The following is a 55,391-nucleotide window of genomic DNA, read 5'->3' on the forward strand; positions in this document are numbered from 1 at the left end:
GCGAGCTTGCGATCGATGGCAAGACTGCAGGCCAAGTCACGGAGGAACTGGCGAAATTGGGCGCGAAAGCATTGGTCGACTGGCTCGCCAGCCCGTCCGCCCCGGTGCCCCAGCCGGAGGACGGCGTGACCTATGCGTCGAAGATCGACAAGGCCGAGGCACGGATCGACTGGAGCCGCACCGCCGAGGAGATTGAGCGGCAGGTGCGTGCGTTTGCGCCCACGCCGGGGGCGTGGTTCGAGGCGAACGGCGAACGCATCAAGCTACTCGACGCCGAATGCGTCGACGGCGTTGGCACGCCGGGCGAGGTTGTCGGCGATCCGCTGGTCATCGCCTGCGGCGAGGATGCGATCCACTGCCGCCTGGTCCAGCGCGCGGGCAAGGGCGCGATGGCCGTCAAGGACATGCTGCGCGGCTTTGCGATTGCGCAGGGTACGATCCTGCCGTGACTCGCTGGCGGTTGACGGTCGAATATGACGGCGGGCCGTTCATGGGCTGGCAGCGACAGGACCATGGCCCGTCGGTGCAGCAGGCGATCGAGGATGCGCTGGCGCGGATGACCGGCGAGCAGGCGGTCGTGCACGCGGCGGGGCGGACCGACGCGGGCGTGCACGCGCTGGCGATGAGCGCGCATGTCGATATCGTCAAGGCGCTGACGCCGCATCGCCTGCGCGAGGGGTCGAACGCGCTGGTGCGGCCGCTGCCGGTGTCGGTGCTTGAGGTGGCGGAGGTCGCGGACGATTGGCACGCGCGCTTCAGCTGCACCGGACGGCGGTACCTCTATCGCATCCGCAATCGCCGCGCGCCGCCGGCGCTCGATGCGGGCAAGGTGTGGCATATTGCCGTGCCGCTCGACGTCGCGGCGATGCAGGCGGGGGCGGCGCTGCTCGTCGGTCGGCACGATTTCACCACCTTCCGGTCGGCGCATTGCCAGTCGGAGAGCCCGGTCAAGACGCTCGACCGGCTGGAGGTGGCGCGCGTCGGCGACGAGATCCACGTTCATGCCGCGGCCCGCAGCTTCCTGCATCACCAGGTTCGGTCGATGGTCGGCTGCCTGGCGATGGTTGGGCGCGGGCAGTGGCGCGCGGAGGATATGGCGCGGGCGCTGGAGGCGAAAGATCGCGCGGCGCTGGGGCTCAATGCGCCGCCGCAGGGGCTGTATTTCGTTGAAGCGATTTATCCGGAAAGCTGATTATTCAGCTGCAATCGCTTCATATTCCTGCGCCGCGAGATATTTTTCGGCGTCGAGGGCGGCCATGCAGCCGGTGCCCGCCGCCGTGACCGCCTGGCGGTAGGTCTTGTCCATCACGTCCCCGCAGGCGAAGACGCCGGCAACGCTGGTGCGGGTCGAGCCGAGGTCGACCTTGATATAGCCGTCCTCGTCGAGGTCGAGCTTGCCGGCGAAGAGCTCCGTCGCGGGCGAATGGCCGATCGCGACGAACGCGCCTTCGACGTCGATCCGGCTGATGTCGCCGGTTTTGCGGTTCTTGAGGTCGAGACCGACCAGCGCCTCGGGATCGCCGCCGCCGACGAATTCGGCGACTTCGCTGTCCCAGATGACCTTGATCTTCTCGTTCGCGAACAGCCGGTCCTGGAGGATCTTTTCGGCGCGTAAGCTGTCGCGGCGGTGGATCAGGGTGACGTCATGGCTGTGGTTGGTGAGGTACAGCGCCTCTTCGACCGCGGTATTGCCGCCGCCGATCACCGCGACCTTCTTGCCGCGGTAGAAGAAGCCGTCGCATGTCGCGCAGGCCGAGGCGCCCCTGCCCTTCATATGCTCTTCCGATGGCAGGCCGAGCCATTTTGCCTGCGCGCCGGTGGCAATGACGAGGGTATCGGCGAAATATTGCGTGCCGCCATCGCCGCTCAGGCGGAACGGGCGGCGCGAGAGGTCAACGTCGGTGATGTGATCCCACACGACCTTGGTGCCGACATGTTCGGCCTGCGCCTGCATTTCCTCCATCAGCCACGGGCCCTGGATGACGTCGCGGAAGCCCGGGTAATTTTCGACGTCCGTGGTAGTCGTCAGCTGGCCGCCGGGCTGGATGCCCTGGATCAGGATCGGCTGGAGCCCGGCACGCGCGGCGTAGATGGCGGCAGTGTAGCCGGCCGGGCCGGAGCCGACGATCGCAAGGCGGGTCGAAATGCTGTTGGTCATGGCTGCGATTTAATGCGCGAGAAAAATTAAACCAGCCGCGACTGCTGCAGCGCGGCGCCGATGAAGCCGGCGAAGAGCGGGTGCGGGTCGAACGGGCGGCTCTTCAACTCCGGATGAAACTGGACGCCGATGAACCACGGGTGGTCGGGGCGCTCGACGATCTCGGGCAGCTCGCCGTCGGGCGACATGCCGGAGAAGATCAGCCCCTGCTGTTCGAGCGCGTCGCGATAGTGGACGTTGACTTCGTAGCGGTGGCGGTGGCGTTCCGAGATGTCGGTGGTGCCGTATTCGGCCGCGACCTTGCTGTTGTGCGACAGCTTGGCGTCATAGCTGCCAAGCCGCATCGTCCCGCCGAGGTCGGTGTCGGCCGAGCGCTTCTGCAGGCCTTCGGGGCTCATCCATTCGGTGATGAGGCCGACGACGGGCTCGGCCGTCTCGCCGAATTCGGTGGTCGAGGCGGCAGCGATGCCCGCCTGGTTCCGCGCGGCTTCGATGCACGCCATCTGCATGCCGAGGCAGATGCCGAAGAAGGGGATGCCCCGTTCCCGGGCGAACTTGACCGCGGCGATCTTGCCTTCGCTGCCGCGCTCGCCGAACCCGCCGGGGACGAGGATGCCGTGCATCGGCTCGAGCTCGGCAACGACGTCGGCATCGTCATTTTCGAACAGTTCGGCGTCGAGCCACTGGATATGGACCTTGGCGCGGTTGGCGATCCCGCCGTGGACCAGCGCCTCGCGCAAGCTTTTGTACGCGTCGGGCAGGACGACATATTTGCCGACGACCCCGATCGTGACCTCGCTGTCGTAATGATCGATGCGGTCCATGATCTCGGTCCAGCGATCGAGCTCGGGCGCGGGCGCATCCTCGATCCCGAACACGCGCAACACTTCATCGTCGAGGCCGCCAGCATGATATTGCAGGGGCACGTCGTAGATGTTGCGCGCATCGAGCGCGGGGATGACCGCAGAGACGGGGACGTTGCAGAATTGCGCGATCTTCTGCCGCTCGGCTTCGGGCAGCGGCTTTTCGCTGCGACACAGCAGGACGTCGGGCTGGACGCCGAGGCTGGCGATTTCTCGGACACTGTGCTGCGTCGGCTTGGTCTTGAGCTCACCCGCCGCGGCGATCCACGGCACTAGCGTGGTGTGGACGCTGACCGTCTGGCCGCGGCCGAGGTCGTTGCGCAGCTGGCGGATCGCTTCGATGAAGGGCAGGCTTTCGATATCGCCAACGGTGCCGCCGACCTCGCAGATGACGAAGTCGAGGCCGTCGATGTCACTGAGCGCGAATTCCTTGATGGCGTTTGTCACGTGGGGGATGACCTGGACCGTGGCGCCGAGATAATCGCCGCGCCGTTCGCGCGCGATGATGTCGCGGTAGATGCGGCCGCTGGTGACATTGTCCGACTGATGCGCCGACACGCCGGTGAAGCGTTCGTAATGGCCGAGGTCGAGGTCGGTTTCCGCCCCGTCGTCGGTCACATAGACTTCGCCATGCTGATAGGGGCTCATCGTCCCCGGATCGACATTGAGATAGGGATCGAACTTGCGGATCCGGACCTTGAACCCGCGCGCCTGCAGCAATGCGCCCAGCGATGCCGAGAGCAAGCCTTTACCAAGCGATGAGACCACGCCGCCGGTGACGAAAATGAACCGCGCCATGGGAGTCGGGGCTTAGAGAGAGTAACCGCCCCGGCGCAAGCGGGGACGTGAAAAAACTGTGGGCTCTTGCTTATTGCGCCAGCGGGACGGCGGGCGCCGCCTCATTTTGCTGCGGCTGCGCGCCGGGCTGCGGAATGGCCTGCGCGGGCCGCTCTTGCTGCACGGGGGCGACGCTGTTGGCGAGCGACGTGTCGACCTCGACCGGTCCGCCAGTGGCCCCGGCGATTGCCGCCATGATGATCGACAGGATGATGAACGCGCCCCCGAGGATCGCCGTCGAGCGCGTCAGAAAGTCCGCCGCGCCGCGTGCGGTCATGAAGCCCGACGAGCTGCCGCCGACCCCAAGACCGCCGCCTTCGGAACGCTGCATCAGGATGACGCCCACCAGCGAGGCGGCGATAATCGTCTGAACAATCAGCAGGAAGGCGAACATGGCGGGCTTTCTAATGCGGGGATTGCAGCGATCTAGGCGATGCAGCGCGCGCCTTCAACCGCACGACGATCAATCGACGGCGGCGGCGGCAACGATGGGCAGGAAGTCGGCGGCCTTGAGACTGGCGCCGCCGACGAGCGCGCCGTCGACATCGGGAACGGCGAAGATTTCGGCGGCGTTCGATGCCTTGACCGACCCGCCGTAAAGGATGCGAACCCCCCGTCCCGCTTCGCCATAGGCGGCGACGAGCCGCTCACGAAGCGCCGCGTGCATTTCGCCGATGTCCCCGACCGACGGCACCTTGCCGGTGCCGATCGCCCAGATCGGTTCGTAGGCGACCGCCAGATTGTCGCGCGTTTCCGCGGGGAGCGACGCGGCGAGCTGGGCATCGACGACTTCGACCGCGCGGCCGGATTCGCGCACGTCGAGGCTTTCGCCGATGCACAGGATTACGCCGAGGCCAGCGGCCAGGCCGGCTTCGGCCTTGGCCTTCACCTCAGCATCGCTTTCATGCTGCGCTTCGCGGCGTTCGGAATGGCCGACGATGGTGAGTGCAGCGCCGGCATCGCGCAGCATCTGCGCCGAGGTGCAGCCGGTGTGCGCGCCCTTTTCGGCCGAATGCACGTCCTGCCCGCCGATCGCGAAGCCCGGGACCGCGCGGACCGCACGTTCGATAAGGGTTGCGGGCAGGCATAGCGCCACATCCACATTGCCGTAGGAAGAGGCAGCGGCGGCGATGGCCGCAATTTCCGGCAGGTCGGCGGAGAGGCCGTGCATCTTCCAATTGCCGGCGACCAGTTTCTTATTTGCCATGCAAATCCCCTGTTTGCGCCGCCCCTAGCGGGGCTTGATGGAGATCGGAAGCCGCGCGCCTTGATGCGGTCGTGCCGCGTCCCTAAACAGCCCCTTCCCGCCCCGACAACATCCCCGGACACCGATGCTTTCTTTTTTCCGCCGCTCTTCCAAATCCAAGGTCGGCACCATCGTCATGGCCCTGGTCCTGCTGGCCATCATCATCGGCTTTGCCATCGCCGACGCGCAGAATTTCGGCAGCGGCACGCTCAGCTTCGGCGGGAACGGCTCGGCCCTGGCCACGGTGGGGGACGAGCGAGTCACCGATGCCGACATGTCCGACGCGATGCAGCGCCGCCTGGCGCAGGTGCGCGAGCAGAATCCGGGCGCGGACTACGGGACGATCGCCAACGAATTCGATCCCATCCTGTCCGCGCTGATCGACGAACGCGCACTGGTTGCCTTCGCCAATGCCAACGGCTTTCGCTTGTCGAAGCGGCTGATCGATGCCGAAATCGCGCAGCTGCCGGGGACGCGCGGGCTCAACGGCCAGTTCAGCGACCAGGCGTACCAGGCCTTCTTGCAACAGCAGCGCATGACCGACGCCCAGCTTCGGCGCCTGCTTGCCAGCAGCCTGTTGCAGCGGCTGGTGCTGGCGCCCGTCGTCGCCAACCCGCGCGTGCCCGTGGGGCTGGCGACGCCTTATGCGAACATGATGCTGGAGGCGCGCGAAGGCGAGGCGGCAAGCATTCCGATCGAACTGTTCAGGAGCGGCCTGAACCCGAGCGACGCCGACCTGCAGCGATATTATGCCAGCAACCGCGGTCGCTACACGGTGCCCGAACAGCGGGTCATCCGAATCGCGCGGATCGGCGCCGAGCAGGTCGCCAATGTCCAGCCAAGCGATCAGGAGATTGCGGCTTTCTATAACGCCAATCAGGCGATCTATGGAGCGAAGGACACGCGCTCCTTGAGCCAGGTGGTCGTTCCCGACCAGCAGACCGCCGCAGCGATTGCCGCCCGCGCGCGCCAGGGCGGCACGCTGGCGGCAGCGGCCGCGCCGGCCGGCAGCAACGCCGCCGTCACCAGACTGCCCGACCAGACACGCGAAGCCTATTCGTCCGTCGCCGGAGCACGGGCTGCGCAGGCGGTGTTTTCAGCGGCGCAAGGGGCCGTGGTCGGCCCGACCCGGTCCGATTTTGGTTGGGTCGTGGTGAAGGTCGAATCGATCAAGCGCGAAGGCGGGCGGTCCCTCGCTCAGGCGCGTGGTGAGATTGCCGAACGGCTGGCCCGCGAAAAGCGGGGCACGGCGCTCGAAGAGATGGTCGACAAGGTGCAGACGGCAATCGATGACGGCGCCAATTTCGCCGAAGCCGCCGCGGCGGCGCGGCTGGAGACGACGACGACGCCGCTGATCATGCCCAACGGCCGTTCGCGCGTGGACCCCGCCTATCGCGCCCCCGCCGACCTTGCCAAGGCGATCACGGAAGCCTTCAAGATCGCGCCCAACGACCCGCCCGAAATCATCCCGCTCGGCGAGAACCAGGGCTATGCGCTGATGTCCCCGGCGCAGGTCGTGCCCGCCGCCCCGGCGCCGCTGGCCAGCATCCGTGACCAGGTCCGCAACGACTGGATCGAGAGCCAGGCGCTGATCCGCGCCCGCGCCGCCGCATCGGCGATCGCGGCCAAGGCAGCGCGCGGCATGCCGCTCGCCCGGGCGGTGCGCGAAGCAGGCGTCGCGCTTCCGGCGGTTCGGCCGATGGCTGCGCGGCGGATCGAGATCGCCAATGCCAATGCCGTGATCCCGCCCGCGATGCGGATGCTGTTCACGCTGCCGCAGGGCAAGAGCCGGATGGTCGCAGACCCGCGGAACGGCGGCTTCTTCGTGGTCAAGGTCAACAAGATCGTGCCGGGCAATGCCCTCCTGCAACCGGCGCTGATCGCCCGGATGCAGACCGAGCTGCAGCAGGCGATCGGCGAGGATTATGCGGCGCAGCTGATCAACGCCATTCGCGCCGACGTGAAGATCAAGCGCAACGAATCGGCGATCGCCGCGGCCAAGCAAAGGATGACGGCCAGCGGCTTCTGACGCTCGGCTTGACGCGAACCTTTTCGTTGCCTACACGTTCCCCGTCTGTTCTTGACAGGGGTCGATGATGCTCACCGCCAAGCAACGCGAATTGCTGCTGTTCATCGATGCGCGCCTCAAGGCGGGCGGGATTTCGCCAAGCTTCGACGAGATGCGCGAAGCGCTCGACCTCAAGTCGAAGTCGGGCGTTCACCGCTTGATCTCGGCGCTCGAGGAACGCGGGTTCATCCGCCGCCTGCCCAACCGGGCGCGCGCGCTCGAAGTGGTCAAGCTGCCGGAGACGCAACCGTCGAACGTCGCGCAATTGCGCCTCAGCGCGCCGGCGGCGGCCAACGACACGATCGAAATCCCGATGCACGGGCGGATCGCCGCCGGTACGCCGATCGAGGCGTTGCAGGGTACCGAGGGTTTTGCCGTCCCCGCGGCTTTGCTTGGACCGGGCGAACATTATGCGCTCGAAGTGTCCGGCGATTCGATGGTCGACGAGGGGATCCTTGACGGCGACTTCGCGCTGATCCGCAAGGCCGATGCCGCGCGCGACGGCGAAATCGTCGTGGCGCTGATCGACAATGAGGAAGCCACGCTCAAGACCTTCCGCCGCGAAGGCCGCATGGTCCGCCTCGACCCCGCCAACGCGCGCTACGAACCGCAGCGCTACGACGAGAGCCGCGTGACGATCCAGGGGCGGCTGGCGGGACTGATCCGGCGCTATTGAGGTGCCGGCCCCACGCATCGATTATGTCGAGCTGCCCAGCGCCACCGCGCATGAGCTGACGCGCGCCTTTTATGCGCGGGCATTCGGCTGGACGTTCGCCGATTACGGGCCCGATTATGCGTCGACGACGACCGGCGATGTCGACGTCGGGTTGAATGGCCAGCCCGAGGATGCGCTGTCCGCGCCCTTGCCGGTGGTCCGCGTCGACGATCTCGACGCCGCATTCGACGCCGTGACCAAGGCCGGCGGGATCATCGCCAAGCCGATCTTCGCGTTTCCCGGCGGCCGCCGCTTCCACTTCATCGATCCGTCGGGAAGCGAGCTTGCGGCATGGGAGGCGGTGCCAGAATAGCCGCTAACGCCCGATTCCCCACGGATGATCGCCGACGCGGTCCGCCACCGTGTCGAGGCGCGGGGGATCGTCGAGGAAGATCGCAACGCCGCCGCTTTGCGCCAGCGCTGCACGATCGAGCTTGAGCCAGCGCGGGGTGCAGCCGCGCGGCAGGCGGCGATCGGCAACCGCGATGTCGGCCGCGGCGCAGGCGCGGGTCAGCGCGGCCCAATCGATCCGTTGCGACGATCGGATGGCGAGCAAGCGCCAGCGCCGCCCCGCGTCGCCCAACTCGGCCACGCAGGCATCGCGCGAGCAGTCGCTGCCGGGGAGGTCACCAAGCGGGAGCGGATCGCCATCGAACGCGGCCGATTCGGCGAGCACGCTGCGAATGTAATCGCCCGAGCGTTCGCGCAGCAGCATTGGCGTGCCATCCGCGCGGACCACGGCGAGATGGCGGCCATCCCCGGTAATCAACAGGTCGGGCGTCGGCGCAGTCGCCGCGCCGATCGCGCCGATGAGGGCGGGCACGAGCCCGAGCAGGCGCATCCGGCTGGTCCACAGGCACAGCCACAAACCGCCCGCGATGATCGTTCCGAACGCCCAGCCGGGCATTGAGGGCAGCATTGCGACCGCGCCCCGCGCCGACGCGACCCAATGGGCAAGGCCGAGTAGCGCACCGAGCGCGACGTCGGTCACCCACCACAAGGGCTTGCCGAGCCCGATGCTGTCGAGCAGCAGCGCGCCCGCCTCCGCCGGCATGATGACGAAGGTGGTGAGCGGGATCGCGGCGATGTTGGCGGCGACGCCGTACAGTCCGGCGCGGTGGAAATGGTAGAGCGCCATGGGGATGAGCGCGGCCTCGACCGCGAGCCCGGTCAGGACCATTGCCAGCAGGGCGCGGCCGATGCGCGCGAATGATCCCTCGTCGCGCCGCTCGAGCATTCGCCGTCCCCAGCGGCTCGAGTAAAGCGCGACCAGCGCTGTGACTGCGGCGAAGCTCATCTGGAAGCTCGCGCCCGCCAGCGCTTCGGGCCGGAACAGCAAGACGACGATCGCTCCGACCGCGATCAGGCGGATGCTGATCGCCTCTCGCCCGAGCGCGATCCCGGCGAGCACGAGCAAAGCGGCGATGCAGCTGCGCACGGTGGGCACCTGTGCGCCGGTGAGGAGGGTGTAGCCGACCCCGGCGGCGGCGCCGACGCCCGCGGCGACAAGCACGAGGTTGAAGCGCAACGCCAACCGCTCGCTCAGCGCCAGCAATTTGAGCGCAAGCCACATCGCCACCGCGACGACGGCGGCGATATGCAGGCCGCTGACCGACAGCAGATGCGTGAGGCCGCTTCGCCGCATCGCCTCGGCGTCCTCGGCGTCGACGGAATTCTGATCACCGGTGGCAAGGGCGATGGCAATCCCCGCGGGCCGCTCCGGAAGGCTGGTGGCGATATGGCCCCGCAAGGCGTTGCGCGCCTGCTCGAAGCCCGTCGCGTCAACCGGGCGGGTGACCGTGACCGGGCCGAGCGCCTTGCCGACCCCGCCGATCCCGCGAAACCAGGCGTCGCGGGCGAAATCGTAGGTGCCGGGGAGCGCCATCGCCGGCGGCGGCGCGAGGCGGGCGCGAGTCGTCATAGCCGCGCCGGGGGCAAGGTCCGGCGGCTGATCCTCCTCGTCGATCGTCACCCGGACGCGGGGCGGCAGCGGGGCGTCGGCGCGCAGGGTCAGGCGGACGGTGCCCTTGGCGGCGAGATAGTCGATCCGCTCGACCGTGCCCGACACCATGGTGACGACGGGGCGATCGAGGCGCGGCGCGGCGCGGCGACCCATTCGGACCGCGCCCATATCAAAGCAAAGCCGACGGCCGCAGCGAAGGCGAACCAGGCGAGCGCCCGCCCTGCCCGGCCACCGCCGAACGCGAGGCCCGAAAGCGCCAGCGCGGCGCTGATGCACAGGAAGGCCGCCCAGCCGATCCGGCTGTCGATCGCGAACCAGGCGGCGATGCCGGTGCCGAGCCCGACCGCGATCCACGGCGGCAATTGCGCGCGCTCGCGCTCGAGGAGGCGCTCGAGCCCCTCCGCGACATCGGAAATCCCCGTCTTCCAAAAGCCCCGAGCACGCTGTGGAAGAGGCGCTTCCCCTATGTTAGGGGCGCTCGTCCATTGCATTGCACAACCGAATACAAAGGAATTAGCGCTTGAGCGCAAGCCATTCCGTCGTCACGCGATTTGCCCCTTCCCCGACGGGTTTTCTTCACATCGGCGGCGCGCGCACGGCCTTGTTCAACTGGCTGTTCGCGCGCCATCACGGCGGCAAGTTCCTGCTGCGCATCGAGGATACCGACAAGGCGCGATCGACCGACGAGGCGATCGCCGCGATCCTCGACGGGATGCGCTGGCTCGGCCTCGATTGGGACGGGCACGAATATTATCAGTCGCAATTCTGGGCGCGCCATGCCGAAGTGGCGCACAAGCTGCTGGAACGCGGCCACGCCTATCGCTGCTGGATGACGCAGGAGGAGCTGGCGGCGCAGCGCGAAGCCGCGCAGCGCGACCGCAAGCCGTTCCGGATCAATAGCCCCTGGCGCGACAGCGACAAGGAAGGCGAAGGGCCGGCGGTCATCCGTATCAAGGCGCCGCGCGAGGGCGAGACAAGCATCGACGACCGCGTCCAGGGGAAGGTCACCGTCCAGAATGCCGAGCTGGACGATTTCATCCTGCTCCGGTCGGACGGGACGCCGACCTACATGCTGGCGGTGGTCGTCGACGACCATGACATGGGCGTGACCCACATCATCCGCGGCGACGACCACCTCAACAATGCGTTTCGCCAGCTGGCGATCATCCGCGCGATGGGATGGCCCGAGCCGGTCTATGCCCATGTCCCGCTGATCCACGGGCCCGACGGCGCCAAGCTGAGCAAGCGCCACGGCGCGCTCGGCGTCGATGCCTATCGCGACGAGCTCGGCCTGCTGCCCGAGGCGGTGTCGAACTACCTGCTCAGGCTGGGCTGGGGACATGGTGACGACGAGATCATCAGCCGGGAACAAGCGATCGCATGGTTCGACCTCGACCATGTCGGCAAGTCGCCCTCGCGTTTCGACTTCAAGAAGCTGGAGAATTTGAACGGCCATTACATCCGCGAAAGCGACGATGCCCGCCTGGCCGACCTTGTTGCGCCGAAGCTCAACCTTCAGGGCGAGGAACGCGATTTGCTGGTTCGAGCGATGCCCGAATTGAAAGCGCGCGCGCACGACCTGGGCCAGCTTGCCGAGGGCGCCCGCTTCCTGTTTGCCAAGCGGCCGCTCGACGTGGATGACGCCGCGCATGCCCTATTGACCGACGAGGCGCGTCCGTTGCTTGCTGCAGCGCACAAAGAACTGGAATCGCTGAACGAATGGACGCATGACGCGGCGGAGCAGGCGATCCGCAAGGTAGCCGAGGCGCAAGGCGTGAAATTGGGCAAGCTCGCCCAGCCGCTGCGCGCCGCGCTCACCGGGCGAACGACCTCCCCGGGGATTTTTGACGTGCTGGTCTTGCTCGGCAAGAGCGAGAGCCTGGCGCGCATACAAGATCAAATGTTGGAGCCGACTGAATGACCGAACAGAGTGCCAAACTGGCAATCGCGGGGACCGATTACCAACTGCCCGTGCTCGAAGGCTCGGTCGGCCCCGACGTGGTCGACATCCGCAAGCTCTACGGCCAGGCGGACGTGTTCACCTACGACCCCGGCTTCACCAGCACCGCGGCTTGCCAGAGCGCGATCACCTATATCGACGGTGAAAAAGGCATCCTGCTCCATCGCGGCTATCCGATCGACCAGCTGGCCGAGAAGTCGACCTTCATGGAGGTCGCGTACCTGCTGATGCACGGCGAGCTGCCCAAGCAGGCCGAGCTCGACAAGTTCACCTACACGATCAGCCGCCACACCATGCTGCACGAGCAGCTCGCGACCTTTTTCCGCGGGTTCCGGCGCGATGCGCATCCGATGGCGATCATGTGCGGCGTCGTCGGCGCGCTGTCGGCCTTTTATCACGACAGCACCGACATCACCGATCCCGAGCAGCGCATGATCGCGTCGCACCGGCTGATCGCCAAGATGCCGACGATCGCGGCGATGGCTTACAAATATTCGATCGGCCAGCCGTTCATGTATCCGGACAACAGCCTGACCTACACGGGCAATTTCCTGCGCATGACCTTCGGCGTTCCGGCCGAGCCCTATGAAGTGAACCCGGTCATCGAAAATGCGATGCGGCGCATCTTCATCCTCCATGCCGACCATGAGCAGAATGCGTCGACCTCGACCGTTCGCCTGGCCGGTTCGTCGGGGGCGAACCCGTTCGCCTGCATCGCGGCCGGCATCGCCTGCCTGTGGGGGCCGGCGCATGGCGGCGCCAACGAGGCCGCGCTCAACATGCTGCGAGAGATCGGCGAGCCCAAGCGCATCCCCGAATATATCGCCCGCGCCAAGGACAAGGACGATCCCTTCCGGCTGATGGGCTTCGGCCACCGCGTGTACAAGAATTTCGACCCGCGCGCGAAGGTCATGAAGAAGACCGCTGACGAGGTGCTGAAGGAACTCGGCAAATCCGACCCGGTGCTCGATGTCGCCAAGGAGCTTGAGCAGATCGCGCTCAACGACAGCTATTTCATCGAGAAGAAGCTGTACCCGAATGTCGATTTCTATTCGGGCGTGATCCTGAACGCGATCGGTTTCCCGACCGAGATGTTCACCTCATTGTTCGCGCTCGCGCGGACGACGGGCTGGGTCGCGCAGTGGAACGAAATGATCGCCGATCCCGAGCAGAAGATCGGGCGGCCGCGGCAGCTTTATGTCGGCGAAGCGGCTCGGGATTATGTGCCGGTGGGGCAGCGGTAGGATATCCCTCGCTACGGTGGCCCCGGAGCGGTCAACTTGCCGGGAGCGTCAGCGTGAACCGCGCCCCAATGCCCGGCGCGCTTTCCAGCGTCACATCACCGCCCATCGACCGCGCTAGCCGCCGCGAAATCGCGAGTCCGAGCCCGGTGCCGCCTTCGCGCGGATCGGCGCGTTCGAAGCGTTCGAAGATGCGCTGCTGGTCCGCGGCATCGATCCCCGCGCCCTGGTCGGTGACCGTCAATGAGGCGGTGCCTTCGGTCCGCACGAAGGTCAACGTGACTTCCCCGCCCTCGGGCGAATGGCGCACCGCATTGTTCATCAGGTTGACGAGGATCTGGATCACCGCCCGCTCCTCTCCGCTGGCGGGCAGCGAACGCGCCGATTCGAGTACGATGGTGATGTTCCGCTCTTCCGCCGCGGGCTCCACCATCACCACCGCCTCGGCGGCCAGCGCGGCAAGATCGATGACCTGCCCCTGCGTCGGGTCGTCGCTCATCGATTGAACGACGGACAGGAGGTGGCGTGCCGCGGCGGCAATGTCGCTGCCGTAACTGGCATAATCGCTCCGCAGCGGTCCATCGGAGCGGTCGAGAATGCGCTCGGCGCTTTCGATGATCCGGTCGAGTGGGGAGCGCAAGGCCTCGTCAAGGGCATGGTCGAAGGCGGCGGTCCGGGCCTGGGTCGCGTCCGGCGCGGCGGTTGCGCCAAGGTCGGCGGTGCCTTGAAAACCAGCGAAATTGCCGTCCGCACCGCTGACGACGTCGCCGCTGAGAAGCACCGTACGACTGTCATCGGCGCGGCTGCGCGCAGGCTGCCCGGTGAACGGCCGCCGCGCGGCGAGCGACGCAATCAACGGCATTTCGCCGTCTTCATCCTCATCCATGCGCACGACCCGCGTCAGCGGCTGCCCGGCCGCATCGGCAGGGTCGACGCCGAGATAGTCCGCCAGCTCGGGCGAGAGTGAAATGACGCGCAATTCCTCGTCCGCCGCCCATTCGTGACGCGGCTGCGACGCTTCGGCCTCGCGCGGGCCGCCGAGCAGATTGGCCAGCCTGGGGGCAGCGGCCGGGCGCCGTTCCCAGCCATCGATCGACAGCAGGACATCGTCCCCGTCCGGGGTCGCATGGATCCGGAGTTCGACATCATGGTCTGCGGCCGCGGCGCTTGCATGGCGTGACACGGCAATGCCCAGCTTTCGCGCCAGCTGCGCCACCGCAGCGATTTGCGGCACGGCGAGACGCTTGCCGAGCGCGGAACCCGCATCCCGCTGCAGCGCCTCCAGGTCGGGCTCGGCTTCGACAAGGCGTCCTGCCTTGTCGATGCGGCCGCGGACAGCGCGTGGTTCAGAGGGTGCGCTGGCCACGCCCGAATTCCAGTTGCGTCACGGCCATGCGGTAATCCGGGTCCGTGGTGAGCCAGGTCCGCGCATCCTCGACCTCGGCATCGGTCAGCTTGTCGTAGGCGTCGATCGCTCGGCCCGGGTCGGGGATGCCAAGGAGGTCGCCGATGCCGGCAAGCATCCGCGCAGTGAAGGGTCGCGGGACGCCTGCCGTACGAAGCACGGCCATCGCCCGCCGTTCCTCGCCGCACAGAAGTTCGTCGAGCGCCAGGCCGGGGCGTACACCCGACCGGCGAGCAACGGCTTGCGCGACGAAGGTCATTTCCCCTTCGAGCGCGGCTGCAACCAGCAAATCGTCCCCCAGGTCGCCTTCCTCGTCGAGCAGTCGGACGAGCTTGGCGGTTAGCGCCTCGATCCCATTTCCCCCGTCGTGGCTGGCAAGGACACGCTCCGCAGCGTGCGCCAGCAAGCGATCGGTCTCTGCCGAGCCGAGCACCGCGAGCAGCTGACCGCGAATCGCGGCGCACAACATGTGGACAAGGGCACGGGCATCTTCGGCGGCAAGGTCGTCGAAGTGGAGCAGGCATTGGCCGAAACGGTCGTTGCGGCGGCCGCGCGCCAGAATCAGGGCCATCGCCGCCGCCGCAACTGCCCCATCGGCATGGCTGACAAGACCCTGGATGGCGCGCGCTTCACGCCGGCCGCTGCGGGCATTGGCGGCGGTGGTGATGCGCTGCTCGTCGGCTCGGCGGAGCAGCAGGCGCACCAGCATTGGCCGATCGAGCAGCCCGGCCGCCGACAGCGTTTCGACCAGAGCGAGATTGCTGTCATCGTTGGCAGCCGCGGTGCCGGGCGGAAGCGCGGCCCGAACTTCGTCCGCGATGTCCCCCACCAGGCAGTGGAGCATCGCGGTCATCAGCGCGCGCTCCTGCTCGGTCAGGCGGTTGGCGGGATTGAGAAAGAAGTCGGCGCGGACCGTGTTCAAGCGCCCGCCGCCCGCCTGGCGCGCGGGCGCGTGATGCTCGGCTGCTCCAGCAGCAATCGGCCATTCCTCCGGCAACATGCGAAGGGCGTTATCCGATCTGGGTTAACTTCGCGTCAACTCGGGGCCGAGGTGACGTGCGTGCTGGACATAAAAGAACGAGGCCGAGGCGTAGAGCAGGAGGGCGACGAGCAGGCCCGTCCAGGCGCCGAAGATCCCAAATGGGACAGCGGCCAGAATCGCATTGCGTCGCGACAGCAGCCAAATTTCACCCGGAACCCCCAAGCCGCCGCGCTCAAGCCGCATCGCTTCGGCGAACGCGATGGCGGTCAAAGCGCTGACGAGGGAGCCCCACCCAGCGCCGAAGCGCCAGTCCCACCAGGCCAGCGCGAGCAAGGCGAGTCCGGCGGCCGGCCAAAGCAAACGTCGCGTCCACATCCGCGCCGGCAGGGGCCGCAGGCGAATCGCGGCGAGACGGCGCGCGATGATGTCGAGCGGCGTCGACAGGACGAGTAAGGCAAGTCCCGTAGCCAGCCAGCCGTAGGCGAACGCGGTTGCCCCGCCGAGGGTCAGGCCGAGCGCCGCCCACATCAACCAAACCGGCCGAACATTGGTTTCGAGGAGTTGCAGGGTCGCCAATTCTTCGATCGGCGGCAGGACGAAGCGGCTCGCCCAATCCGACCGCGTGCCACGCGACGCGGCGACAAGCGATTGCTGGAAATGATCGAGCTGCTCCGCCTGCTCGACCAGCAGCGGCTCCCCGGCGCCGGTCGCGATCGGCAGGCGAAGCGCGCCTTCCTGGAGCGTTCGGCGAAGGAGCGTGGATTGCAGGTCCCAGTCGCCGAGCATTGCGGCGGTCGAGCCGAGCACGCGCGATTCGATCACGGCCACGCCCGCCCAGCGCGATTCGCCGTCGATCCGCTCGAACGCCTGATGCGCCGCATCATCGGGCAAGGTGGCGACCACCGGCTCGCCATCCTCGGCAAGGCGCCCGACCAGCTCGGCTGGCGGAGCGATGCCGTCGCCAAGCAGCAGGATCGACGAGCCGGCCTCGAACCGCGTGACGGCTTCGTGCACGTCGCTGACCGGGAACACGCCGATGCCATCAAGGCGCAGCCGTTCGAACGCGTCCTGAAGCGCTGCGGGCACGCGCTCGACGACGACGACCACCGGCGCTGCGCCGGCGGCCGCGACGCAGCGCACCTGATATTCGAGCAAGGTTCGGCCGGCGAGCGGGAGCAAGGCGCGAAGGCCGCCCGAATCGTCTTCCTGATAGGCGCCGATCAGCGCGCCGAGCGCCACGTCCCTTAATCCCCACCCTTATTGATCCGACCCTCTCTAATCGCTTTCGCCCGCGAACAAAGATGGTAAACTCACCATTGCCATGAACCCCTTCGCAAAGCGCGCCGAAGCCGAGCCGTCGTCCTACGACGCGCCCGAGCCCCTCGAACTCAACGCCGGCGATATCGCCCCGGGTTTCGACCAGCATGTTTGGGCGGAAAGCCAGCAGGAGGTGCGCGGCGCCGGTGGGCGGCAGGTGCTGGGGACGGCGCTGGCGGTGCTTGCGGTGCTGTGGATCGCTTATACCGCCTGGTCGGCGGGCGGTGCGCTGGCCGGGCAGCCGCTCTCCTCCCCGGCATTCGCGCAATGGGTCGCGGTCGCCACGGGGCCGCTGGCGCTGCTCGGACTGCTGTGGATCATGTTCGGGCGCACGCGGCGCAAGGAAGCCGAGCATTTCACGCGCTCGGTCGTCACGATGCGCAGCGAAGCGCGCTCGCTTGAGGCGCTGCTGCAAGTGCTGACGCAGCGCATCCAGGACAGCCGCAGCGAATTGTCGATGATCACCCAGCATCTGATGCAGCTGGGCGACGACGCGACGGGCAAGCTGAGCGGGCTGACGCGCGAATTCGACAGCAGCAGCGAGCGGCTGATGCAGCATGGCCAGGCCCTCGACCGCGCCGCGGACTCCGCGCGAACCGACATTGCCGTGCTGCTCGATGACTTGCCGCGCGCCGAAGCCAGCGCGCGTGCGGTTGCGGAGCAGCTGCGGACCGCGGGCAGCGAGAGCCTCGCCAAGACGCAGCAACTGGGGGCGACGGTCGATGACCTGACCGCGCGGGCGCAGAACGCCGACCAGGTTCTCGACGGCATCAGCCAGCGCCTCGCCGCGCGACTCGCGGAGATCGACACGGCGGGCGCGTCGGCGGCGATGCGGGTCAACGAGGCCGAGGCGGGCTTCTCGGGCGTGCTCGATGCGCTGCTTGAGCGCACGTCGTTAACGCTGAGCGAAATCCGCTCTGGCATCGATATCCAGTCGGCGGCGGTCGCGGCGCTGGTTGCGCAATCGTCGGCGGGGCTCGGCAAGGCCGGCGCCGAGGCGTCGGAAACATTGTCCAGCAACGTCGATCACGCCAATGCCGCGCTCGCCGACCTGTCGGGCCGGATCGCCGAGCAGGAACGCGCATCGCAGCGGATGATCACCGAGATCGACCGCGGCCTCGCACTGATCGACGAACGCTTCTCCGAGCTCGCGACGCATGGCGACGAGCGCGCCAACCGTTTCCTCGATTCGCTCACCCGCGCACGCACCGAGCTCGATACGCTGGCGGCGCAAGCGGGAACGCAGGACGAAGCGATCGGATCGCTCACCGACCGCACAGGCGCGCTGCGCGAAAGCATCGACCGGCTTGCTACCGACATCCGCGACGGTGTCGGCACCGCGATTGGCGAAGCGCAGGGCGGCACCGACCGGCTGGTCGAATCGGCCAAGGCCGCCAAGCCCGAAATCGCCTGGATGCGCGACGCGGCGGTCGAAGCCAGCGATCGCATTGCAGCTTCGGCCGGGCAGATTTCCGAACAGCAGGATCGGCTGGCAGCGTTGCTTGCCAGTGTCGATGACGGCGTGCTTGGCGCCGAGCAGAAGCTCGCCGGACTGTCGGCGGCAATCGTCGCGGCGCAGGCGGAGGCGGCGAGCCTCAGCGCGGAAACCGGGCCGGCGCTCGTCGCGGCCCTGGTCCAGGTCAAGGACGCCGCGGCGCACGCCGCCGAACGTGCGCGCGAGGCGATCCACAACGTCATCCCGGAAAGCGCGGGCAAGCTGTCGAACGAGACTCGCGCGGCGCTGGAAGGCGTGATCCGGGAGAGCATCGAGGAGCGGCTGCGCGAGGTCGAGACCGTCGCCGCGCGCGCGGTCGAGGCCGCGCGGACCGCGTCGGACCGGCTGACGCAGCAAATGCTGACGCTTGGCCAGAGCGCCGTCGCGCTCGAGCAGCATATGGAGCAGACCAGCAGCGAGCAGCGCGAGAAGGACAGCGAGGCTTTCGCCCGGCGCGTGTCGCTGCTGATCGATTCGATGCATTCGGCGGCGATCGATGTTGGCAAGATCCTGGCCGACGAGATCGACGACCGCGCCTGGGACAGCTACCTCAAGGGCAATCGCGGCGTCTTCACCGCGCGCGCTGCGCGCCTGATGGGCGGGAGCGAGACCAAGGCGCTGCGCGCACATTACGAAACCGACCTGGAATTCCAGCGGTCGGTCAACCGCTACGTCCACGACTTCGAAGCAATGCTGCGCCGCGTGATGGCGGAGCGCGACGGATCGATGATTGCGGTGACGTTGATGTCGTCCGACGTCGGCAAGCTTTACGCGGCGCTGAGCCAGGCGATCGAGCGGCGGCGCTAAGGTCCGTCCCCCTGCTTTGAGCTGGGATCCCCTCCACCATCCTTCGGATGGTCCCCCTCCCCGTCCCGGGGAGGATTTTTCAGTTGTAGAAATCGAGGTCCTCGGCGGTGATCCAGCCGTTGACCCAGTTGACGTAGTAGAGGCCGAACAGAAGCGCGGCGAGCAGCGCCGCCTTGAGCAGGTGGCGGGGCAAATCGAAGCGATGCGGTGCGCTCTCGGCCTGGCCGGGTACTCGCTCGCCGCCGATTTCCTCGGTCGTGCGCACGCCGAAGGGCAGCAGGAAGAAGGTGCTGCCGGCGAAGAACAGCAGATAGATGGCGATCATCGACGTGATCTGCATGGCGACGCCTAATCGTTGACCGCGAGCAGAGCGACGTCGACCACCGGCTTCTTGCCGGTCCACAAGGTCGCGCAGCGGCGCACCGCCAGGCGCACCGCCTCGCGCGATTTCTCTTCATCGCCGCCCGGCTTCCAGGCGCGCGCGGCAGCGTCGGTCGCGTCGGCGAGGAAGTCGTCGCGATCCTGCTCAACGGGGACGCCGAACGGCCGTACCGCGGGACTTCCGGCCAGCGCGCCGCCCCGCCCCACCGGGACGGTGACCGAGATCAATCCGCCGAACGCCATCTTGCGCCGTTCGTTGATCGTCTGCCCGTTGGCGGGAAGGATGACGTCGCCGTCGAGCACCAATTGCCCGACGCGCGCCTCGTCGATCTTCCTGGGTTCACCCGGCGCGAGGCGGATGATGTCGCCATTGACCTGGTAGATCGCCTTGGGAACGCCGTGCGCCAGCGCCACCCGCGCATGCTCGGCCATGTGCCGCGCCTCGCCATGCACGGGAATGACGATCTCGGGCCGCACCCAATCGTACATCGCCTCGAGCTCGGGGCGGCCGGGGTGGCCCGAAACGTGGACGTGCGCCTGCTTTTCGGTGACGATCTTCACGCCAAGGTCGGACAGCTGGTTCATGATCCGCCCGATCGCGACCTCGTTGCCGGGGATGATCCGCGACGAGAAGATGACCGTGTCGTCCGCGCCCAGCTTCAGTTCGTGATTGCCCGACGCGACGCGGCCGAGCGCGGCGCGCGGCTCGCCCTGCCCACCGGTGGCGATGATCAGCACTTCGCGCTTGGGTAGGCGCATGGCTTCGTCGAAGCTGATGGGCGCGGGAAAATCGCGCAAATAGCCGGTCGACTGGGCGACGCGCAGGATGCGGTCGAGCGAACGGCCCGCGACGCATACCCGCCGCCCGGTTTCCGTGGCGACGCGGCCGATGGTCTGCAACCGCGCGGCATTGGACGCAAAGGTGGTGACGAGGACGCGGCCGCTGGCCTTCGCGACCTGGGCGTGGAGACCTTCGTGAACGCCCTCCTCCGACCCGGACGGCTTGTCCTGAAAGACGTTGGTCGAATCGCACACCAGCGCGAGGACGCCGCGGTCGCCGATTTCGGTCAGCGCCTCGGTGCTCGGCGCTTCGCCGATCACGGGCGTGTCATCGATCTTCCAGTCGCCGGTGTGGAAGATATTACCGAACGGCGTTTCGATGAGCACGCCATTGCCTTCAGGAATCGAGTGCGACAGCGCGACGAAGCTGACCTTGAAGGGCCCGAGCTCGATCGTCCCGCCGCGCTCGACCTTGTTGAGCTTGACGAGGCCGGTCAGCCCCTCTTCCTCGAGCTTGCCGGCGATCAGACCGGCGGTGAACGGCGTCGCGTAGAGCGGCGACTTCAGCTCCTCGGCGAGATAGGGCAGCGCGCCGATATGATCCTCGTGGCCGTGGGTCAGGACAATGCCCGCGAGCCGTTCCTGCTGCTCCTCGATGAAGGACAGATCAGGCAGAATGAGGTCGATGCCGGGGAAATCGGGATCGGCGAAGGTCAGGCCGAGGTCGACCATGATCCACTGGCCGCGACAGCCGTAGAGATTGACGTTCATGCCGATCTCGCCCGACCCGCCGAGCGCGAGGAAAATCAGTTCTTCACCGGGAATCATCTTGCGCCGCGCACCCTGTCGTAGAGCAGGCTCAACCCCTGTATGGTAAGGTCGGGCTCAATCGCGTCGAACGCGTCGGTATGCTTGTCGAACAGCAAAGCGAGGCCGCCGGTGGCGATGACCTTCACCGGTCCGCCGAGTTCGGCCTTCATGCGCGCGACGAGGCCTTCGAGCATGGCGACATAGCCCCAATATATGCCGATCAGCATCTGATCGGCGGTGGTGCGGCCGATGACGCTCATATCGTCCTTGGGCGCTTCGATCGCGATGCGCGGCAACTTGGCCGCCGCGCTGACCAGCGCGTCGAGCGACAGGTTGATGCCGGGTGCGATGATCCCGCCGCGGTACGCGCCGTCGCTTCCGACCACGTCGAACGTGGTCGCGGTGCCGAAGTCGATGACGATCAGCTCGCCGTCGTGCTTGGCGTGCGCGGCAATCGCGTTAAGCGCGCGGTCGGCGCCGACATTGTGCGGCTCATCGACGTCGAGCTTGATCGGCCAGGCCGCGTCCCCCACGCCCGCGACCAGCGCTTCGGCGCCGAAATATTTGGACGAAAGCACCTGCAGATTGTGGAGCGCACGCGGCACGACCGTGCCGATGATCACCGCGTCGACGTCGCCGCGCGAAAAGCCTTCAAGTTCGAGCAATTGGTGCAGCCACACCGAATATTCGTCGGCGGTTCGGCGCGGATCGGTGGCGATGCGCCAGCGCGCGCGGATTTCACCGCCGTCGACCAAAGCGAAGACGAGATTGGTATTGCCGGCGTCGATGGCGAGCAGCATGCGGCCCCCTAGCCCTCGTTCATCCGCATCACAACTCGACGTCGCCGGCGCGAACGAGCTCGAGCGAGCCATCGTCGCGGCGCAAGCGCAAGGCGCCGTCGCGTTCGAGGCCATCGAACCGTCCGGCGACGAGCGAGTCCGCGCTGGCGTGCACCTTGAGACGAGTGCCGATTGGATGGGCGCGCGCAAGCCAGGCCTGAACGAGCAAGCCTAGGTCGCTGCGCCGCCACAGGTTGATCAATCGCGCGAAGCTTGCGGCAAGCAGGGGCGCGAACGCGTCCGGCGCGATCTGCCCGTTCAGGCCTGCCGCCTGCCGGTCGTCGAGCTTGGGCGGCCCCGCAAGATTGACGCCGAACCCGGCCGCGATCCGATCGTCCTGCCGTTCGAGCAGGATTCCGGCGAGCTTGCGGCCGAGGAGCAGCACGTCATTGGGCCATTTCAGCATCAGCGCCTGGCCGGGGACGGCGATGTCGATCGCTTCGATCAACGCCAGCCCCGCGACCAGCGATAAGGATTGTGCCGGCGGATCTTCCGGCTTGAGGTCGACGATGGTGCTGCCGAAAAAATTGCCGTCGACCGACACCCAGGTGCGGCCCTGCCGCCCGCGACCTGCGTCCTGCTGCCGCGCGATGAGCCAATCGCCTTCCTGCCCGGTGGCATCGTTCAGCATGTCGCTGTTCGTCGATCCAGTCAGATCGACGATCCGGATGCGGCTCAGAACAAGGTTCCCGCGGCGCGGTCCGACAGTTCGCCGAGCGGGCCGATGAGCAAATAGCCGAGCGGCGAGACGGCGATGGCGGCGAGCACGATCAGCGCGCCCTGCACTGGCTGGCGAACGCGCTTAAACGCGGGCGCCGGTTCGTCCATGTACATCACCTTGATGATCTTCAGGTAGTAATAAGCCCCGACCACGGTGCCGACGATGCCCGCGACGGCAAGCGCGATATAGCCCGCGTCGACCGCGGCGTTGAACACCAGCAGCTTGGGCCAGAAGCCGAACAAGGGCGGGATCCCGGCCAGGCTGAACATGAAGACGGCGAGTGCCAGCGCAAAGCCCGGGCGCGTTTGCGACAGGCCCGACAGGCTGGAGATCTCCTCGACCGGCTCGCCGGCCTTATCGCGCATCCACAGTACGCATAGGAACGCGCCGAGAGTCATCACGATGTAGACCGCGAGGTAGAACAGCACCGACGACGCGCCTTGCGCCGTGCCCGCGGCGAGCCCGACCATCGCGAAGCCGATATTGTTGATCGACGAATAGGCCAGCAGGCGCTTGATGTTGGTCTGGCCATAGGCGGCGACCGCGCCGAGGAAAATCGACGCAAGCGCCGCGAAGATCACGATCTGCCGCCAGGCATCGGTCGCGGGCCCAAAGCTTCCATGCAGACGCGCGTCGCTAGCAGGACGGCGGCGACCTTGGGCGCGGAAGCAAAGAAAGCGGTGACCGGCGTCGGCGCGCCTTCGTAGACGTCGGGCGTCCACATGTGAAACGGCACCGCGCTGGCCTTGAAGGCGAGGCCCGCGAGGACGAACACCAGGCCGAATAACAGGCCGAGGCTCGGCGCTTCGCGGCCGAAGGCGGCGGCGAGCCCGGTAAAGTTCATCGTGCCGGTAAAGCCGTAGAGCAGGGAGATGCCGTAGAGCAGGATGCCGCTGGCGAGCGCGCCGAGCACGAAATATTTGAGGCCCGCTTCGGCCGAGCGCTCGTCGCTGCGACGGTAGGAGGCGAGGACATAGGCGGCGAGGCTCTGCAGCTCGAGCCCGACGTAGAGCGTGACCAAGCTAGTGGCCGAGACCATCACGCTCATGCCCACGACGCTGAACAGGATCAGCACCGGATATTCGGCCGAATGCTCGGTCCCGCGCTCGAACCAGCCGTGCGCGGCGATGATCGCGACGGCGGCGGCGGGGAACATGATCGCCTTGCCGAAGCTGGCGAACAGATCGGCGGACAGCTGCCCGTAAAAAATCGGGCCGGCATGCGACGGCGCACCGATCAGCGCGACCGTGGCGACGAGCAGAAGCGCGACCGCGGCCCAGCTGACCGTCCCGGCGCTGCGGCGCCCGCCGAATGCCGCGACCATCATCAGCGCGATGCCGCCGACGGTCAGGATGATTTCGGGCAGGATGGGCGCGAACTGGTTCATCAATGCCCCTCCCCGGCTGCAGCGGGCGCGGCGCCGTGCTCCGCGCCATGCTCATCGGCGTGCGCGCCGGGATTGATCTTGAGCGCCGAATCGCCCGCCGGCGCGGCTTGCTCCAGGCGGGTCACGAGGCGACCGACATCGGCGCGGATCGGGCGCATGAAGGTTTCCGGATAGACGCCCATCCACAACACGACGACCGCGATCGGCGCGAGCAGTCCCCATTCGCGGGCCGAAAGGTCCGGCATCTTGGCCGCTTCGGGCGTCCGCGCCGCGCCGAACGCAATGCGCCAGTAGAGCAAAAGCATATAGGCCGCGCCGAGGATGATTCCGGTGGTCGCGACGATCGCGCCCCAGGTCGACACGCGATAGGTGCCGAGCAGGCTGAGGAACTCGCCGACAAAACCGCTGGTGCCCGGCAAGCCGACGCTGGCCATGGTGAACAGCATGAACAGCAAGGCGTAGCCCGGCATGTTGTTCGACACGCCGCCGTACTTCTCGATCTCGCGCGTGTGCATGCGGTCATAGACCACGCCAACGCACAGGAAGAGCGCGCCCGAGACTAGGCCGTGGCTGAGCATGACGATCATCGCGCCTTCGATGCCCTGGCGGTTCATCGCGAACAGGCCGAAGGTGACGAACGCCATGTGCGCGACCGAAGAATAAGCGATCAGCTTCTTCATGTCGCGCTGCACGAGGGCGACGAGGCTGGTGTAGACGACCGCGATCCCGCTGAGGATGAAGACGAGAGGCAAGAACTGCGCCGACCCATCGGGGAACATCGGCAGCGAGAAACGGATGAAGCCGTAGCCGCCCATCTTCAGCAGCACGCCGGCCAGGATGACCGAGCCCGCGGTGGGCGCCTGGACGTGCGCGTCGGGCAGCCAGGTGTGGACCGGCCACATCGGCATCTTGACCGCGAAGCTGGCGAAGAAGGCGAGCCATAGCCAGGTCTGCGCTTGGGGCGTGAAATCATACGCCATCAGATCGGGGATGAAGGTCGTGCCCGCGGTCTGCGCCATGTAGAGCATGGCGATCAGCATCAGCACCGAGCCGAACAGGGTGTAGAGGAAGAATTTGTAGCTGGCCTTGATCCGCTCCGCGCCGCCCCACACGCCGATGATCAAATACATCGGGATCAGGCCGCCTTCGAAGAAGATGTAGAACAGGAACAGGTCCTGCGCCGCGAACACGCCGAGCATCAGCGCTTCCATCAGCAGGAAATAGGCCATGTATTCGGGCACGCGCTTGTCGATCGCGCGCCAGCTCGCGCCGATGCAGATGGGCATCAGGAACACGCTGAGCATGATCAGCACAAGCGCAATGCCGTCGATGCCAAGCGCCCAATTGATGCCGCCGCCGAGCGAGGCGAATTCCGTGAACTGCCATTGCGGGCCTGCCGGATCGTACAGCAGCCACAGATCGATGCCGATTTCGAGGCAGGCGAGCGTGGTGATCAGCGCGATCCAGCGCGCGGCGTTGGCGCCGACGAGCAGGCACAGCACCGCGCCGACCAAGGGCACCGCGATCAGGATCGACAGCAAGGGCAGATCGCTCAGCAAGCTCATCGCGCCCACCAGATCGCCCAGCTTGCCGCGCCGATCAGGCCGAGCAGCATCACGAGCGCATAGGAATAAAGGTAGCCCGACTGCAGCCGCGCGGTGGCGCGATTGCCGATGCCCACCGCGAACGCAGCGCCATGCGGGCCGAAGCGGTCGATCGTCTTTTCATCGCCGCGGTGCCAGAACAGCCGCCCGAGCCATAGCGAGGGCCGGATGAAGATGCGCTCGTACAGTTCGTCGAAATACCATTTGTTGAGCACGAAGGCGTGGATCGCCGGGAAGGTGCGAACGAAACCGGCCGCGGCGCTCGGCCGGCGGATGTAGTTGTTCCAGGCGATCGCCAGTCCGATCATCATGACGATCGTCGCCGTCAGCTTCACCCACAACGGCACTTCGTGCATCGCATGGGCAAGGTGCGTGTCGAAGGCGATGCTGCCCTGCCAGAAGGCGACCGCTTCCTCCGCCTCGAGGAAGGCGCCGTGGAACAGCTGGCCGGCAAGCAAGGCACCGAGCGCGAGCACGCCCAACGGCACGAGCATCGACAGCGGACTTTCGTGCGGATGATAGCCCGCGGTGCCCTCGGTCGGCGTGACCTTGGCGTGGCTGCTGTCGCCGTGCTCCTCATCCGGCGCCTCGTGATGGCCGTGAACGGCGTGCTGGATGTGCTCCGACGCGGCCCAGCGCGGCTTGCCGTAGAAGGTCAGGAAGATGAGGCGCCAGCTGTAGAAGCTGGTCAGAAGCGCGGCGAAGGCGCCAATCCAGAACGCGATCGTGCCGTGCACGGTCCCCGACGCCCAGGTCGCTTCGAGGATCGCATCCTTCGACCAGAAGCCGGCGAACCCGCCGATACCCATGATGCCGACGCCGGTGATCGCCAGCGTCCCAATCATCATCATCCAGAAGGTGATCGGGATCTCCTTCCGCAGCGCGCCGTAGTAACGCATGTCCTGTTCGTGGTGCATGGCGTGGATGACACTGCCCGCGCCGAGGAACAGCAAAGCCTTGAAGAAGGCGTGCGTGAAGAGGTGGAACATCGCCGCGCCGTACGCGCCGACGCCCGCGGCGAAGAACATGTAGCCGAGCTGCGAGCAGGTCGAATAGGCAATGACGCGCTTGATGTCGTTCTGCGCGGTGCCGACGGTGGCGGCGAAGATTGCGGTCGCGGCGCCGACATAGGTGACGACGGCAAGCGCGGTCTCGCTGGTTTCGAACATCGGCGACAGGCGGCAGACCATGAACACACCCGCAGTGACCATCGTCGCGGCATGGATCAAAGCGCTGACCGGGGTCGGGCCTTCCATCGCATCGGGCAGCCAGGTGTGCAGGCCAAGCTGCGCCGACTTGCCCATCGCGCCGACGAACAGCAGCAGGCACAGCAAGGTCATCGTATCGACCCGCATGCCGGCGAAGCCGATGGTCGATCCGGCCATGCCCGGCGCGGCGGCGAGGATTTCGGAGATCGAGACCGTGCCGAACACCAGGAATGTGCCGAAGATGCCGAGCGAGAAGCCAAAGTCGCCGACGCGGTTGACGACGAACGCCTTCAGGGCCGCCGCGTTGGCCGAGGGCTTGTGATACCAGAAGCCGATGAGGAGGTAGGATGCGAGCCCCACCCCTTCCCAGCCGAAGAACATCTGGACGAGGTTGTCGGCGGTCACCAGCATCAGCATCGCGAAGGTGAACAGCGACAAATAGGCGAAGAAGCGCGGCTGGCTAGGGTCCTCGGCCATGTAGCCCCAGCTGTAGAGGTGGACGAGACTGGAGACCGTCGTCACCACCACCAGCATCACCGCGGTCAGCGTATCCACCCGCAGCGCCCAGCGCACGTCGAGCGTGTCCGACTTGATCCATTCGGCGACGGTGACCACCATCCCCTGCGTTTCGCCGCTGAGGAACTGGAGGAAGATCGGCCAGCTGAGGAAAGCAGCGACGAACAAGGCGCCGGTGGTTACCACCTTCGCGGCCGTGTTGCCGATCCACCGCCCGCCAAGGCCGGCGATGATCGCCGCCAACAACGGCAGGAAGACAATCAGCTTGATCGCCATCAGCCCTGCATCCGGTTGGCGTCGTCGACCGCGATCGAGCCGCGGCGACGGAAGAAGATGACGAGGATGGCGAGCCCGATCGCGGCTTCGGCTGCGGCGACGGTCAGCACGAACATCGCCAGCACCTGGCCGGTGAGGTCACCCAGATACGCCGAGAAGGCGACAAGGTTGATGTTCACCGCCAGCAGGATGAGCTCGATCGCCATCAGCATCAGGATGACGTTGCGGCGGTTGAGGAAGATGCCGAGCACGCCGATCGTGAACAGGATCGCGGCGACCGTGAGATAATGCGCGAGCGAGATCACAGCTCGACCCCCTCGCCGACTTGCGGGTCCATCTTGCGCACCGAATCGCGCGGGCGGCGGCGGATCTGGCGGGCGATGTTGGGCGTGCGCAAATCGCCGCGCTTGCGATGCGTGAGCACGATCGCGCCGACCATCGCGACGAGCAGGATCAGCCCGGCAAGCTCGAACGCCAGGAGGTACCGGCTGTAGAGCAGTTGGCCGAGCGCGACGATGTTGGGCTGCGCGGCCTCGGGGATCGCGCGGCCGCTGAGCGCCGGCCCAGCCTTCCAGGCGCTGACCGCAATCACGATCTCCGCCAACAGAACCAGCGCGATGATCAGCCCGAACGGCAGGTTGCGGGTGAAGCCCGAGCGCAGCGACGCGAAGTCGATGTCGAGCATCATGACCACGAACAGGAACAGCACCGCGACCGCGCCGACGTAGACGATCACCACCAGCATCGCGATGAACTCGGCACCGACGAGCAGCATCAGCCCGGCCGCGTTGAAAAAGGCAAGGATCAGCCACAGCACGCTGTGCACCGGGTTGCGCGCAAAGATGACCAGCACCGCCGAAGCGATGGTCAGCGTCGCGAACAGGTAAAAGGCGAGAATGGCGATCAAAGTGCCGAACGAGTCCCGTAGTTCAGCCCGCTCATCCTGAGGAGCCGCTGAGCAAAGTCGAAGTGGCGTCTCGAAGGACGCACGGATCCTTCGAGACGGGTCCTCGGCAAGCTCGGCCCTTCCTCAGGATGAGCGGAATTTGAAATTTCGGCGGCCATTATCTGTAGGGCGCATCGGCGGCAAGGTTGGCCGCAATGGCTTGCTCCCACTTGTCGCCGTTCGCCAGCAATTTGGCCTTGTCGTAGAGCAATTCCTCGCGCGTTTCGGTCGCGAATTCGAGGTTGGGGCCTTCGACGATGGCATCCACCGGGCACGCTTCGGCGCACAGCCCGCAATAGATGCATTTGACCATGTCGATGTCGTAGCGCGTGGTGCGGCGGCTGCCGTCCTCGCGCGGTTCGGATTCGATGGTGATCGCCAGCGCCGGGCAAATCGCCTCGCACAACTTGCACGCGATGCAGCGCTCTTCGCCATTGGGGTAGCGGCGCAGCGCATGCTCGCCGCGGAAGCGCGGGCTCTGCGGCGTCTTTTCGTACGGATAGTTGATCGTCGCCTTGGGCTTGAAGAAATATTTCAGCGTCAGCGCGTGCGCCTTCACGAATTCCCAAAGCGTGAAGCTCTTGATCCAGCCGGCGATCATGCTGCGCCTCCGTAGCGGGTGAGCATCAGCCACCCGGAAATGACGACGACGAAGACGAGGCTGAGCGGCAGGAAGATCTTCCAGCCGAGCCGCATCAGCTGGTCGTATCGGTAGCGCGGCACCGTCGCCTTCACCCAGCTGAAGACGAAGAAGAAGAAGAGGATCTTGGCGAACAGCCAGAGGATGCCCGGAATGTCGAACCAGGGGATGAGGTCGACGTTGACCGGCGGCAGCCACCCGCCCCAGAACAGCAACGCGTTGAGCGCGCACATCAGGATCACGTTGCCATATTCGCCGAGCCAGAAGAGCGCGAAGCTCATCGACGAATATTCGGTCTGGTGGCCGGCGACGAGCTCGCTTTCGGCCTCGACCAGGTCGAACGGCGTGCGGAAGGTTTCGGCCATCGAGCTGATCAGGAACACCACCGCCATCGGGAACAGCAAAGGGTTGAATCCGAAGCCGTTGAGCAGGCCGAAAATGTGCCCCTGCTGGGCCAGCACGATCGCGCTGAGGTTGAACGTGTTGGCGTAGAGCACGACGCAGATGAGGACGAAGCCGATCGATACTTCATAGCTGACCATCTGCGCGGCAGCGCGAAGCGCCGAGAAGAACGGATATTTGGAATTGGACGCCCAGCCCGCGACGATCACGCCATAAACGCCGAGCGAGCTCGCCGCGAGGATGTAGAGCAAGCCGACATTGACGTCGGCGAGCACCACGCCGGCATCGAACGGAACCACCGCCCAGACGATCAGCGCGGTGGTGAAGGTGACGATCGGCGCGATCAGGAACAGGCCCTTGTTCGCGCCCGTCGGGATGATCGTTTCCTTGAGGAAGACCTTGAGCCCGTCGGCGAAGCTTTGCAGCAGGCCCCACGGCCCGACCACGTTGGGGCCGCGGCGCAACGCCATCGCCGCCCAGATCTTGCGGTCGGCGTAGATGATCATCGCCACCGCAAGCATCAGCGGCAGCGCGATGAGCAGGATGCCCGCAATGGTCGCGATGAACCACGACCATTCGTAGGTCAGGCCGAAGTTTTGGAAGAAAGCGGTCATTGCGCCCGCTCCCACGGGATCGTTCGTGCTGGGCGGAGCGCGGAGCGCGTAGTCGAAGGGCACACTGCGCGACCGTCGTGCCAGCGCCCTTCGACTTCGCCCAGGAAGAACGGACCTTGGAGGAATTGCATGGCCATCACTCCGCCGCCTCCGCGAAGGTCACGCCCTGCACCAGCTCCTCCGAGCAGCGATGCATGGTCGGGCTGGCGCGGCAGATGGCATTGGTCAGGTAGAAATCGGCGACCGGGTAGCGCACCGGGCCTTCCGCCTTGGCGTCGAGCCTGGGCGGCGACCAGGGCAGGTCGATCAGGCCGTCGCGGCCGAGTTCGGGGTGCGCGGCGACCATCGCGGCGCGCAATTGATCGAAGCTGTCGAACGGGAGCGGCTTGCCGACAAGCCCGCTCACCGCGCGCAGGATCGCCCAATCCTCGCGCGCCTCGCCGGGCGGGAAAACGGCCTTCTCGCCGCGCTGCACGCGCCCTTCGGTGTTGACGTAGGTGCCGTGCTTTTCGGCATAGGTCGCGCCGGGCAGGACGAGGTCGGCTTGCTTCGCGCCGGCATCGCCGTGGTGGCCGATGTAGACCTTGTACGCGCCCTTGAAGCGGTCGGCCGCGACTTCGTCCGCGCCGAGCAGCAGCACGACCTCGGGCGAGGCGGCTTCGAGGTCGGCAATGCCGCCCTTCTGCGCGAAACCGAGGATCAGCCCCGCCATGCGCGATGCGGCGGTGTGCAGGACGTTGAAGCCGTTCCAGCCGTCGCGGACGAGCTTGAGTGAGCCGACCAACTCAAGCGCCGCACCGAGTGCGCCGGCGCCGAGCGCGCCCGGCCCGACGATCACTGCCGGACGTTCAGCCGCCGCGAAGGCGTCGGTCACCTCACTCGGCAGCTTGCCAAGCAATTTGAGATCATCGCCCAGCCACGTGACCTTCATGCCGAGGTCCGCTTGCGGCCCGATCGCGAAGACCTTGCCGCCCTTGCGTGCGACCTTGCGAACGCGCGTGGCGATCAGCGGCGCTTCCCAGCGGATGTTGGTGCCGATCAGCAGCACCGCATCGGCCTCCTCGATCCCCGCGATGGTCGAGTTGAACGCGACCGCCGACAGGCTGCTGGTATCGTAATCGAGCCCCGTCTGGCGCCCTTCGAGCAGGGTCGATCCCGCCTGCGCGAGCAATGCCTTGGCCGCATACATCGTCTCGGCATCGAGCAAGTCGCCCGCGACTGCCGCCACCTTTGGCCCGGCTTTCCTGAGTTTCTTGGCGAAGGCCTGCAGCGCGTCCTGCCAGCTGACTTCGCGAAGCTTGCCCTTCTCGCGCACCCACGGGCGGTCGAGGCGGCCACGGACGAGCGCGTCGGCGTGGTGCCGTGTCTTGTCGCTAATCCACTCCTCATTCACCTCGTCGTGGATGCGCGGAAGGATGCGCATCACCTGGCGCTGGCGCACGTCGAGCCGGATGTTGGAGCCGACCGCGTCCATCACGTCGATCGCCGGCACCTTGCGCAATTCCCACGGGCGAAGCTCGAAAATCTGCGGCTTCTGCAGCAGCGCACCGACCGGGCAGACGTCGGCGAGGTTGCCCGCGAGTTCGCTGGTCACGGTGCGTTCGAGGTAGGTTGTGATCTGGCTGTCCTCGCCGCGATACAGCATGCCGATCTCGTCGACCCCGGCAACCTCGGTCGAGAAGCGGATGCAGCGCGTGCACTGGATGCAGCGCGTCATCGCGGTCTTGATCACCGGGCCCATATATTTGTCGTCGACCGAGCGCTTGTTCTCTTCGTAGCGCGAGCCCGAGCGGCCGTAGGCGACCGCCTGGTCCTGCAGGTCGCATTCGCCGCCCTGGTCGCAGATCGGGCAATCGAGCGGGTGGTTGATGAGCAGGAACTCCATCACCCCTTCGCGCGCCTTTTTGACCATTGCGGTGTCGGTGCGGATCATCTGCCCGTCGGCCGCCGGCAGCGCGCAGCTCGCCTGCGGCTTGGGCGGCCCCGGCGCGACCTCGACTAGGCACATCCGGCAATTGCCGGCGATGCTGAGCCGCTCATGGTAGCAGAAGCGCGGGATTTCCTTCCCCGCCAGCTCGCACGCCTGGAGCACGGTCGCGCCCTGCGGAACCTCGAATTCGACGCCGTCGACGGTGACCTTAGGCATTTGCCACCTCAAGCTTCTCCCGGCGAAGCGCGAAATATCGATAAGCTAGTGTCGAAATTGACCACGACACCCCTGCAATGGCAGCAATCTCGTGTGGCGGCAGTCCGCTCCGGTATGTGATCAGGGCGACTATCAGCGGAACAAGGAGAAGGCCTAGGCCGCCGATCCAGCGTTTCGGAATTTGAAATTTTCGTATTTCGTTGCCGGTCAGATGATCGAGGTCGCCCCTGGCCTGCGCGATCCGCCGACCAATCTGATCACCAACCAAGTCTCCAAGCATGAGGTATAGCAACGCGGTGATGAGGTCTGCCGCAAGCCAATACGCAGCGGCCGCTCCAACTAATTCAAAAGGTAAAGCAGCCAGATTCTTTCGCAGAAAATAGGCGCGAAGGGCAATTTTAAGAGGCGTTTCAGTCATGCCGCCCCTCCAAATCGTCCTCCCGCTCGCGGTGCGTTTCGATGTGCGTAACGCGCGGATGGCTGCGCTGCGAGAGCGCGATCGCGACGATAAGCGCGAGAATGACGATGCCGGCAATGAGTCCGTAGCTCATTCCGCCGCCTCCAGCATGGTCCGCCCTGCCCGTTCGGCAATCCGCCGCTCGAGCTCCGGCCGGAAATGCTTGACCAGGCCCTGGATCGGCCACGCCGCGGCGTCGCCGAGCGCGCAGATGGTGTGGCCTTCGACCTGCTTGGTAACGTCGAGCAACTTGTCGATGTCGCCAACCGACGCGTCGCCTTCGCGCAGCTTTTCCATCATCCGCCACATCCAGCCGGTGCCCTCGCGGCACGGCGTGCACTGGCCGCAGCTTTCATGCTTGTAGAAATAGCTGATGCGGCTGATCGCGCGGACGATGTCGGTCGATTTGTCCATGACGATCACGGCCGCGGTGCCAAGGCCACTGCCGAGCGCCTTAAGCCCGTCGAAATCCATCGGCGCGTCGATGATCTCATGCGCCGGGACCAAGGGAACCGACGACCCGCCGGGGATCACCGCGAGCAGATTGTCCCAGCCACCGCGGATGCCGCCGCCGTGGCGGTCGATCAGCTCGCGGAAGCTGATGCTCATCGATTCCTCGACGACGCAGGGCGTGTTGATGTGGCCCGACAGCTGGAACAGCTTGGTGCCTTCGTTCTTCTCGCGGCCGATGCCGGCGAACCATTCGGGCGTGCGCCGCAGGATCGTCGGGACGACCGCGATGCTTTCGACATTGTTGACCGTGGTCGGACAGCCGTAGAGGCCCGCGCCCGCGGGAAATGGCGGCTTCAGGCGCGGCTTGCCCTGCTTGCCTTCGAGGCTTTCGAGCATCGCGGTTTCTTCGCCGCAGATGTAGGCGCCCGCGCCGCGGTGGACGAACAGGTCGAAATCGTAGCCTGAGCCCGCCGCGTTCTTGCCGAGCAGCCCGGCCTCATAGGCTTCGGCCACGGCGCGTTCGAGCACGCGCGTTTCCTGGATGAATTCGCCGCGGATGTAGATGTAGCCGGCACGTGCGCGCATCGCGAAACCGGCGATCAGCGCGCCTTCGATCAGCTTGTGCGGATCGTGGCGGATGATCTCCCGGTCCTTGCACGATCCCGGCTCGGATTCGTCGGCGTTGATCACCAGGAAATTGGGTTTGCCAGGCTTGGGCTCCTTGGGCATGAAGCCCCACTTCATGCCGGTCGGGAAGCCCGCGCCGCCGCGCCCGCGCAGGCCAGACGCCTTGACCTTGTCGATGATGCCGTCCTGGCCGATCGCCATCAGCGTCTTGGTGTCGTCCCAATCGCCGCGCGCTTGGGCCGCCTTCAGCCACGGCTCTTGGAAGCCATAGACGTTGGTGAAGATGCGGTCCTTGTCCGCGAGAGGCCCGGTATAGCCCATCAGATGCCGAATCCGCTGGTCATGAAGTAGAACAGGACGAGCACGATCACGCCCAGCACGACGAACTTCACCATGCCGCCAATGAATTTGATCACGACGAACGCAGCGACGACCGCGAGGAGGACGGCGAGGATTTCCATCAGCGGATCCGCTTCGTGTCGTTGCCGAGCAGCTTCATTCCGCCCCAGACGAGCAGGCCCGCCGCGGCCACCGCGAGCAGGACGCCGAACACGCCTTTTACGATCTTCCACGCGAGGATGATCAGCAGGATCGCGATGACGATCTTGGCGATGTCTTTCATCGTAAGAATTCCCCGAAACGACGTTCGTGCTGAGCGAAGTCGAAGCGCGCTGCGACACCGTCGAGCAAGCGCCCTTCGACAAGCTCAGGACGAACGAGGTTGGAGTTCAGCAGGCCCATCACGCCCCTCCCCGCCGTCGCGGTCCACATTGGGCGATAGTCGTAATTGCGCTCGGCCATTTTCTTCAAGGTCGTCGGGCCGCCTTCGGGGCAGCTGGTCTGACGATCGACCTGCGGACCGATCTTGGGCGACTTCCCCGCCGCCAGCGCGTCGAGGATCGCGCCCATGCTCTCCTCGGTCAGATCTTCGTAATTGTCGTCGTTGATCTGGACCATCGGCGCGTTGGCGCAGGCGCCAAGGCACTCGACCTCGGTCAAAGTAAACACGCCGTCGTCGGTGGTGTGACCCTTCTTGAGGCCGCGCGCCTTGCACGCCGCGAGCACATCGTCCGACCCGCGCAGCATGCACGGCGTCGTCCCACACACCTGCACATGATATTTGCCGACCGGCGCGAGGTTGAACATCGTGTAGAAGGTCGCGACCTCGAGCACGCCGATGACCGGCATGTCGAGCTCGCGCGCAACAAATTCCATGACCGGAATCGGCAGCCAGCCCTGCGTCCCCGTCTCCGCCCCGACCTGCCGCTGGGCAAGGTCGAGCAGCGGGATGACCGCCGACATCTGCCGCCCCGCGGGATAGCGCGCGATGAACGCGGCGGCCGCCTTCGCATTGGCGTCGGTCCAGGCAAAGCCCGACCAGCGCGCGCGGATCTCGGCGTCGTCGAGGATGGAGGCTTGGCCAGCCATTAGCGATCGCACTCCCCGAACACAACGTCGATGGCGCTGAGCACCGCGGTGACGTCGGCGAGCATGTGGCCCTTCATCATGAAGTCCATCGCCTGGAGATGGCTGAAGGCGGTCGGGCGAATCTTGCAGCGGAACGGGCGGTTGGTGCCGTCGGCGACGAGGTAGACGCCGAATTCGCCCTTGGGGCTTTCGGTCGCGACATACACTTCGCCCGCGGGCACGTGATAGCCTTCGGTGTAGAGCTTGAAGTGGTGGATGAGCGCCTCCATCGAGGTCTTCATCTCGGCGCGGCTTGGCGGGAACACCTTGCTGTCGGCGCCGATCGGCCCGGCCGGCATTTCCTTCAAACACTGGCGCGCGATCTTCCAGCTCTGCCGCACTTCCTCGACGCGGACCATGAAGCGGTCGTAGCAATCACCGCGCGTGCCGACGGGAATGTCGAAGTCCATCCGGTCGTAGACTTCGTAGGGCTGGCTGCGGCGGATGTCCCACGGGATGCCCGCGGCGCGGATCATCGGGCCGGAGAAGCCCCAGGCGATCGCGTCTTCCTTGCTGACCGTGCCGATGTCGACATTGCGCTGCTTGAAGATGCGGTTGTCGGCGACCAGGCTGATCGCGTCCTCGAACAGCCGCACGCGGTTGTCGAGGAAGTCGCCGATCATGTCGAGCACCTTGGGCGGAATGTCCTCGCGCACGCCGCCGACGCGGAAGTAATTGGCGTGCATCCGCGCGCCCGAGACATGCTCGTAGATCTGCATCAGGTCTTCGCGCAGCTCGAACAACCACAGGTTCGGCGTCATCGCGCCCACGTCCATGATGTGCGCGCCCAGGTTGAGCATGTGGTTCTTGATGCGGGTCAGTTCCGCCATCAGCACGCGGATGTACTGGGCGCGGATCGGGATCTCGAGCCCGAGCAGCTTTTCGATCGCCAGCACGAAGCTATGCTCCATGCACATCGGCGAGCAATAATCGAGCCGATCGAAGTAAGGCAGCGCCTGGGCGTAGGTTTTGTACTCGATCAGCTTCTCGGTGCCGCGGTGGAGCAGCCCGATATGCGGATCGACCCGCTCGACGACTTCACCGTCGAGCTCGAGGATCAGGCGCAGCACGCCGTGCGCGGCGGGATGCTGCGGGCCGAAGTTGATCGTGTAATTGCTGATCGCCTCGTCGCCGGCGGTGACGTCGCCGGCTTCGCGCGGCGCGCCGACAGTCATTTCGACCTTGCGCGTGCGATCGTCGGTGCGGACGTCGGTCATGCCTTCGGTTTCCGCTTGGCCGCGGGCTTCCTTGCCGCAGGCTTGCTGACTTCGCTTTCGGCCTTGGCCTTGGACGACTTGCGGGCCTGCCGGTTGCCCTCGGCATTGGTCGGCTCGCCCGCGCCGGTCTGCGCCGAGCTTTCGGTGACCTTGGGCGTTTTCGCCGGAGTTGCGGGATTGACCGGGGCGGTGCCGGTCGGCGCGGGCGCGGGGGTCGGCGCACCCGGCTGCTGCGGCGCCGCCTTCTCGTCCCCGGGCAGATGATATTCGGGGCCTTCCCACGGCATCAGGAAGTCGAAGTTGCGGAAATCCTGGGGCAGCGACACGGGCTCATACACCACACGCTTTTCGGCCTCCGAATAGCGCAGCTCGACATGGCCGGTCAGCGGGAAGTCCTTGCGCTGCGGATAGCCTTCGAACCCATAATCGGTGAGGATCCGGCGGAGGTCGGGATTGCCGCTGAAGCCGACGCCATACATGTCGAACACTTCGCGCTCGAGCCAGCCCGCAACCGGCCACAGGCCGGTGACGCTGGGCACCGGCGTATTCTCGTCGGTTGCGACATGCACGCGGACGCGGTGGTTTTTGGTCAACGACAGCAGGCAATAGACGACTTCGAACCGCTCGGGCCGGTCGGGATAGTCGACCCCGGCGATCTCCATCAGCTGCTGATATTCGTGCTCGTCGCGCAGGGTGCGCAGAACCTCGACGAGGTTATCGCGCGCGACATCGAACGCGGTCTCGATGCCGGCGCGAGCGGTCGCGTTGGCGAGCTTGCCAAGCGCGGCCGGAGCCTCGGCATATCGGGGCGCGGACGAAGCCATCAGCGCTTCCCCAACCCGTTTGTGTCGAGCGAAGTCGAGACACCCATCGACCCAGCTCGGGGCAGGCGTCCCTCGACTTCGCTCGGGACGAACGGATTTGTGGTGAACAACTTTGTCCTCACCGCTCGATCGTCCCTTCGCGGCGGATTTTCCGCTGCAGTTGCAGGATACCGTAGAGCAAGGCCTCGGCAGTCGGCGGGCAACCGGGGACGTAGATGTCGACCGGGACGATGCGGTCGCAGCCGCGGACCACCGAATAGCTGTAGTGATAATAGCCGCCGCCATTGGCGCATGACCCCATCGAGATGACGTATTTGGGATCGCTCATCTGGTCGTAGACGCGGCGCAGCGCCGGGGCCATTTTGTTGCACAGGGTGCCGGCGACGATCATCACGTCCGACTGGCGCGGGGAGGCGCGCGGCGCGACCCCGAAGCGCTCGAGGTCGTAGCGCGGCATGTTGACGTGGATCATCTCGACCGCGCAGCAGGCCAGGCCGAAGGTCATCCACCACAAAGATCCGGTGCGTGCCCAGGTGAACAAATCCTCGGTCGAGGTGACGAGGAAGCCCTTTTCGTTGAGGCTCTGCTGAAGCTCGGCAAGCTTCTTCTGGTCGACTTCGCCCGGAACAAGACCGGCGATCCGCGCGAGTTCTTCCTCGCTCGGCATGCGGTCTTCGTCGGGGCGAAGCATCACTCCCATTCGAGCGCACCCTTCTTCCAGGCATAGGCCAGGCCAAGACCGAGTTCGGCAAGGAAGATCATCATCGCCGTCCAGCCGCTCCACTGCGTGAAGTCGAGGCTGACCGCCCATGGGAACAGGAAGGCCGCTTCGAGGTCGAAGACGATGAACAGGATCGCGACCAGGTAGAAACGGACGTCGAACTCGGCGCGCGCATCCTCGAACGCGGGAAAGCCGCATTCATATTCGCTGAGCTTGGCCGGATGGGGCTGGTGCGCGCCGGTCAGGCGCGACACGATCATCGGCAGCACGACGAAGGCCGCCGAGAGACCCAGCGCGACGCCCAAGAACAGCAGGATCGGCAGGTAGCCGGCGGCAACGCTTGCCAAGGGACACTCCGAGGAACGAAAGTTGGCGGCTCTCTAGGACAGCAGGTTGCGGGCCGCAACCTTCCCAGACGCTATCTGAGCGCTCCGGCGATGAGCTTTTGCAGCTTGCTGTGGATGGCCGCCGATCCGGCGACATATTCGCGCCGCTCGAACATCCGGTCGGAGCCGCGATAGTCGCTGACGAACCCGCCCGCTTCCTTGATCAAAAGCATGCCCGCGGCGGTGTCCCAGGGGTCGAGATCGTCTTCCCAGAAACCGTCCATCCGCCCCGCCGCGACCCAGGCGAGGTCGAGCGAGGCGGCGCCGAAGCGGCGGACGCCCGACACTTCCGGCCCGATCGCCGAATAGATGCTTGCCCAACGGGCCGCATCGCCGCGGCCGCAATGCGGAATGCCCGTGCCGATCAGGCTGTCCGACAGGTCGCGCCGCGCGGACACGCGGAGGCGGGCGTCCTGGAGCCACGCGCCGCGGCCCTTTTCCGCCCAAAAGCTTTCGTCGGTCAGCGGCTGATAGACGAGGCCTTGCGTGATTTCGGAGCCGCCGCCGGGCTTACGCTCCTCCACCGCGATCGAGATCGCGAAATGCGGAATGCCGTGAAGGAAGTTGCTGGTGCCGTCGAGTGGATCGACGATCCACCGCGGCTTGGCCGGGTCGCCCGCGATTTCGCCCGCTTCCTCGACCAGCAGGCCCCAGTCGGGCCGGGCGTAGCGCAGTTCGTCGACGATCGTCGCTTCGGCGCGCTTGTCGGCCATCGAGACGAAGTCGGCCGGCCCCTTACGGCTCACCTGCAGGTGCTCGACCTCGCCGAAGTCCCGCCGCAGCCGCGGCGCCGCCTTGCGCGCGGCGCGGGTCATGACGGTGATCAGGCCGGAATGCGAAACCATCCTTAGTCGGCGCGCCGGACGTAAGTCTGCTCATACACGTCAACGACGATCTTCGTCCCCGCGCCGATATGCGGCGGAACCATCACGCGGACGCCATTGTCGAGCATTGCGGGCTTGTAGGAGGAGCTGGCCGTCTGGCCCTTCACCACCGCGTCGGCCTCGACGATCATCGCTTCGATCGTGTCAGGCAGCTGCACGCTAATAGGCTTTTCGTCGTACAGCTCCATGATCACGTCCATGCCGTCCTGGAGGAAGGCGGCGGCATCTCCGAGCAGGTCGCGCGGAAGGCTGATCTGCTCGTAATTTTCCTTGTCCATGAAGGTCAGCATGTCGCCGTCGGCGAACAGGAACTGGAAATCCTTGGTGTCGAGGCGGACTCGCTCGACCGTCTCGGCGGAGCGAAAGCGGACGTTGTTCTTGCGCCCGTCGATCAGGTTCTTGAGCTCGACCTGCATGTAGGCGCCGCCCTTGCCCGGCTGCGTATGCTGGATCTTCACCGCGCGCCAGATGCCGCCTTCATATTCGATGATGTTGCCGGGACGGATGTCCACGCCGCTGATCTTCATGTGCTCGAACCTTTGAAAGAACCCGTGCTGCCGTGCTTCGAGACGGCACTTCGATGCGCTTCGCTTACTCAGCGCCTCCTCAGCATGAGCGGAGAAGAAACCCGCTCGTCCTGAGGAGCGGCTGAGCGAAGTCGAAGACGCGTCTCGAAGGACCCGGACACGGCCAAGGCCGCGCCCTTAGCCGCCGGCCCTTCGTCCGGCAAGCAGCGGGTAGGGATTGATCGGTACGCCGTGCCACCATTTCTCGTTCGGCTGCATCTGGTTGATCGCGAAATGGAGATGCGGCCCGGCCGGGTTGGCGTTGCCGGTGTGGCCGACGCGGCCGACCAGCTGTCCGCGGCGCAAGTGCTGCCCTTCGCGCAGGCCCGGCGCGTAGCTTTGCAGGTGCGCATAATAATAGCTCCAGCGGCGGTCGGGGGAGCGGACATAGAGCGTAAGCCCACCCTGGGCGCTGTTGAAGATCTTCTCGACCGTGCCGTCGCTTGCCGACACAACGGGCGTTCCTTCGGGCGCCATGATATCGATCGCATCGTGGCGCCGCGCGCCGCCCGCGCGCGCTTGCGTGAAGGTGTCCGTCAGTTGCGCCGCGCGAATCCCGGCGACCGGGATGGCAAGACCCGCGGGGCCGACCTCGACGCCTTCCGCGATCGCCACCGCCGGACCGCCGGCCGGATTCACGACCATCTTGTCGCCCGAGGCCGTCACGCGCCCGTTCGGCTCGCGGCCCGCCGATGACGGTACGAAATTGTAGAACCAGATCCAGAACATGCTCGTCACGAACGCCGTGAGGAGCGCGGTGCCGATGACCTTGAGCATGCCCCTCCGCTAGTTACGCCTGGAAAATGGCAGTGAAGCCCGGCTTCATCATCCGCGCAAGCCTTAACACGTCCCAGTTGGTCATCCGGATGCATCCGCTCGATTCGGCGCGGCCGATCGTCTGCGGCTCATTGGTTCCGTGAATCCCGTAATGCTCCTTGGTGAGGTCCAGCCAGGCGACCCCCACGGGCCCGTTCGGCCCCGGCGGCAAGCGCAATTCCTTGTCCGTCTTGGGATTGTTGAGGATCGCGGGGTTGTAGTTGAACGGCGGCAGGAACGCATAGGTCGTCGCCTTCCAGCGGCCGATCGGCAGCGGATATTCCTTCGACCCCATGGTCACCGGGAAGGCCGCGACGAGCCGGTTGCCGTCGGACTCATCCTCGCCCTCGCCGGGCACGTCGCCCGAATAGACCTTGAGCACGCCTTCGCTCTTGTCGACCACGACATAATCGCCCTGCGGCTGTTCGCCGTTGACGTTGAGCGCGCCCATCGCGCCGCCCCCGTTGCCCGGTGTGCCGCCATAGTCGCGCGACTGGGGAACGACGTTGGGCAGCCGAAGCGTCTGTCCAAGCCCGATCAACTTATCCGGACCATTCAGTGCGACGATCGTCGCCGGGGTGGTATGGTAGCGTTCGGCCACCTTCTCCAGCATGTTGCGATAGCCGAGGAACTTGAGCTCGGCCTGCTTTTCCGGGTCCGACGGGAAGGGATAGACGTAATTGCTGCGGACATCGTCCGGCCCCAGCTTGACCATCACCGTCGACGGCCGGTTGGCCTGGAGAAGCGCGGCGCGAGTCTCGTCGTCCAGTTCGCCCGTACGGTCGAGCCCGCGCGATTCCTGGAAGCTTTCGAGTGCCAGCTTGAAGGATTCGCCCGCCTTGCCGTCGATCACGCCGGGCGAAAAGCCATGCGCGGACATCAGCACCTGGGCGTGAAACAGCGTGCCGTCGATCGGTGACCCCGGCGTGCCGGGGGCAACCCAGGTCTTGCTGGGTGAGTTGGTGGACTGCGATTGCTGGGCAATAACGGACGGGGCGGCAATGCCGGCCAGCAAGACGGCGGTAATGATCGGGACGCGCAACTTCACTCTCCTCGAAGGCGATTCGAGGGTCAAACGATGCGTAAGCGCGAGAGTTTCCGCGCCAGGCGCGCTTATCCTTTCAAGATCTCCGCGAAGGCCGCGACCGCCGCTTTCGGATCGTCCTTGCCCCACACCGCTTGGCACACCGCCAGGAAATCGGCGCCGGCTTCGACCAGCGGCTTTGCGTTGGCGGGGGTGATCCCGCCGATTGCCACGCAGGGGATTTCGAACAAGGTCGCCCACCAGCTGAGGATCGCGGGATCGGGGCGATAGTCGCTCGGCTTGGTCGTGGTCGGGTAGAAGGCGCCGAACGCGACATAATCGGCTCCCGCCTCGCCTGCGTCCATCGCCAGATGGCGGCTGTCGTGGCACGTCTTGCCGATCTGCGCGGTGGGGCCGAGCGCATTGCGTGCCTCGCGAATGTCGCCGTCCTGCTGGCCGAGGTGGACGCCGTCGGCGCCGAGCTGCTTGGCGAGCGCGATGCTGTCGTTGACGATGAACGCGACCTCGGCGTCGGCGCAGATGCGTTGCAGCGGCTCGGCAAGGCGGGCGAGATCATGCTCGCCGACGTCCTTGACGCGCAGCTGGAAGGCGGTTGCGAGGCCGGGCTCGAGCGCGGCCCTGAGCCGATCGGCGAAGCTCCCACCGACCTCCTGCGGGCTGATCAGATAAAGCTCCGCCGGCGCCGTCCGCGACGGCGGGGGAAAAATCGTCAGGTCGGCTTCGTCTTCGTTCATCGGCCGTCCACTAGCCGAGGCGATAGTCTTGGCCAATGACGACTCTGCTTATGCTCGTGCTCGCCGCGATTGCTTCGCCGGGAAGCACCGGCGCCCACGCGACGGCTTCGGCGCATGCCCGCTTCGATGCGACGCTGACCGTGCCGTTCGGTCGCGAAATTCGTTTCAACAATCTCGCCTTGCGTCCGACGCGGATCGTCGAGGACAGCCGCTGCCCCACGGATGCGCAATGCGTCTGGGCCGGGCGGCTCCGCGTCGAATTCGCCGTCCGCGGGCGGCCGCCCGTGATCCTTGAGAGCGGCAAACAGGTGGCGATTGCAGGCATGCGGGTAACGCTGACCGACGCCAGCCCCCGCAAGCGCGCCGGGCAAACGATCGTGCCGAGGGACTACCGCTTCACGCTCCGGCTGCAAAAGCCCTAGGCGTCGGCTTTCTCGGTCGACGCTTCGTAGATTTCGTCGATCGCTGTTCCGAGCGTGCGGTCGAACTCCTCGTCGCTCTGGCCGTGACGCAGGTCCGACAGAAGCGCGCGGCTGAAGCTGGCGATCATGCCGGGGTTCTTTGCAAGTTCACGACACGCCTCGGCGCGGCTGAACCCGCCCGACAGCGCGACCACGCGCAGCACCTTGGGATGGTCGACCAGCGGCTGGAACAGGCCGGCTTCGGCCGGGATGGTGAGCTTGAGCATCACCTGCTGGCCATCGGGCAGTGAGTCGAGATTCTTGAGGATTTCGCGCAGCAGGATGCGATCGGCGGCGTCGCGCTCGGGACTCTTGATGCTGACTTCGGGCTCGACGATCGGCACCATGCCGTGGCCGAGCACCTGGCGCGCGACTTCGAACTGCTGCGCGACCGCGGCGGCGATGCCGGCCTCATTGGCGAGGTTGATGACCGAGCGTTCCTTGGTGCCGAACACGCCGAGGCCCTTGGCCTTGGTCAGGAGCGCATCGAGGCCCGGATTGGGCTTCATCAACTGGACGCCGTCACGTTCCTCCTCAAGGCCCTTGTCGATCTTGATGAAGGGCACCACGCCCTGATCGATTAGCGCCTGCGGGGTCGGCTTGCCCGCGACCTGCCCGTCCATCGTCCGTTCGAACAGGATCGCGCCGATGATCTTGCCGCTGCCGAAGCTGGGCGCAGTGATGATGCGCGAGCGCATGTCATGAATCAGGCCGAACATCTCTTCCTCGGTCGACCACGCGCTTTCGTCGACCCCATAGCCGGCAAGCGCCTTGGGCGTGCTTCCGCCCGATTGGTCGAGCGCAGCGATGAAGCCGTTGCCGCTACGAATTTTCTCTTTCATCTCAGACTGGTTCATGTGTCGCCTCTGCTTGTTGCTGAAGGGCGGCGACGCCGGGCAGCGTGCGCCCCTCCATCCATTCCAAAAACGCGCCTCCGGCAGTGGAGACGAAGGTGAAATCGGCGGCCGCGCCGGCATGATTGAGCGCCGCGACGGTATCCCCGCCCCCGGCGACCGAGACCAACGACCCGCTCTTGGTCAGCGCTGCCGCGGTCTGCGCCAGGCTGACCGTCGCCGTGTCGAACGGCGGTGTTTCGAACGCCCCGAGCGGCCCGTTCCAGACGAGGGTACGGCAAGTCTTGAGTGCATCGGCGAGCGCCTCGACCGCCGCGGGGCCCACGTCGAGGATCATTTCGTCGGGGGCGACTTCGTGGACGTTGCAGGTGCGGACGCTCGGCGGGTTGGCCGCGAACTCCTTGGCGACGACGACGTCATAGGGAAGGTGGATCGTGCAGCCGGCCTCGTCGGCGCGGTCGAAGATCGCATTCGCCTCGCCCGCCATGTCATGCTCGGCGAGCGACTTGCCGACATCGACCCCGCGCGCGGCGAGGAAGGTGTTGGCCATCGCGCCGCCAATGATCAAATGGTCGACTTTGCGCACGAGGTGCGTGAGCACGCCGAGCTTGGTCGAGATCTTGGCCCCGCCGACGACGGCCGCGACCGGCCGCTCGGGTTCGCCCAGCGCGCGCTGCAACGCCTGCAATTCGCGCTCCATCGCGCGGCCGGCAAAGCTCGGCAGGTGATGCGTGATCCCTTCGGTCGAGGCGTGGGCGCGGTGCGAGACCGAGAAGCCGTCGTTGACATAATAATCGCCGAGGGCGGCCATGGCCTTGGCAAGCGCAGGGTCGTTCTTCTCCTCGCCGAGGTGGAAGCGCGTGTTCTCGAGCACGCCGATGTTGCCGGGCAGCATGGTCGTCACCGCGCGCTCGGCCTCCGGCCCCTGGCAATCCTCGATGAACCGCACCGAGCGGCCCGCCAGCCGGTGGATCGGCAGCACCAGTTGCGCCAGCGACATGTCGGGCCGCGTCTCGCCCTTGGGCCGCCCGAAGTGCGACAGCAAAAGCACGATCGCGCCACGGTCGGACAGTTCGAGCACGCTCGGCAGCATCGCGCGCAGCCGCGTGTCGTCGGTGACCTTGGCGCCGTCCATCGGCACGTTGAGGTCGGCACGGACGAGCACCGTCTTGCCGGTGAGGTCGTCGGGAAGATCGTCGAGGGTGTTGAACTTAGGCAAACGAATCCACCTCCGTTCGTCCTGAGCGGAGCGCGAAGCACGCAGTCGAAGGGCGCTGGGCGCGAACGTCGTGAGTGCGCCCTTCGACTTCGCTCAGGACGAACGAGATTCCAGGACTTGGTACGAAAGTCATCCCAGCTTCGCCATCGCGCCCGCAGTGTCGATCATGCGGTTCGAGAAGCCCCATTCATTGTCATACCAGCTGACCACGCGAACCAGCTTGCCCTCGATCACCGCAGTCTCGAGGCTGTCGACGGTCGAGCTCGCCGGATTATGGTTGAGGTCGATCGAAACCAGCGGCTCGTCGGTGTAGGCGAGGATCCCCTTGAGCGGCCCGCTGTCCGACGCCGCCTTGAGCGCGGCATTGACCTCGTCGCGCGTGGTGTCGCGGGTCGGCGTGAAGGTCAGGTCGACCAAGCTGACGTTGGGCGTCGGCACGCGCACCGCCGAGCCGTCGAGCTTGCCCTTCAATTCGGGCAGCACCTCACCGACCGCGCGGGCGGCGCCGGTGGTGGTCGGGATGATCGACATCCCGGCAGCGCGGGCACGGCGCATGTCGCTATGGATCTGGTCGAGGATCTTCTGGTCGTTGGTGTAGGCGTGGATCGTGGTCATCAGGCCGCGCTCGATGCCGAATGTGTCGTTCATGACCTTGGCGACGGGCGCCAGGCAGTTGGTGGTGCAACTGGCGTTGCTGACGATCTTGTGGTCGGCGGTCAGCTTGTCGTGGTTGACGCCGTAGACGACGGTCAGGTCGGCGCCCTTCGCGGGGGCCGAGATCAGGACGCGCTTGGCGCCGGCATCGAGATGCTTCTGCCCACCTTCCTTGTCGGTGAAGAAGCCGGTGCATTCGAGCGCGATCTCGACGCCCAGATCCTTGTGCGGCAGTTTCGACGGGTCGCGTTCGGCGGTGACCTTGATGCGCTTGCCGTCGACGATCATCGTATCGCCCTCGGCGCTGACCTCGCCCGGGAAGGGCCCATGGACGCTGTCGCGCTTGAACAGCATCGCATTGGCCTTCGCGTCGGCCAGGTCGTTGATCGCAACCAGTTCGAGCCCGCAATCGGGCCGCTCGAGGATCGCGCGGGCGACGAGGCGGCCGATGCGGCCGAAGCCGTTGATTGCAACTTTGGTCATGTGAGTCCTCTTTGTTTCCTGAAGTCGATGACACGGGCCGCGACCTTGTCCGGGGTCAGCCCAAAATGGTCGAACGCGTCCTTGGCGGGCGCCGAGACACCGAAGCGGTCAATGCCGATGCGCAGGCCGTGCAGGCCGGTGTAGCGTTCCCACCCGAAAGTCGTTCCCGCCTCGATCGACACGCGCAGGATCTCACGGTTCGACACGTCGGGCAGGATGTCCTCGCGATACTCGGGAGCTTGCGAATCGAACCGTTCGGTGCACGGCATCGAGACAACGTCGGCGCCGATCCCCTGCGCTTCGAGCTGCTCCGCCGCGCCAAGTGCAACCTGCACTTCCGCACCGGTCGCGATCAGAATCACCTTGCGCGACTTGCCGGCGCTTTTGAGGCGGTACGCGCCTTTTGCCGACAGATTGGACTTTTCCGCCTTGGTCCGCACCGGCGCCAAATTCTGCCGCGACAGCGCGAGCACGCTCGGCTCCTCGCTCTGCAGCGCGAGCGCCCAGCATTCGGCGGTCTCGACCGCGTCGGCAGGGCGATAGACCTGAAGCTGCGGCATCGCGCGCAGGCTTTGCAGATGCTCGATCGGCTGATGCGTCGGCCCGTCCTCGCCAAGCCCGATGCTGTCATGGGTCATGACGTAGATCACGCGCGCCTTCTGCAACGCCGACAGGCGGATCGCGGGGCGCGCATAATCGGTGAAGACGAGGAAGGTCCCGCCGTAGGGAATGACGCCGCCATGCAGCGCCATGCCGTTCATCGCCGCGGCCATGCCGAACTCGCGGATGCCGTAATAGATGTAACGCCCCCCATAATCATCGGCGGTCAGCGGCTGCATCGCCTTGGTCTTGGTGTTGTTCGATCCCGTAAGGTCGGCCGATCCGCCAAGTGTGGCGGGGATCGCGGCATTGATCGCTTCCAGCGCCATTTCCGACGCCTTGCGCGTCGCCACCGGCTTCAGGTCGCCGAGCAATTTTTCGAGATAGGGTTGGAGCCAGGCGTCATCGACCTTGCCGTCGATCCGCGCGAGGAAATCGTCCCCCTTGCTGCTGGCCTTCAACCGGCGCTGCCATTCAGCGCGGTCCGCCGAGCCGCGTGCGCCCACCTTGCGCCACGCGTCGAGCACGTCGGGCGGGACGGTGAATTCCTGCGGCTCGAGCCCAAGCTCCTTGCGTGCCGCCTCGACCTCGTCCTTGCCCAGCGCCGCGCCGTGCGTCGCCGCGGTGCCCTGCAGATTGGGCGCGCCGTAGCCGATAATCGTCTTGCAGCGGATCAGGGTCGGCCGCTCGTCGGCGATCGCCTTCTCCAGCGCCTTGGACACCTTACCGGCGTCGAGCCCGTCGCATTCGAGCGTCTGCCAGCCCGCCGCCTGGTGCCGCGCGACGACATCCTCGCTGCGCGACAGATCGGTCGACCCGTCGATCGTGATCTTGTTGTCGTCCCACAGCACGATCAGCCGCCCGAGCTTCAAATGCCCGGCAAGCCCGACCGCTTCATGATTGACGCCCTCCATCAGGCAGCCGTCGCCAGCGATGACGAAGGTGCGGTGATCGACCAGATCGTCGCCATAGACCGCGTTCAGGTGCCGCTCGGCGATTGCCATTCCGACGCCCATCGCCAGCCCCTGCCCCAGCGGGCCGGTGGTGACCTCGACCCCCGGAAGCTCGAAATTCTCGGGGTGGCCCGCGCATGGGCTGCCCAGCTTGCGGAAGGCCTTGATGTCGTCGAGCGTCGGCCGCGCGTAGCCGGTGAGGTAGAGCAAAGCATAGATCAGCATCGATCCGTGTCCCGCGGACAGGATGAAGCGGTCGCGGTCGGGCCAGTGCGGATCGGCCGGATCGAACTTCAGATGCTTGAGGAACAGGGCCGTGGCGGCGTCCGCCATGCCCATCGGCATGCCGGGATGACCGCTGTTGGCGGTCTCCACCGCGTCCATCGCGAGGGCGCGAATGGCGTTGGCGAGACGGCGTTGGGTCGGCTGCATCGGGGCTCCGGCAATGGGGTTTGCGCCGCGCGGGAATCTTCGGCAGCGACGCGGCTCCATTAGCCGCCCTGCCGGTCAGGTCAAATCGCCGCATCACCGCGACGGGGACGCTTGCCGGGAATCGTCAGAAGTGCTTAGCGCAAGCGTATGGACGACAACGGCCTTTCCTCGGCGTTCGACCGTGCCGAACGGGCGCTCGACCGGATCGAGCGGGCGCTAGCCAACCGCCAACCCCCCAGCAGCCGCGACGAGGAGTTGCGGACGCGGGTGCGCGAAGTGGTGGACGAGCTTGACCAGCTGATCCGGGAGGCCGCCGCCTGATGGCCCGCCTGATCGATATCAATATTGCTGGGCGCACTTATCAGGTCGCCTGCCGCGAAGGCGAAGAGGAGACGCTCCGCGCCGCGGCGCGGCTGGTCGATGCCAAAAGCCGCGAAGCCCTGGCCGGGCTAGGCACGCTCAGCGAAGCGCGCCAGTTCCTGTTCGCATCGCTGCTGCTGGCCGACCAACTGGTCGACAATCGGCCCGACGCGGCCCCTCCGCCGCCAACCGCGCCCGATCCCGCGCTCATCAGCCGCGCCGACAGTCTTGCCAGCCGGCTCGAGTCGCTTGCCGCACACCTTGAGGCGGAAGGGCAGAATGCTTAAGTAGGGCCCGACGGGTACTGCCTCGTACGAGCCTTCGGAAAATCCCTGAGGCTATTCATTCCTAATGGGAGCTGTCCCTGCCCGGACCCTGGTCCGGATCATACGGCGCCCACCTGACGTTTTGGCGTCAGAGGATTTTAGGGCAAACGGCCAATGGTGGTCCCGTCACTTCCCCCCGGCCCCAGCGGCCCCACGCTCCACCCGGCGATCGGTCCGCCGGCCAAGGATGTCATGCGCAAGGCCGCGCTCGACGCGCGCAAGGCCTTCGTTCGCATCCTGTCCGATGCCGAGCGTGCGCAGCTTGAGCAGCGTTTGGCGGAGCAGCTCACCTCGCTCTGCGCCGAGGCGAGCGTGGTCGGCGGCTACGCGCCCCTGGGAAGCGAGATCAGCCCCAAGCTGGCGACCGAGGAAGCGCGCGCGGTCGGCCGAATCGTCGCTTATCCCGCGTTCGATCATCCCGCCAAGCCGTTCAAGTTCCGCGCCGGCGACCCGCTGCAGCCGGGGCCGTTCGGAATCATGCAGCCAAAAAAGTCGGCGCCCGTGGTCGTTCCCGACCTCATCCTGGTGCCGCTGATCGCGATCGATGGCGCGGGCACGCGCCTCGGCCGCGGCAAGGGCCATTATGACCGCGCCCTCATTTCGCTGCGCAAGAGCGGCGCGCGTCTGGTCGGGGTCGGCTGGCCGATGCAGCGTCTGGCGGAGACGATCCCTGCGGACGAATGGGACGTGCCTCTGGACGCCTTCGTCAGCCCCGATGGAGTGGAGGAGTTCCGCTAGCGTGTCCAAGAGTCCTCCGGTCATCCTTGAGAAATCCGCGAAACTAGGACACGCGTTCTCGGGTGCCGCAACCCCCCGCTCCTTCCTATCGCGCGATTACGGGAATCGGGCTGATCTTGCTGTTGATCGTCGTCTGGGCGGTGTTCGTCGCAAGCTTGGCGCCGTTCGTCGGGGAATGGCCTATCGCCGTTCAGGCTCTATTCTATCTGGTCATGGGAATAGCTTGGATTATCCCCTTGAAACCGTTGGTTAGGTGGATCCAGACGGGCCGGTTCAAACGTCCCGTCAAATGACGTGAAAAACGCAAGTTGAAGCAACTGTATTAGTTGAGTATAGCAGCAGGGAAATGACGCAGGTTCTGGCCGTTTCGCAGCCCTTCGTGGGCCTCATCAAGGCACGTGCCGTGCAGGTGCGCGGCCGGGCGGCGAAGCTTTGGCAATCGCACCCCCGTGAAACGGTCGGCTTCGGCCTGCTTTGCGTCGCCGCGATCACGCTGGCCATCGCCAGCGTGTCGCAGCCCGAAGCGGCGCATGCGCAGACGCCGCCCGCGCCCCCGCCGCTCCTCATTCGCGAAATCCCGAAAACGCAGGCGGTCGCGGTCAATCAGCATATCCCGCTAAGCTCCGGTCCCAATCCGGCGGCGGCGCCGTTTAAATTCCAGGGCAGTGCAGAAGCGCGCGCCCGCGCCGCCGAATGCCTCGCCAGCGCGGTGTATTACGAAGCCGGTCAGGAAAGCAGCGATGGCCAGCGCGCGGTCGCGCAGGTGGTGCTGAACCGCGTGCGCCACGGCGCCTTCCCCGCCACCGTCTGCGGCGTCGTCTATCAGGGATCGACGCGCGCGACTGGCTGTCAGTTCACCTTCACCTGCGACGGATCGCTCTACCGGGGCGCCGATGTCGCCGGCTGGCGCCGCGCCTATAAGGTGGCCGAAGCCGCGCTTGCCGGCGCGGTCTATGCGCCGGTCGGCTGGGCGACGCATTATCACGCCAACTATGTCGTGCCCTACTGGGCGCCGACGCTGGCGAAGAATGCCGTGGTCGGCGCGCATATTTTCTATCGCTGGGCCGGCAATTGGGGACGCCCCCAGCTTTCGCCCAGACGTATGCGCGCAATGAGCCGAGCGTCTCCGCCCTGCGCAGCGCTGCCCTCGCGGCCGAGGCGGCAACCGCGCTGCAGCCCGCGCAGCGCGAGGTGGCCGAGGCGATCGAGGATATTCCTGGCGCGCAGGCGATGACCCCGCTCGCGCCGTCGATGCGCGGCGACAAGCGCGTTGCCGTGCGCTTCAACATGGCGGCTCGCGAAGCCTCGGCCAAGGTCGAGCCCAAGGCCTATGTCGAAAAGTTCGAGGCCTCCGACAACCTTCGCTGGACGCTTTCGGGCGGTGCACCCGCTGCCGATCAGCCGGGTCTCGGTCGCAAGGCCGAAGCGGCCGCGCCGGCCGACAACCCCGCCAGCGCTCAGGACTAATCCGGCACGGCCTCCGCGCGCACCGGCGGCGCGGGCTCGGCGGGCGGCGCCAGCGCAAGCTCGGTGCGCAAGCGGAGCTGGTCGAGCCGCCCATCGATCGCCAGATAATCGCTGGACAGCAAAGCCCCCGCGCGCATCAGCCGGCTGGTGACGGCGAGCTCGCCGAAGGGGCCGCGGTCGCGCAGCGGATCGCGATCCTGGACGAAGGTCGCCACATAATCGAATGCCGCACAGCGATCGAACTGCTCGAGCGAGGGCTCGTTGCGCAGGCGCAGATGGCAATCCCGGCTTGCCGCCGTCAGTGCGATTTCATCTTCCCCGCGCGCCATGCTCGCTGCTCGTGCGATTTCCTCGTCAACCGCTGGAAAGACGATCGGCTGGTCCATCGGCTCCCCGGTGCGGGCGACCGCCTCGGACTTGCCGACGGGCAGTACGGGGGCAATGTCGGCCGAACTCATCAAGGCGGTCGCCGCGACGAGGGCGAGAGAGCCTGCCGCGGCCGCGATCGCGAGGCCGGTCCACAAGCCGCGGCGCGAACCGAAAACCTGATCGTCTTCAAGCTCCAAATGCGCCTTGTGGGCGCCCGCGCGAAGTTCGCGATAGGCGCGGTTGATCTGCGCCGCGCGCGCCGAATCCCCGCCTTCGCGGTCGGGATGATGCTGCTTGATCAGCTGTTTGTAGGCGCGCTCGACGGTCTCGCGGTCGGCGCCCGGCTCGAGCCCGAGGATTGCATGAGCAGACGGTTCGGCACGCATCGCGCGCCGGTCTAGTCCACCTTCGAAGATTAAGGAAAGTGGCGCGAGTGACGGGGCTCGAACCCGCGACCTCCGGCGTGACAGGCCGGCGCTCTAACCAACTGAGCTACACCCGCGTTCTTGGGGTGGCGGCGAACTAGGTGGCGGGCTTTTCGGTGTCAACCATGGCGGGCTCCATTTCGCGCCGTTCGTCCGCTTCTTCTTCATCCGGGTCGCCGACATGGGTCAGTGTCCCGTCTTCGAAAAGGAAGCCGGCGATGTCGGGCGTACCGGCGGCCGAGAAGACCGTTTTGAGGATGATCAGCAGCGGAACCGCAAGCAGCGCGCCGGTCGTCCCCCATACCCATGCCCAGAAGGACAAGGAGACAAGGATCGCGAGCGGGCTGATGGTCAGCCGGTGACCGACGATAAGCGGGGTAAGAACGTTCGCTTCGACCATGTGCAGGCCAATGAACACCGCCGGCGGCAGCAGCGCCGTCCAGATGTCGGGGAAGGTCATCAAGCCGCCGACGAACAGCAACAGCGAAGCGACGATGGGGCCGAGATACGGGATGTAGTTCAGCACCGCGACGATGCCGCCCCACATCACCGGCGAATCCATGCCGATCTGCCACAGGATCAGCGACGTCAGCGCGCCTAGCCCGACATTGATGACAGTGATCGTGCCAAGGTAGGTCGAAGTCGCGTCGACCACCTGCTGGATTACGCGCGCGGTAGTCAGCGCGCCTTCGAAGCTGCCGCGGCTGACGATCGTCTGCTTGCGCATCGCGGTCCAGCCCGCGAGGAAGAAATAGATCACCAGCAGCGCGAAAAACAGCTGGATGAGCAGGTGCGGCGCCGACGAAGTCAGCAGGCCGAGCATCGAATTGGGCGTCTCGATGCGCACCGCATTGGCGCCGCTGTCGCCGATCGGCATCTGGTTGAGGATCCGGTCGATGAACCGTTCGGCATTCTTGTAGAGGTCGAACACGGGTTCGAGCGCGGTCCGAACCTGGTCCATCTTCTGCGGCACCTGCGCCACCCAATCGGTCGCCGGGATGACGATCGATCCAATGGCAAAGATCGTCAGCACGAGGAAGATGACGACGCACAGCGCCGCCGCAAGCCGTGAATTCACCCCGCGCCGTTCAAACCATTCGAGCAAAGGCACCAGCGCGATGGCGATCACCAGCGCGGCAGTCACCGGCATGAAGAACTCCGCCCCGGCGCGCAGCGCAAAGGGCATGGCGATGAGCAGGCCGACGCCCCCGATCAAGGTCAGCGAGGCGAGAAGGCGGTCGCGCTTCACCGTCATCGATTCGGCAAGGATGTGCGCCTCGTCGTCGGTATGCTGGTCGTGCGGCTTGCGCGTTCGGGCGTCCATGTGGTGACGATATCGGGCGGAAAGGGCGCCGTCACGGAGTAAATCCGTGACGTCGATCGCCATGCCTGCGGCAATCGTCGGCCGCCGCTTAGCCGGCTCTTCGCGCTGCTCGACGATTGCTGCGCAATCATCTCGCTACGCTCGGCGTCTGGGTGGTGCCCCTGGTCCGACTCGAACGGACACGTCTCTCGACAAACGATTTTGAGTCGTTCGCGTCTACCATTCCGCCACAGGGGCACGCGGGCGCCCTAGCTAGCGAGCGCGCCGCGCCGGGGCAATATCAGGGAATGCCGATCAGCTTGTGGGTTTGCAGGCTGAGCCGCCATTGCGGATGATCGAGGCAGTAGCGCACCGCCGCAGCGGTATTCTCGGCCACCGCGGGTCCGTCCATCGGCTGAAGCCAGAACTGGTCGAACGCGAGGCCGGCGACCGCTTCGGGCAGCAGGCCGGGCTGCGGATAAACCAGCTTCAGCTCGTTGCCCGAGCGCTGAACGAGCGGCGCCCCGGCCTTGGGACTGACGCAAATCCAGTCGATCCCCGCATCGGCGGAGAGCGTCCCGTTGGTTTCGATCGCGATCTCGAACCCATGCGCGTGCAGCGCCGAGACCAGCTCCGGATCGACCTGCAGCATCGGCTCGCCCCCGGTCAGCACGGTGAACCGCCCCCCGTGCCCTTCCCCCCACTGGCGGGCGATCTCCGCCGCAAGCGACTCTGCCGACGCGAACTTGCCGCCATTCTCCCCATCGGTGCCGACAAAGTCGGTGTCGCAGAAATTGCACACGGCCGCCGCCCGATCCTGCTCCCGCCCCGACCACAAATTGCACCCTGCGAACCGGCAGAAGACTGCGGGGCGCCCAGCGTGGGCACCCTCGCCCTGCAGCGTCTTGAAGATTTCCTTGACCGCGTAAGCCACGCGGCGGCGCTTAGTCGCAGCGCTGCCCCGGCGCTAGCTTAGGGGGTCTGACTGCCCCTCCGCCGATCCATACGGGTCTGGCCCATACCGGTTGGCGCCTTCCGTTCCTCTCCTGAGCGAGAAGATGAGCAGGATTACCGCGATGATGAAGAATGCGATGAGTGCGACGAAGAACATTGAGCTTAGATCGGCATTTTCGCCCAGCCCCGACAATTCTGCTTGGACGATTTCAAAGGCGATGACTGCAACCGGGATGAGCATTGCCACGAGCCACCAACTGCTGCGGTCGATGTCGTGCAAGCGGCGAGACATCACCGCGATCCCCGGAATGAAGAGCGCGAGCGTGACGATCCAGCCGAACAGGCCCTGTTCGAAACCTAGCGCCCAATCCAGGCCATCGAGCAGCAGACCCAGCGCAAAGGTCGCGCCGGAAAACCACCAATATTCAGCGCGTGGCGCACGTCCCGAAAATTGGGCGTAGCGCTTGAGCGGAAGAAGCGCCCATTCGACCGGCGATCGTTCTTGCATTCTTCATCCCCCCAATCATTGTTTTTGCGTAGCAAGCCCTTTGCTAAGCGATGGTTACGGCTCAGTTGTGCGGTGCCTGTCGGCGGTAACTGAGGGCCTCGGCAACATGGATGCGCCCCACCTGCTCGGCCCCCGCTAGGTCGGCGATGGTGCGCGCGACGCGCATCACGCGATGGTAGCCGCGCGCGGAAAGCCGCATTGCCGCGGCCGCGTCGGCGAGCAGCTTGCGGCCCGGGTCGTCGGGCGTCGCCACTGCATCGAGCAGCTCGCCATCGGCTTCGGCATTCGTGCGCGGGCCGTGGCCGTTGTAGCGCCGCGCCTGAACCTCGCGGGCGGCGGCCACCCTTTGCGCGACGTCGATGCTGCCCTCTGCCGGTGGCGGGAGGGTGAGGTCGGCGGCGGACACGCCATTCACCTCGACGTGGAGGTCGATGCGGTCGAGCAGCGGGCCAGACACGCGCGCCTGATAATCGGCGGCACAGCGCGGCGCGCGGCTGCACGCCAGCGCCGGATCGCCAAGGTGCCCGCAGCGGCACGGGTTCATCGCCGCCACCAGCTGGACCCGCGCCGGGAAGGTCACATGCGTGTTGGCGCGCGCGACGCTGACATTGCCGGTTTCCAGCGGCTGGCGAAGCGAATCGAGCACTGGCCGCTGGAATTCGGGCAGCTCGTCGAGGAATAGCACGCCGAGGTGCGCAAGGCTGATCTCGCCCGGACGCACGCGCAGTCCGCCGCCGACCAATGCGGGCATCGAGGCGCTG

At 66.2% G+C, this 55,391-nt stretch carries 58 protein-coding genes, 2 tRNA genes, 1 other RNA gene and 2 pseudogenes (2 of these 63 cut by a window edge); 16 read left to right on the forward strand and 47 right to left on the reverse strand.

Annotated features, from left to right (window positions below):
• Both fmt and truA read left to right on the forward strand, forming a co-directional pair.
• Window positions 1-449, forward strand: partial view of a methionyl-tRNA formyltransferase gene (fmt, locus tag H9L13_RS08645; protein WP_187537336.1) — the end only. It extends 451 nt beyond the left edge of the window; the window shows 449 of its 900 coding nt (coding positions 452-900); its start codon lies off the left edge, out of view; the stop codon is at window positions 447-449.
• On the forward strand, window positions 446-1,192 hold the full coding sequence (gene truA, locus H9L13_RS08650; protein ID WP_187537337.1) for a tRNA pseudouridine(38-40) synthase TruA: 747 nt from the start codon (window positions 446-448) through the stop codon (window positions 1,190-1,192). Before fmt ends, truA begins: the two co-directional genes overlap by 4 nt.
• Here the strand turns inward: truA and trxB are convergent, their stop codons facing one another.
• The 4 genes from trxB to tpiA form a co-directional block, all read right to left on the reverse strand.
• Window positions 1,193-2,158, reverse strand: a complete 966-nt coding sequence (gene trxB / locus H9L13_RS08655; protein WP_187537338.1) for a thioredoxin-disulfide reductase — start codon at window positions 2,156-2,158, stop codon at window positions 1,193-1,195. It lies immediately after the preceding gene.
• Window positions 2,159-2,184: 26 nt separating this feature from the next.
• Window positions 2,185-3,819 (reverse strand): CTP synthase, encoded by a 1,635-nt coding sequence (locus H9L13_RS08660; RefSeq protein WP_187537339.1) that lies wholly within the window; start codon window positions 3,817-3,819, stop codon window positions 2,185-2,187.
• Window positions 3,820-3,889: 70 nt separating this feature from the next.
• Window positions 3,890-4,252, reverse strand: a complete 363-nt coding sequence (gene secG / locus H9L13_RS08665) for a preprotein translocase subunit SecG (protein WP_187537340.1) — start codon at window positions 4,250-4,252, stop codon at window positions 3,890-3,892.
• A gap of 69 nt (window positions 4,253-4,321) precedes the next feature.
• Entirely contained in the window at window positions 4,322-5,065 is a 744-nt protein-coding gene (gene tpiA, locus H9L13_RS08670) for a triose-phosphate isomerase (RefSeq protein ID WP_187537341.1), read from the reverse strand.
• Window positions 5,066-5,189: 124 nt separating this feature from the next.
• Between tpiA and H9L13_RS08675 the strand changes: the two genes are divergently transcribed.
• The 3 genes from H9L13_RS08675 (at window position 5,190) to H9L13_RS08685 (ending at window position 8,200) form a co-directional block, all read left to right on the forward strand.
• Entirely contained in the window at window positions 5,190-7,133 is a 1,944-nt protein-coding gene (locus H9L13_RS08675) for a peptidylprolyl isomerase (RefSeq protein ID WP_187537342.1), read from the forward strand.
• A gap of 67 nt (window positions 7,134-7,200) precedes the next feature.
• Complete coding sequence (gene lexA, locus H9L13_RS08680) at window positions 7,201-7,848, forward strand: transcriptional repressor LexA (RefSeq protein ID WP_187540275.1); 648 nt, start codon at window positions 7,201-7,203, stop codon at window positions 7,846-7,848.
• 1 nt (window position 7,849) lies between these two features.
• A complete protein-coding gene (locus tag H9L13_RS08685; RefSeq protein ID WP_187537343.1) occupies window positions 7,850-8,200 on the forward strand; it encodes a VOC family protein in 351 nt (116 codons plus the stop codon).
• 3 nt (window positions 8,201-8,203) lie between these two features.
• Here H9L13_RS08685 and H9L13_RS08690 read toward each other — a convergent pair whose 3' ends face one another.
• Together H9L13_RS08690 and H9L13_RS12765 are read right to left on the reverse strand one after the other, a co-directional pair.
• A complete protein-coding gene (locus H9L13_RS08690; protein ID WP_235090833.1) occupies window positions 8,204-10,003 on the reverse strand; it encodes a ComEC/Rec2 family competence protein in 1,800 nt (599 codons plus the stop codon).
• Window positions 9,898-10,341, reverse strand: a complete 444-nt coding sequence (locus tag H9L13_RS12765) for a hypothetical protein (RefSeq protein WP_235090834.1) — start codon at window positions 10,339-10,341, stop codon at window positions 9,898-9,900. Before H9L13_RS12765 ends, H9L13_RS08690 begins: the two co-directional genes overlap by 106 nt.
• 29 nt (window positions 10,342-10,370) lie before the next feature.
• On the opposite strand from H9L13_RS12765, the gene gltX reads away from it, so the two are divergent.
• Window positions 10,371-11,771 carry a glutamate--tRNA ligase gene (gltX, locus tag H9L13_RS08695; protein WP_187537344.1) on the forward strand — a complete coding sequence of 467 codons (1,401 nt, stop codon included), beginning with the start codon at window positions 10,371-10,373 and terminating at the stop codon, window positions 11,769-11,771.
• Entirely contained in the window at window positions 11,768-13,054 is a 1,287-nt protein-coding gene (locus H9L13_RS08700; protein WP_187537345.1) for a citrate synthase, read from the forward strand. The genes gltX and H9L13_RS08700 overlap by 4 nt, the downstream gene beginning before the upstream one ends.
• 31 nt (window positions 13,055-13,085) lie before the next feature.
• Here H9L13_RS08700 and H9L13_RS08705 read toward each other — a convergent pair whose 3' ends face one another.
• From H9L13_RS08705 to H9L13_RS08715, 3 genes are read right to left on the reverse strand one after another with little or no spacing between them, the layout of a single operon-like run.
• On the reverse strand, window positions 13,086-14,417 hold the full coding sequence (locus H9L13_RS08705; protein WP_187537346.1) for a sensor histidine kinase: 1,332 nt from the start codon (window positions 14,415-14,417) through the stop codon (window positions 13,086-13,088).
• Complete coding sequence (locus H9L13_RS08710) at window positions 14,398-15,456, reverse strand: DUF2336 domain-containing protein (protein ID WP_187537347.1); 1,059 nt, start codon at window positions 15,454-15,456, stop codon at window positions 14,398-14,400. The genes H9L13_RS08705 and H9L13_RS08710 overlap by 20 nt, the downstream gene beginning before the upstream one ends.
• Before the next feature lie 24 nt (window positions 15,457-15,480).
• A complete protein-coding gene (locus H9L13_RS08715) occupies window positions 15,481-16,677 on the reverse strand; it encodes an NTP transferase domain-containing protein (RefSeq protein ID WP_187537348.1) in 1,197 nt (398 codons plus the stop codon).
• An 82-nt stretch (window positions 16,678-16,759) separates the two neighbouring features.
• Here H9L13_RS08715 and H9L13_RS08720 point away from each other — a divergent pair, with 82 nt between their 5' ends.
• Window positions 16,760-19,057 carry a coiled-coil domain-containing protein gene (locus H9L13_RS08720; protein ID WP_187537349.1) on the forward strand — a complete coding sequence of 766 codons (2,298 nt, stop codon included), beginning with the start codon at window positions 16,760-16,762 and terminating at the stop codon, window positions 19,055-19,057.
• A 79-nt stretch (window positions 19,058-19,136) separates the two neighbouring features.
• Here H9L13_RS08720 and H9L13_RS08725 read toward each other — a convergent pair whose 3' ends face one another.
• The 27 genes and pseudogenes from H9L13_RS08725 to thiE form a co-directional block, all read right to left on the reverse strand.
• The gene (locus H9L13_RS08725) at window positions 19,137-19,397 is read right to left on the reverse strand and encodes a DUF1467 family protein (protein ID WP_187537350.1); all 261 of its coding nucleotides are present in this window, start codon (window positions 19,395-19,397) and stop codon (window positions 19,137-19,139) included.
• A gap of 8 nt (window positions 19,398-19,405) precedes the next feature.
• On the reverse strand, window positions 19,406-21,046 hold the full coding sequence (locus tag H9L13_RS08730) for a ribonuclease J (RefSeq protein ID WP_187537351.1): 1,641 nt from the start codon (window positions 21,044-21,046) through the stop codon (window positions 19,406-19,408).
• Entirely contained in the window at window positions 21,043-21,828 is a 786-nt protein-coding gene (locus H9L13_RS08735) for a type III pantothenate kinase (protein WP_187537352.1), read from the reverse strand. Before H9L13_RS08735 ends, H9L13_RS08730 begins: the two co-directional genes overlap by 4 nt.
• A gap of 28 nt (window positions 21,829-21,856) precedes the next feature.
• Window positions 21,857-22,498: a biotin--[acetyl-CoA-carboxylase] ligase gene (locus H9L13_RS08740; protein ID WP_187537353.1), complete on the reverse strand. Its 642-nt coding sequence runs from the start codon at window positions 22,496-22,498 to the stop codon at window positions 21,857-21,859.
• A gap of 44 nt (window positions 22,499-22,542) precedes the next feature.
• Window positions 22,543-23,975: pseudogene (nuoN, locus tag H9L13_RS08745) on the reverse strand (NADH-quinone oxidoreductase subunit NuoN).
• Window positions 23,975-25,531, reverse strand: a complete 1,557-nt coding sequence (locus H9L13_RS08750) for an NADH-quinone oxidoreductase subunit M (protein WP_187540277.1) — start codon at window positions 25,529-25,531, stop codon at window positions 23,975-23,977. The pseudogene nuoN and the gene H9L13_RS08750 overlap by 1 nt, the downstream one beginning before the upstream one ends.
• A 5-nt stretch (window positions 25,532-25,536) precedes the next feature.
• Window positions 25,537-27,579: an NADH-quinone oxidoreductase subunit L gene (gene nuoL / locus H9L13_RS08755; RefSeq protein WP_187537354.1), complete on the reverse strand. Its 2,043-nt coding sequence runs from the start codon at window positions 27,577-27,579 to the stop codon at window positions 25,537-25,539.
• Window positions 27,579-27,884: an NADH-quinone oxidoreductase subunit NuoK gene (gene nuoK / locus H9L13_RS08760; protein ID WP_187537355.1), complete on the reverse strand. Its 306-nt coding sequence runs from the start codon at window positions 27,882-27,884 to the stop codon at window positions 27,579-27,581. Before nuoK ends, nuoL begins: the two co-directional genes overlap by 1 nt.
• Window positions 27,881-28,486: an NADH-quinone oxidoreductase subunit J gene (locus tag H9L13_RS08765; protein ID WP_187537356.1), complete on the reverse strand. Its 606-nt coding sequence runs from the start codon at window positions 28,484-28,486 to the stop codon at window positions 27,881-27,883. The genes nuoK and H9L13_RS08765 overlap by 4 nt, the downstream gene beginning before the upstream one ends.
• Window positions 28,487-28,643: 157 nt before the next feature.
• On the reverse strand, window positions 28,644-29,126 hold the full coding sequence (nuoI, locus tag H9L13_RS08770) for an NADH-quinone oxidoreductase subunit NuoI (protein WP_187537357.1): 483 nt from the start codon (window positions 29,124-29,126) through the stop codon (window positions 28,644-28,646).
• A complete protein-coding gene (nuoH, locus tag H9L13_RS08775) occupies window positions 29,123-30,181 on the reverse strand; it encodes an NADH-quinone oxidoreductase subunit NuoH (RefSeq protein WP_187537358.1) in 1,059 nt (352 codons plus the stop codon). Before nuoH ends, nuoI begins: the two co-directional genes overlap by 4 nt.
• Before the next feature lie 136 nt (window positions 30,182-30,317).
• Window positions 30,318-32,327, reverse strand: a complete 2,010-nt coding sequence (nuoG, locus tag H9L13_RS08780; RefSeq protein WP_187537359.1) for an NADH-quinone oxidoreductase subunit NuoG — start codon at window positions 32,325-32,327, stop codon at window positions 30,318-30,320.
• Entirely contained in the window at window positions 32,320-32,745 is a 426-nt protein-coding gene (locus H9L13_RS08785; RefSeq protein WP_187537360.1) for a hypothetical protein, read from the reverse strand. The genes nuoG and H9L13_RS08785 overlap by 8 nt, the downstream gene beginning before the upstream one ends.
• Window positions 32,738-32,878: a hypothetical protein gene (locus H9L13_RS08790; RefSeq protein WP_187537361.1), complete on the reverse strand. Its 141-nt coding sequence runs from the start codon at window positions 32,876-32,878 to the stop codon at window positions 32,738-32,740. Before H9L13_RS08790 ends, H9L13_RS08785 begins: the two co-directional genes overlap by 8 nt.
• On the reverse strand, window positions 32,875-34,185 hold the full coding sequence (gene nuoF, locus H9L13_RS08795; protein ID WP_187537362.1) for an NADH-quinone oxidoreductase subunit NuoF: 1,311 nt from the start codon (window positions 34,183-34,185) through the stop codon (window positions 32,875-32,877). The genes H9L13_RS08790 and nuoF overlap by 4 nt, the downstream gene beginning before the upstream one ends.
• On the reverse strand, window positions 34,185-34,325 hold the full coding sequence (locus tag H9L13_RS08800; protein ID WP_187537363.1) for a hypothetical protein: 141 nt from the start codon (window positions 34,323-34,325) through the stop codon (window positions 34,185-34,187). Before H9L13_RS08800 ends, nuoF begins: the two co-directional genes overlap by 1 nt.
• Entirely contained in the window at window positions 34,325-34,486 is a 162-nt protein-coding gene (locus H9L13_RS08805; RefSeq protein WP_187537364.1) for a hypothetical protein, read from the reverse strand. Before H9L13_RS08805 ends, H9L13_RS08800 begins: the two co-directional genes overlap by 1 nt.
• Window positions 34,487-34,629: 143 nt before the next feature.
• Window positions 34,630-35,292 (reverse strand): annotated as a pseudogene (locus H9L13_RS08810) (complex I 24 kDa subunit family protein); the annotation flags it as partial.
• Window positions 35,292-36,506 carry an NADH-quinone oxidoreductase subunit D gene (locus tag H9L13_RS08815; RefSeq protein WP_187540279.1) on the reverse strand — a complete coding sequence of 405 codons (1,215 nt, stop codon included), beginning with the start codon at window positions 36,504-36,506 and terminating at the stop codon, window positions 35,292-35,294. The pseudogene H9L13_RS08810 and the gene H9L13_RS08815, both read right to left, overlap by 1 nt.
• Window positions 36,507-36,544: 38 nt before the next feature.
• On the reverse strand, window positions 36,545-37,372 hold the full coding sequence (locus H9L13_RS08820) for an NADH-quinone oxidoreductase subunit C (protein ID WP_187537366.1): 828 nt from the start codon (window positions 37,370-37,372) through the stop codon (window positions 36,545-36,547).
• 118 nt (window positions 37,373-37,490) lie between these two features.
• Entirely contained in the window at window positions 37,491-38,039 is a 549-nt protein-coding gene (locus H9L13_RS08825) for a NuoB/complex I 20 kDa subunit family protein (protein ID WP_187540282.1), read from the reverse strand.
• Between the two features lie 23 nt (window positions 38,040-38,062).
• A complete protein-coding gene (ndhC, locus tag H9L13_RS08830) occupies window positions 38,063-38,440 on the reverse strand; it encodes an NADH-quinone oxidoreductase subunit A (RefSeq protein WP_187537367.1) in 378 nt (125 codons plus the stop codon).
• A 71-nt stretch (window positions 38,441-38,511) separates the two neighbouring features.
• Window positions 38,512-39,324: an inositol monophosphatase family protein gene (locus H9L13_RS08835; RefSeq protein ID WP_187537368.1), complete on the reverse strand. Its 813-nt coding sequence runs from the start codon at window positions 39,322-39,324 to the stop codon at window positions 38,512-38,514.
• A gap of 2 nt (window positions 39,325-39,326) precedes the next feature.
• Window positions 39,327-39,890, reverse strand: a complete 564-nt coding sequence (efp, locus tag H9L13_RS08840; protein ID WP_187537369.1) for an elongation factor P — start codon at window positions 39,888-39,890, stop codon at window positions 39,327-39,329.
• Between the two features lie 177 nt (window positions 39,891-40,067).
• A complete protein-coding gene (locus H9L13_RS08845) occupies window positions 40,068-40,706 on the reverse strand; it encodes a M23 family metallopeptidase (RefSeq protein ID WP_187537370.1) in 639 nt (212 codons plus the stop codon).
• Window positions 40,707-40,719: 13 nt separating this feature from the next.
• Window positions 40,720-41,787 carry a L,D-transpeptidase family protein gene (locus H9L13_RS08850; RefSeq protein WP_235090837.1) on the reverse strand — a complete coding sequence of 356 codons (1,068 nt, stop codon included), beginning with the start codon at window positions 41,785-41,787 and terminating at the stop codon, window positions 40,720-40,722.
• 71 nt (window positions 41,788-41,858) lie between these two features.
• Window positions 41,859-42,524, reverse strand: a complete 666-nt coding sequence (gene thiE, locus H9L13_RS08855) for a thiamine phosphate synthase (RefSeq protein WP_187537371.1) — start codon at window positions 42,522-42,524, stop codon at window positions 41,859-41,861.
• Between the two features lie 35 nt (window positions 42,525-42,559).
• Here thiE and H9L13_RS08860 point away from each other — a divergent pair, with 35 nt between their 5' ends.
• Complete coding sequence (locus H9L13_RS08860) at window positions 42,560-42,946, forward strand: hypothetical protein (protein WP_187537372.1); 387 nt, start codon at window positions 42,560-42,562, stop codon at window positions 42,944-42,946.
• Here H9L13_RS08860 and H9L13_RS08865 read toward each other — a convergent pair.
• The 4 genes from H9L13_RS08865 to tkt form a co-directional block, all read right to left on the reverse strand.
• The gene (locus tag H9L13_RS08865; protein WP_187537373.1) at window positions 42,943-43,842 is read right to left on the reverse strand and encodes a fructose bisphosphate aldolase; all 900 of its coding nucleotides are present in this window, start codon (window positions 43,840-43,842) and stop codon (window positions 42,943-42,945) included. The genes H9L13_RS08860 and H9L13_RS08865 overlap by 4 nt on opposite strands.
• Window positions 43,829-45,058, reverse strand: coding sequence for a phosphoglycerate kinase (locus H9L13_RS08870; RefSeq protein WP_187537374.1), 1,230 nt, complete (start codon window positions 45,056-45,058; stop codon window positions 43,829-43,831). The genes H9L13_RS08865 and H9L13_RS08870 overlap by 14 nt, the downstream gene beginning before the upstream one ends.
• A 129-nt stretch (window positions 45,059-45,187) precedes the next feature.
• A complete protein-coding gene (gap, locus tag H9L13_RS08875; protein WP_187537375.1) occupies window positions 45,188-46,195 on the reverse strand; it encodes a type I glyceraldehyde-3-phosphate dehydrogenase in 1,008 nt (335 codons plus the stop codon).
• On the reverse strand, window positions 46,192-48,180 hold the full coding sequence (gene tkt, locus H9L13_RS08880) for a transketolase (protein WP_187537376.1): 1,989 nt from the start codon (window positions 48,178-48,180) through the stop codon (window positions 46,192-46,194). The genes gap and tkt overlap by 4 nt, the downstream gene beginning before the upstream one ends.
• Window positions 48,181-48,327: 147 nt before the next feature.
• Between tkt and H9L13_RS08885 the strand changes: the two genes are divergently transcribed.
• The 7 genes from H9L13_RS08885 to H9L13_RS12775 all read left to right on the forward strand — a co-directional run bounded on the left by H9L13_RS08885 (window position 48,328) and on the right by H9L13_RS12775 (window position 51,071).
• Entirely contained in the window at window positions 48,328-48,501 is a 174-nt protein-coding gene (locus H9L13_RS08885) for a hypothetical protein (protein WP_187537377.1), read from the forward strand.
• Entirely contained in the window at window positions 48,501-48,827 is a 327-nt protein-coding gene (locus tag H9L13_RS08890) for a cell division protein ZapA (protein ID WP_187537378.1), read from the forward strand. The genes H9L13_RS08885 and H9L13_RS08890 overlap by 1 nt, the downstream gene beginning before the upstream one ends.
• 11 nt (window positions 48,828-48,838) lie before the next feature.
• A non-coding RNA gene (gene ssrS, locus H9L13_RS08895) (6S RNA) lies at window positions 48,839-48,994 on the forward strand.
• A complete protein-coding gene (locus H9L13_RS08900; protein ID WP_187537379.1) occupies window positions 48,981-49,604 on the forward strand; it encodes a 5-formyltetrahydrofolate cyclo-ligase in 624 nt (207 codons plus the stop codon). The genes ssrS and H9L13_RS08900 overlap by 14 nt, the downstream gene beginning before the upstream one ends.
• A 140-nt stretch (window positions 49,605-49,744) precedes the next feature.
• Window positions 49,745-49,897, forward strand: a complete 153-nt coding sequence (locus tag H9L13_RS08905) for a DUF2842 domain-containing protein (protein WP_425326500.1) — start codon at window positions 49,745-49,747, stop codon at window positions 49,895-49,897.
• Window positions 49,898-49,950: 53 nt separating this feature from the next.
• The gene (locus tag H9L13_RS12955; RefSeq protein ID WP_342354478.1) at window positions 49,951-50,838 is read left to right on the forward strand and encodes a cell wall hydrolase; all 888 of its coding nucleotides are present in this window, start codon (window positions 49,951-49,953) and stop codon (window positions 50,836-50,838) included.
• Complete coding sequence (locus H9L13_RS12775) at window positions 50,835-51,071, forward strand: hypothetical protein (protein WP_244954843.1); 237 nt, start codon at window positions 50,835-50,837, stop codon at window positions 51,069-51,071. Before H9L13_RS12955 ends, H9L13_RS12775 begins: the two co-directional genes overlap by 4 nt.
• Here the strand turns inward: H9L13_RS12775 and H9L13_RS08915 are convergent.
• The 7 genes from H9L13_RS08915 to H9L13_RS08945 all read right to left on the reverse strand — a co-directional run.
• Complete coding sequence (locus H9L13_RS08915; protein ID WP_187537380.1) at window positions 51,068-51,826, reverse strand: J domain-containing protein; 759 nt, start codon at window positions 51,824-51,826, stop codon at window positions 51,068-51,070. The genes H9L13_RS12775 and H9L13_RS08915 overlap by 4 nt on opposite strands.
• A gap of 39 nt (window positions 51,827-51,865) precedes the next feature.
• Window positions 51,866-51,942, reverse strand: a tRNA-Asp gene (locus H9L13_RS08920).
• Window positions 51,943-51,962: 20 nt separating this feature from the next.
• Complete coding sequence (locus H9L13_RS08925) at window positions 51,963-53,252, reverse strand: AI-2E family transporter (protein ID WP_408022110.1); 1,290 nt, start codon at window positions 53,250-53,252, stop codon at window positions 51,963-51,965.
• Between the two features lie 90 nt (window positions 53,253-53,342).
• Window positions 53,343-53,426, reverse strand: a tRNA-Leu gene (locus H9L13_RS08930).
• A gap of 43 nt (window positions 53,427-53,469) precedes the next feature.
• On the reverse strand, window positions 53,470-54,102 hold the full coding sequence (gene queE / locus H9L13_RS08935; RefSeq protein ID WP_187537381.1) for a 7-carboxy-7-deazaguanine synthase: 633 nt from the start codon (window positions 54,100-54,102) through the stop codon (window positions 53,470-53,472).
• Window positions 54,103-54,135: 33 nt separating this feature from the next.
• Complete coding sequence (locus H9L13_RS08940; RefSeq protein ID WP_187537382.1) at window positions 54,136-54,630, reverse strand: DUF805 domain-containing protein; 495 nt, start codon at window positions 54,628-54,630, stop codon at window positions 54,136-54,138.
• A gap of 61 nt (window positions 54,631-54,691) precedes the next feature.
• A protein-coding gene (locus tag H9L13_RS08945) for a YifB family Mg chelatase-like AAA ATPase (protein WP_187537383.1) crosses the window boundary here: on the reverse strand, window positions 54,692-55,391 show its 3' end. 809 nt of this gene lie beyond the right edge of the window; the window shows 700 of its 1,509 coding nt (coding positions 810-1,509); its start codon lies beyond the right edge, outside the window; it ends in the stop codon at window positions 54,692-54,694.

The sequence above is a fragment of the Sphingomonas lutea genome (assembly GCF_014396785.1).
Taxonomy (GTDB): Bacteria; Pseudomonadota; Alphaproteobacteria; order Sphingomonadales; family Sphingomonadaceae; genus Sphingomicrobium; species Sphingomicrobium luteum.

Coding starts and splice junctions, on each gene's coding strand:
- H9L13_RS08740 (WP_187537353.1), bottom strand. CDS start 22,498: ATGCTGAACGATGCCACCGGGCAGGAAGGCGATTGGCTCATCGCGCGG.
- H9L13_RS08690 (WP_235090833.1), bottom strand. CDS start 10,003: ATGGGTCGCCGCGCCGCGCCGCGCCTCGATCGCCCCGTCGTCACCATG.
- H9L13_RS08940 (WP_187537382.1), bottom strand. CDS start 54,630: ATGCAAGAACGATCGCCGGTCGAATGGGCGCTTCTTCCGCTCAAGCGC.
- tkt (WP_187537376.1), bottom strand. CDS start 48,180: ATGCAGCCGACCCAACGCCGTCTCGCCAACGCCATTCGCGCCCTCGCG.
- H9L13_RS08825 (WP_187540282.1), bottom strand. CDS start 38,039: ATGCCGAGCGAGGAAGAACTCGCGCGGATCGCCGGTCTTGTTCCGGGC.
- H9L13_RS08700 (WP_187537345.1), top strand. CDS start 11,768: ATGACCGAACAGAGTGCCAAACTGGCAATCGCGGGGACCGATTACCAA.
- H9L13_RS08710 (WP_187537347.1), bottom strand. CDS start 15,456: ATGTTGCCGGAGGAATGGCCGATTGCTGCTGGAGCAGCCGAGCATCAC.
- trxB (WP_187537338.1), bottom strand. CDS start 2,158: ATGACCAACAGCATTTCGACCCGCCTTGCGATCGTCGGCTCCGGCCCG.
- gap (WP_187537375.1), bottom strand. CDS start 46,195: ATGACCAAAGTTGCAATCAACGGCTTCGGCCGCATCGGCCGCCTCGTC.
- H9L13_RS08925 (WP_408022110.1), bottom strand. CDS start 53,252: ATGGCGATCGACGTCACGGATTTACTCCGTGACGGCGCCCTTTCCGCC.
- H9L13_RS08800 (WP_187537363.1), bottom strand. CDS start 34,325: ATGGAAATCCTCGCCGTCCTCCTCGCGGTCGTCGCTGCGTTCGTCGTG.
- H9L13_RS08725 (WP_187537350.1), bottom strand. CDS start 19,397: ATGCAGATCACGTCGATGATCGCCATCTATCTGCTGTTCTTCGCCGGC.
- nuoH (WP_187537358.1), bottom strand. CDS start 30,181: ATGACCGCTTTCTTCCAAAACTTCGGCCTGACCTACGAATGGTCGTGG.
- efp (WP_187537369.1), bottom strand. CDS start 39,890: ATGAAGATCAGCGGCGTGGACATCCGTCCCGGCAACATCATCGAATAT.
- H9L13_RS08890 (WP_187537378.1), top strand. CDS start 48,501: ATGGCCCGCCTGATCGATATCAATATTGCTGGGCGCACTTATCAGGTC.
- H9L13_RS08785 (WP_187537360.1), bottom strand. CDS start 32,745: ATGACTGAAACGCCTCTTAAAATTGCCCTTCGCGCCTATTTTCTGCGA.
- H9L13_RS08720 (WP_187537349.1), top strand. CDS start 16,760: ATGAACCCCTTCGCAAAGCGCGCCGAAGCCGAGCCGTCGTCCTACGAC.
- lexA (WP_187540275.1), top strand. CDS start 7,201: ATGCTCACCGCCAAGCAACGCGAATTGCTGCTGTTCATCGATGCGCGC.
- H9L13_RS08860 (WP_187537372.1), top strand. CDS start 42,560: ATGACGACTCTGCTTATGCTCGTGCTCGCCGCGATTGCTTCGCCGGGA.
- H9L13_RS08900 (WP_187537379.1), top strand. CDS start 48,981: ATGGTGGTCCCGTCACTTCCCCCCGGCCCCAGCGGCCCCACGCTCCAC.
- nuoI (WP_187537357.1), bottom strand. CDS start 29,126: ATGATCGCCGGCTGGATCAAGAGCTTCACGCTTTGGGAATTCGTGAAG.
- H9L13_RS08730 (WP_187537351.1), bottom strand. CDS start 21,046: ATGATTCCCGGTGAAGAACTGATTTTCCTCGCGCTCGGCGGGTCGGGC.
- H9L13_RS08845 (WP_187537370.1), bottom strand. CDS start 40,706: ATGCTCAAGGTCATCGGCACCGCGCTCCTCACGGCGTTCGTGACGAGC.
- H9L13_RS08790 (WP_187537361.1), bottom strand. CDS start 32,878: ATGAGCTACGGACTCATTGCCGGCATCGTCATTCTCGCGCTTATCGTC.
- H9L13_RS08820 (WP_187537366.1), bottom strand. CDS start 37,372: ATGGCTTCGTCCGCGCCCCGATATGCCGAGGCTCCGGCCGCGCTTGGC.
- H9L13_RS12955 (WP_342354478.1), top strand. CDS start 49,951: ATGACGCAGGTTCTGGCCGTTTCGCAGCCCTTCGTGGGCCTCATCAAG.
- H9L13_RS08735 (WP_187537352.1), bottom strand. CDS start 21,828: ATGCTGCTCGCCATCGACGCCGGCAATACCAATCTCGTCTTCGCTTTG.
- nuoF (WP_187537362.1), bottom strand. CDS start 34,185: ATGGGCTATACCGGGCCTCTCGCGGACAAGGACCGCATCTTCACCAAC.
- H9L13_RS08815 (WP_187540279.1), bottom strand. CDS start 36,506: ATGACTGTCGGCGCGCCGCGCGAAGCCGGCGACGTCACCGCCGGCGAC.
- H9L13_RS12775 (WP_244954843.1), top strand. CDS start 50,835: ATGACCCCGCTCGCGCCGTCGATGCGCGGCGACAAGCGCGTTGCCGTG.
- tpiA (WP_187537341.1), bottom strand. CDS start 5,065: ATGGCAAATAAGAAACTGGTCGCCGGCAATTGGAAGATGCACGGCCTC.
- H9L13_RS08835 (WP_187537368.1), bottom strand. CDS start 39,324: ATGGTTTCGCATTCCGGCCTGATCACCGTCATGACCCGCGCCGCGCGC.
- H9L13_RS08865 (WP_187537373.1), bottom strand. CDS start 43,842: ATGAACCAGTCTGAGATGAAAGAGAAAATTCGTAGCGGCAACGGCTTC.
- H9L13_RS08915 (WP_187537380.1), bottom strand. CDS start 51,826: ATGCGTGCCGAACCGTCTGCTCATGCAATCCTCGGGCTCGAGCCGGGC.
- thiE (WP_187537371.1), bottom strand. CDS start 42,524: ATGAACGAAGACGAAGCCGACCTGACGATTTTTCCCCCGCCGTCGCGG.
- secG (WP_187537340.1), bottom strand. CDS start 4,252: ATGTTCGCCTTCCTGCTGATTGTTCAGACGATTATCGCCGCCTCGCTG.
- H9L13_RS08660 (WP_187537339.1), bottom strand. CDS start 3,819: ATGGCGCGGTTCATTTTCGTCACCGGCGGCGTGGTCTCATCGCTTGGT.
- nuoL (WP_187537354.1), bottom strand. CDS start 27,579: ATGGCGATCAAGCTGATTGTCTTCCTGCCGTTGTTGGCGGCGATCATC.
- H9L13_RS08675 (WP_187537342.1), top strand. CDS start 5,190: ATGCTTTCTTTTTTCCGCCGCTCTTCCAAATCCAAGGTCGGCACCATC.
- H9L13_RS08885 (WP_187537377.1), top strand. CDS start 48,328: ATGGACGACAACGGCCTTTCCTCGGCGTTCGACCGTGCCGAACGGGCG.
- H9L13_RS12765 (WP_235090834.1), bottom strand. CDS start 10,341: ATGCAATGGACGAGCGCCCCTAACATAGGGGAAGCGCCTCTTCCACAG.
- H9L13_RS08805 (WP_187537364.1), bottom strand. CDS start 34,486: ATGAAAGACATCGCCAAGATCGTCATCGCGATCCTGCTGATCATCCTC.
- nuoG (WP_187537359.1), bottom strand. CDS start 32,327: ATGCCTAAGGTCACCGTCGACGGCGTCGAATTCGAGGTTCCGCAGGGC.